The following is a 56,374-nucleotide window of genomic DNA, read 5'->3' on the forward strand; positions in this document are numbered from 1 at the left end:
GCCGCTCGTCGTCAGCGTCTTGTCCGGAGCCGGCTGCTTCACGCGATCCTCGACGTAGCGGCGCACCGCGTCGGCGGCGACCTGCGCATCGGCGCCGCCGTACGGCACGGGCGCGACCAGATCTTCCGGCCGCGCGAGCATCGTCGCGAGATTCGTGTAGGTCGCGCAGCCGAACGGCACGCCGGGCCGCCCGAACCCCGCATCGACGAGATGCGACGGCTGCATCAGCTTCGCGCAGTCGGGCGGCACCGCGTGCACGCCGTCGAAGCCGATCGCGCGCGCATCGGGCAGGTTGAGCGGCGGCGGCGCCGAGAAGCAGCCCGCAAGCACCAGCAGCGGCAAGGCGGCGACGATGGTTCGAACTCGCATGCGCGCTCCTCCGGTCAGTACACGAAGCCCGCGGCGCCGACGAGGCGCGGCGTATCGCCCGTCAGCAGGTCGAGCCCGAGATTGCGCTGGATCGCGAACTCGAGATCGCTGCTCGGCCGCGCGACGGTGTCGAGCGCCTGCTCGAGCTGGCCGGGGCCGGTCGGCTGCACGATGTACGGCGTCACGATCACGACGACCTCGGTCTTGTTGTCCTGGAAGTTCTTCGACGAAAACAGCCGACCGATGATCGGCAGCCGGCCGAGCCCCGGCACCTGCGACACGGTATCCGCCGTCTGGCTCTGCAGCAGCCCGCCGATCGCGAAGCTCTGCCCGCTCGACAGCTCGACCGTCGTCTCGACGCGCCGCACCGAGAGTCCCGGCACCCTGACGCTGCCGGTCGTCACGCTGTTGTTCGAATCGACCTCGCTCACCTCCGGGCGCACCTTCAGGCTGATCCGGTTGTCGGCGAGCACGGTCGGCGTGAAGTCGAGCGACACGCCGAACGGCTTGAACTCGACCGTGATCGCGCCGGTGTTGCCGGCCTGCGCGACCGGAATCGGAATTTCGCCGCCCGCGAGAAAGCTCGCGGTCTGGCCGGACATCGCGGTGAGGTTCGGCTCCGCGAGCATCGTGATCAGGCCTTCCTGATCGAGCGCGTCGAGCACGACGTCGATCGACCAGCGCCCCGCGCGGAAGCCGCCGAGCACCGAATACGCACCGGTCGGCGACAGGTTGAACACCTTGGTCGTCGGATCGAACAGCGTGCGGCCGCTGAGCAAGCCGCCGAAGAAGTTGCCGGCCGAGCCGAGCGAGCTCCAGTTGATGCCGAGCTGCTGCGTGACGTTGCGGCTCACCTCGGTCACGCGCACGCGCAGGTTCACCTGGATCGGGCGCGACAGCGTGAGCCGGTTGACGATCTTTTCCTTGTCGTTGACGTAAGGCGCGAGCGACTGCATCACGGCGTCCGCGTCGGCCGCGCTCGGCACCTTGCCCGACACCATCAGCGAGCCCGGCGCGCCGGACACCGACAGCTTCAATTGCGGAAAGCGGCTGTCGAGCACCGCCTGCAGCGACGCGGTGTCGACCTGCACGATCACCGTACGGCGCAGGATCGGCCGATGGTTCGCGCCGAGCGCGATCAGCGTGGTGGTGCCGGCCTTCTTGCCGAACACGAACACGGTGCGCGGCGACGGCACCTGGATGTCCGCGATGCTCGGGTCCGCGACGAACATCGCGGTCGCGGGTTCGGCCAGCGACAGCATCTCGCCCTTGCCGGTCGCGATCGACAACGCCGCGCCGGCGTCCGTCGCGCTCGCGCGCTGCGCGAGTGCGACGCCCGGCGCGACGATGCAGGCCAGGCACCAGAAAGCGATCCAACGAACCATGCGCACCATGCGTGTTCCCGTCAAATGCCGGCCGCCGGGCGGCCGGCCCGAATCGTCACTGCTCACTGCGGCGCCGCGATCCGTGGCGCCTGCGCCGTCGCATCCGCGGCGACATTGCCGCCCGGGGGCGCCGCGGGCGCCGCCGGCGCAACCAGCGTGCCCAGCCAGCCGGACGGCAGCGGCGGCAAGCCCGGCGTGCCGGTGCCGGTGCCGCTGCCGCGCGACCCGTCGTCGACCGACGAGCCGCGATAGATCACGACCGTATTGCCCTGCGACGCCGGCCGCGTGCCGGCATCCGTTCTCGCGGACGGCGCCAGCTGCGCGCGGCGCGCCGCGCGCGACACGTCGCCGGCCCACACCGGCGGCGTATCGGGCTCCGCTTCGTCGCCGCCCGCCGCCTGCCGGCGATCGCTCGTCGCGAAGCTGCGCAGCGACAGCGACAGCGAGCCGAGGCGCGTCGCGACCAGCACGACCTGCGCGGTGCGCGGCGCGACCTCGAGCGTGACCGTGCGCGCGCGGGCCGGCACGTCCGGCGCACTCGCAGGCGTCTTCACCCGCTGGAATTCCGAGCCGACCGCGAGCACGCGCGCGCGCCGCACGACCGTCTCCGCTTCGAACGTGCCGGGCGTCGTCGCGGAACCGCCGATCTCCTGCGTGAGCACCACGTCGACGAAGTCGCCCGGCTGGATCAGCCCCGCGTTGCCCGACACGTCGTCGACCGGCACTGAGATCGCGCGCATGCCGGGCTGCAGCGCGGCCGCGAGAAAATCCGGCGCGGCGCCCGGAATCACGTTGTCCGCACGGATCGGCGCGCCGGCGTCGACACGGTTGCGCAGCAGCGCGCCTTTCAGGTCCGCGCCCGGTTGCGACTCGACGAACGCACCGGCCGGCACCTGCGTGCGCGGCATGCGTTTCCATGCGAGATCGTTGTCGCGCAGCAGCAGCCCTTCGGGCAGGTCCGCCGCCGCGACGCGCACGCGCACCTCGGCCGCTTCGCCGGGCACCGGCGGCGTCGACGCGGCGACATACAGCTGGCGCAGGATGAACGCGCCGATCGCGGCAGCGATGATCAGCACGGTCATTCTCAGGGGTTTGGGCATGGCGGCGTGCGTCCCCGGTCTAGGTAAGCGAAACCGCGTGAGGAAACGGCGCCCAGACGGCCAGCGCCCCGCCGAGCGCGAGCGCGATCCCGTACGGCACGCCGCGCGTCGCGATCGTACGCGCCGGCGCGGCGCGACGCTGCCATGCGACGGCCGCGAGCGCGGCGAGGCCGCACGCGGCGCCGCTCGCACCGACGATCGTCAACACCGGGAACGCGAGCGCCGGGCCGGCCCACAGGAATACCGCCGCCGCGAGCTTCACGTCGCCGCCGCCGATCCAGCCCGCGTGACGCAGGCCGGCGAACAGCAGCAGCATCGCCGCGGCGGTCGCCGCGTGACCGGCGAGTTGCGCGAGCCCTTCGCGCGCGAGTGCCGCCGCGACGAAATACAGCATCGCGAACGCCAGCACCGCGCGATTGGACAGGCGCCGCGTGCGCACATCCTGCGTCGCGAGCGACACCAGCACGAGTGTCGCCGCCGACTGTACGAGAAAGAGCATCGGAGAGCCGTCCGTCGGCGCGCCCCGGCTGGATACGTCGTACCGCTGCGGATCCGTGTGTTCGTCGGCGGCGCGCGGGTTCAGGAGATCAGATCAACGCCGTGACCTTGTTGATCAGCGCGGTGAACACGGCCGGCAAGCCGCCGGACGTGCTGCTGAGGATCACCCCGACCGCCGCCAGTGCGACCACGACGATGCCGGCCAGAACCGCGTATTCGAGCGAGCTGACGCCGCGTTCATCGCGCAGCAAGGTCTTGACGTATTGCAGCATGACAACCTCCGTGTGACGGGGTCGGTGATCGACCGTTGAGTGAAAAGAAGCGGCGCTGCTTCGGTGGCACGCACGGCGTTTTCGCCCATTCATGACTCATGCGGCAGCCCTGTCGTCGGGCCATGCGCATCCCCCGGAATCCATTCGATCGCTGCAACGCGCGATGGTCGGCAACGGAATCCGCCGCTCCATGCGCGCTTGTTGCATAACTGCATTGGCACAATGCAATTCACACTGATTCGTCTAGGGTATAGACAATTTTTTCGGCGATTTCAAATTATTTAGCGTCAGAGTGCATTTATGGGCGGCGCCCTTCAGCGATGAAATACGCGCATGCCATTTACCGCCTTTTCAGCATGATGCAACAAGCGCGGCGCGGCGTGCAGTAAGAATGTTAATAACGGGAGGCATCGTTGCTGCCGTCGTTGCAATTCGATGATTTTTATTCAGTTTTCCGATATGCCGCGTGATTTACCTCTTCGAACTTGAAACGAACTCGCGCGTGCGTTTCCCGGCATCTTTTTCGTGCGCGCCGGCATGATCCGGAAAATTCTGCGCACCCGATCGCATGGCCCGATCCGGATTGGCGCCGCTGTCACCGACGCTCGATTCGTCGCCGCACGGCGTGCGGAATCCGCACGCCGCGCTCGTGCGTCTCGCCATTTCCAATCGGCGCCACGCGTGATTTGCCAACCCGAAACGCGGCGATAAGCATAGTTCAAATCGTTGCTTGTCCCGCGCCGGAGGCGTCCTCCAGAATGGTTCGACACCCTCCGGCCCGATTTCGACTCCTCACCATCCGACGCACCATGATCGACCGATTCCCGTCTCCACTGCGCCTGCTGCGATCGCTGCTGATCGCGTCCCTCGTTGCGTTGCCCGCTGCCGCCGCGCACGCCGACAAGCCCGCCACGATCCGCATCGGCGTCGCCCAGCAGGGCACCGGCGATCCGCCCACCTTCGGCGGGTCGAGCGCGGCCACCGCGCAGTTGCAGCAACTCGTCGAAAAGGAATTCGCGGCCGACGGCATCAAGGTGCAGTGGCTGTTCTTCAAGGGCGCGGGCCCGGCCGTCAACGAGGCGATCGCCAACAAGGCGCTCGACTTCGCCTACCAGGGCGACCTGCCGGCCGTGCTCGCGCGCTCGAACGGCATCAGGACGCGCCTGCTGCTCGCCGCGAGCGTGCGCTCGGGCGTGAAGATCGCGGTGCCGCCCGACTCCGGCATCCGCTCGATCACCGACCTGAAGGACCGCCGCGTGTCGATCTTCCGCGGCACGAACCTGCAGCTCGTCGCCGACAACGCGCTTGCGAAGAACGGCCTCGGCGAACGCGATCTGCGCGTGATCAACCTCGACTCCGCGAGTTCGCTCGCCGCGCTCGCGTCGAAGGGCATCGACGCGTCGGTGGGCGACTATCAGCTGTACAAGCTGCGCGACGCGGGCCTCGCGAAGATCATCTACGAATCGCAGAACGACGGCCCGCAGTTCACGCGGCAGACCCACCTGCTCGTGCTCGACGACTTCGAGCGCGCGCATCCGGACCTCGTGCAACGCGTCGTCAACGCGCTGGTCAAGGGTGCGCAATGGTCGTCCGACGAAGCGAACCGCGATGCGCTGTTCAGGCTGTGGGAAAAAAGCGGCGTGCCGTATGCGTCGTGGCAGGCAGACTACGCGAACCAGCGCCTGAAGGATCGCCTGTCGCCGCTGATCGATCCGTTCCTCGTCGCGCGCTACAAGGCCGTCGCCCAAGACGCGCTGAAGCTGAAACTGATCCGCCAGCCGGTCGACGTCGACGGCTGGTTCGAACCGAAGTACCTCGACAACGCGTTGCGCGCGCAGCACCTCGAGCACTACTGGCCGCGCTACGACGCGGCCGGCAAGCCCCTCTCCTGACCCGGACCCGCCCCGATGAGCGACACCGCGATCCCGATTCCGTCGTCCGACCCGCACGCGCGCGCCGCGCCGTCCCGCGCGGCGGCCGCGAAGCGCGTGGCGTGGCTGCTCGCGCCGTGGGCGCTGCCCGTGCTGCTGTTCGTGTTGTGGACCGTCGGCAGCGCGCGCGGCTGGATCGCACCGCAGATCCTGCCGCCGCCCGCACAGGTCGCCGACTCGCTCGCCGAGCTCGCGGCCAGCGGCGATCTCGTGCGCCACACGCTGATCAGCCTGCAGCGCGTGCTGGTCGGCTTCGCGGCCGGCACGCTGCTCGGTTTCGCGACCGGCGCGGCGCTCGGCCTGTCGCGCACGCTCGAAGCCTACGTGCTGCCCGGCTTCAACGCGCTCGTGCAGATTCCCGTGCTCGGCTGGCTGCCGTTCCTGCTGCTGCTCGTCGGCGTCGGCGAGCCGCTGAAGTACCTGCTGATCGCGCATGCGGCGCTCGTCCCCGTGACGATGAGCACGCTGCAGGGGTTCCGCCAGGCGCCGCCCGCGCTCGACGAAGCCGCGCGCGTGTTCGGCTATACGCGCCGCCAGCGCATCGTCCACGTCGTGCTGCCGGCCGCGATCCCGACGCTCGCGACCGGCGTGCGGCTCGCGTTCACGAAATCGTGGCTCGCGCTCGTCGTCGTCGAACTCGTCGCGTCGTCGGAAGGGCTTGGCTACCTGATCGTGTACGGGCGCCAGCTGTTCCAGCTCGATCTCGTGATGGCGGCGGTGATCGTGGTCGGCGCGGTCGGCCTCGCGATCAACCGGCTGCTCGACGCGCTCGAAGCACGGCTGCGCCGCGGCGTGCCGTCCGCATTCCGCGGCTGAACCCGATTCAAGGATTCTCCTCCCATGCCGCTTGACGCCACGTCCACATCGGACGCCCCATCGCCCGCCGTCAGGATCGCCCGTCGCTTTCCCGTGCCCGACTGGCGCGGTTTCGTCCTGCCGCTCGCCACGCTCGCGCTCTGGTGGGCCGTCTCGTCCGCGCACCTCGTCAAAAGCGGGCTGCTGGTCGGCCCGGCCGACGTGCTGCACACCGCGTGGACCCAGACGACCAGCGGCGCGCTCGCGCGTGCGTTGTCGGCATCGCTCGCGCGCGAAGCGTGCGGCTTCACGATCGGCGCGACCGGCGGCCTGCTGCTCGGCACCGCGCTCGGACTGTCGCGCGTCGCCGCGCGCATGGTCGGCCCGAGCTTGGACACGTTCAAGCAGATCTCGCTGTTCGCGTGGATTCCGCTGATTTCCGTCTGGTTCGGCCTCGGCGACGTCGCCAAGGTCGTGTTCCTGTCGCTCGCCGCGCTGCTGCCGGTCGCCGCGCATACGTGCGACGGCATTCATGCGGTGCCGCGCACGTACGTCGACGTGGCCCGCGCGCTGCGTTATTCGCGGCTTCAGCTCGTGCGCTACGTGATCCTGCCCGCCGCGCTGCCGTCGATCTTCACCGGGCTGTATCTCGGCCTCATCTACTCGTGGCTCGCGACGCTCGGCGCCGAGTACCTGCTCGTCGCGGGCGCCGGGATCGGCAACACGCTGATCGACGGCAGCGAGCAGTTCCGGATGGATCTCGTGCTGTTCGGGATCATCGTCGTCGGCGTGACCGGCTGGGCGTTGAACGCGGTCGCGCGTACGATCGAGCGCAAGGTGCTGGCCCGGCGCGGCGAGCTGCGCCGCTGATCGCCCTCTTCCTTCCCGTTGCTTCCCTTTCCGCCATGACGACCCACGCTTCCGATTCGCTCGATATCCTCCACGTGAGCAAACGCTATGCGCAACGCGGCGCGTCGCTCGCCGTGCTCGACGACGTGTCGCTGCACGTGCGTGCCGGCGAGTTCGTCACGATCGTCGGTGCGAGCGGCTGCGGCAAGTCGACGCTGCTGCGCCTGATCGCCGGGCTCGATACCGACTACGCGGGCGAAATCCGCGCCGGCGACGAACCGGTGCGCGACACGTCGCTGCAGCGCGGGATCGTGTTCCAGGATCACCGGCTGTTCCCGTGGCTGACGGTGGCGCAGAACGTCGAGGCCGCGCTGCGCAATGCGCCGCTCGACGCACCGGCCAGGCGGCGCGCGGTAGCCGAGCACATCGCGCTCGTCGGGCTGAACGGCTTCGAGCATGCGTACCCGAACCAGCTGTCGGGCGGCATGGCGCAACGTGTCGCGATCGCACGCGGCCTCGTGAATCGCCCGCGCGTGCTGCTGCTCGACGAACCGTTCGGCGCACTCGATGCACAAACGCGCGCGCGGATGCAGAACGAACTGCTGCGCATCTGGGAACAGGAACGCATCACGATGGTGCTGGTCACGCACGACGTCGACGAAGCCGTGTATCTCGGCGATCGCGTCGTCACGATGGCGCCGCGCCCGGGGCGCATCGAGCGCATCCTCGACGTCGCGTTGCCGCGCCCGCGCCGGCGCGACTCGCCGGAATTCGCGCGGCTGCGCGATACCGTGCTGGCCGACTTCGACGATCGCGAACCGCCGGGTGACGGCGGCAGCGGCGCAAAACGCATCGAGGCGGCCGCTGCGCACCGGATCGGCGCCTGGCGGCTCGCGTGGTGATGCGGTCGCGCGGCCGGCCCGATGCCGCACACGAATCGTTCAGCATGACGACACATATCGATCATCACGGCGCGCGCTAAGGTTGTGACGATTCATCGGTTCCAGTTCCGCGCGGTCCCTGCTTGAATGGAGACTCGACCGACCCGACCCAGGAGACTCCCGATGTCCGAAGTCCAGCACGCCGCACACCCGTCATCGCATGCTTCGCACGCCGCCGCCGCGCCGCGCACGGCCGCCGTCCCGCTTCAGCTTCGCCAGGTCGCCGGCCGGATCGGCGCCGAAATCGCCGGTGTCCGGCTGTCGGGCACGCTCGACGACGCGACGTTCGACGCGATCCAGGCCGCGCTGCTGCGCCACAAGGTGCTGTTCTTCCGCAACCAGGGCCATCTCGACGACACCGCGCAGGAAGCCTTCGCGCGCCGCTTCGGCGAGACGGTCGCCCACCCGACCGTGCCCTCCGTCGACGGCAGCGCGCACTTGCTCGAACTCGATTCCGCGCACGGCGCGCGCGCCAATTCGTGGCACACCGACGTGACGTTCGTCGACGCGTACCCGAAGGTGTCGATCCTGCGCGCGGTCGTGATTCCGCCGTTCGGCGGCGACACCGTGTGGGCCAACACGGCGGCCGCATACACGCATCTTCCCGAGCCGCTGCGCGCGCTCGCCGACACGCTGTGGGCGGTGCACACGAACGCGTACGACTACGCGTCGACGCACGTGCATGCCGACGACACGCAACTGAAGCGCTACCGCGAAGTGTTCACGTCGACCGTCTACGAAACCGAACATCCGGTCGTGCGCGTGCATCCGGAGACCGGCGAGCGCACGCTCGTGCTCGGACACTTCGTGCAGAAGATCAAGGGGCTGTCGTCGCAGGATTCCGCACATCTGCTGCAGGTGCTGCACGAACACGTGACGCGCCTCGAGAACACCGTGCGCTGGAACTGGCAGCAAGGCGACGTCGCGATCTGGGACAACCGCGCGACGCAGCACTACGCGATCAACGACTACGGCGATGCGCACCGCGTCGTGCGTCGCGCGACCGTTCACGGCGACGTGCCGGTCGGTATCGACGGCCGCCGCAGCGTCGTGCTGAAGGGGCCGGGCGCGACGCTGCAATGACGTTCGCCGCACGGTGGCGGCTTCGGTCGCCACCGTGCCGGCGCCACCCTGCATTCCCGCCTCCCCGACCGGAGGATCCGACCATGACCTTCCCGCCACCGGGCCGACGCTTGCACGCGCAACGATGTCGCCGTCCGTTCGCCCCGTTCACTTCCGCCAGGAGCGTCGCATGAGCGCCCTACCCGTACCCGCCGCCGAGCCGGTCGACGTGATCCCGCTGTCCGCCCACATCGGCGCGGAGATCCGCGGCATCGACCTCACCCAGCCGTTGACCACGCCGCAGATCGCCGCGATTCGCGCCGCACTGCTGAAATGGCGCGTGATCTTCTTCCGCGAGCAGTTCCTCACGCACGAGCAGCATGTCGCGTTCTCCGCGCAGTTCGGCGAGCCGACCGTCGGCCACCCGGTGTTCGGCCACGTCGACGGTCATCCGGCCGTCTATTCGATCGCGAAGCATCGCAAGGCGACGCGTTTCGAGGGCGAGCCGGTGCGCCGGCCGTGGACGGGCTGGCATACCGACGTGACGGCCGCCGTCAATCCGCCGTGGGCGTCGATCCTGCGCGGCGTGACGATTCCGCCGTACGGCGGCGACACGCACTGGACCAACCTCGTGCGTGCGTACGAGACACTGTCGGCGCCACTGCGCGGCTTCGTCGACGGCTTGCGCGGCATCCATCGCTTCACGCCGCCGCCCGGTGTGCGCGCGACCGGCGCATTCGACGAAGCCGTCGAGCGCCGCCCGCTCGTGACCGAGCATCCGCTGGTGCGCGTGCATCCGGAGACCGGCGAACGCGCGCTGTACGTAAGCCCGAGTTTCCTGAAGTCGATCGTCGGGCTGACGCCGCGCGAGAGCCAGGCCCTGCTCGAACTGCTGTGGGAACACGTGACACGGCCGGAATTCACGATCCGCTTCAAGTGGGAGCCGCGCAGCATCGCGTTCTGGGACAACCGCGCGACCGCGCATCTCGCACCCGTCGACATCTTCGATCTCGACTTCGATCGCCAGCTCTACCGCACGACGCTCATCGGCGACGTGCCGGTCGGCCCCGACGGCCGGGCGTCCGTCGCGCTCGAAGGCTCGCCGGTCGAGGCAGCGGCCGCGGTCGCGCTGAACTGACCGCCGAGTCGACAGCCGGCGCACCCGCGCCGGCTTCCCTGCCTCAATCCAGCCATACGCCGTCGAACCGGTGGCCGCCGAGCGGCGAGAACGTCAGCCCGTGCACGCGCTTCGAGATCGGCAGCGACACGATCGACGTCGCGATCGGCGTGAACGGCACCTGATCCTTGAACACGACCTGTGCCTGCTCGTAGAGCGACGTGCGTTTCGCGACGTCCGCGTTCGTGCGCGCCGCGCTGACGAGCCGCTCGAAATCCGCGTTGCACCACTTCGCGAGATTGCTGCCGTGCACCGCCTCGCAGCCGAGCAGCGTGCCGAGCCAGTTGTCGGGGTCGCCGTTGTCGCCCGACCAGCCGTACAGGATCGCGTCGTGCTGCCCGTCGCGTTTCGCGCGGCGATTGTATTCGCCCCACTCGTAGCTGACGATCTTCGCGCGCACGCCGATCTTCGCCCAATCCTGCTGGATCAGTTGCGCCATCAGCTGCGCGTTCGGGTTGTACGGGCGCTGCACCGGCATCGCCCACAGCGTCAGGTCGAAGCCGTTCGGGAATCCGGCCTGCGCGAGCAGCGCCTTCGCGGCGGCCGGATCGCGCGGCGCGTCCTTCAGGCGCGGGTTGTACGACCATTGCGCGGGCGGCATCGGGTTCGTCGCGATCGTCGCGTCGCCGTTGAACACGGTCTTGATGATCGCCGTCTTGTCGATCGCGATGTCGAGCGCGCGCCGCACGTCGACGCGATCGAGCGGCGCATGCTGCGTGTTGTACGCGACGAAGCCGACGTTGAAGCCCGTACCCGAAAACAGCGTCAGCTTCGGATCGCGCCGCACCGTCTCGAGATCGGCCGGCCGCGGGAACACCGACACCTGGCACTCGCCGGCCGTGAGCTTCTGCAGGCGCGCGGCCGGATCGGGCGTGATCGCGAACACGAGATGCGCGAGCTTCACGTCGTCCGGCTTCCAGTAGTCGGGATTCGCGTCGTAGCGGATCACGGCGTCCTTCTGGTACGCGCGCAGCTGGAACGGCCCCGTGCCGACCGGGAACTGGTTGATGTCCGCTTCGCGATGGCGTGCCGTCAACTGCGACGCATATTCGGCCGACAGGATCGACGCGAACGCCATCGCGAGATTGCGCACGAACACGACGTCGGGCTGCTTCAGCACGAAGCGCACCGTATCGTCGTCGAGCTTTTCGATGCGCTCGATGTTGCGGTCGAACCCGAGGTCGCTGAAGTACGGGAAACTGACCGGGTAGGCCTTGCGGAACGGATCGTCGGGATCGAGCATGCGGCGGAACGTGAACACGACGTCGTCCGCCTGGAACGGACGCGTCGGCTTGAACCACGCGGTCGTCTGGAACTTCACGCCGCGCCGCAGGTGAAACGTGTAGACGCGCTGGTCGGACGACACGTCCCAGCTCGTCGCGAGCGACGGCACGAGATCGAGCGTGCCGCGCTTGAACTGCACGAGCCCGTTGTAGACCGTGTACGTGCTCGCGTCGAAATCGGTGCTGGTCGTGTGCTGGCCCGGATCGAAGCCGGCCGGGCTGCCTTCGGTGCAGTACACGAGCGTCTTGCCGGCCGGCGCCGCGAACGCGTGCGTGACCGTGCCGGCGAGCAGCAGCGACGCGGCCACGCCGCGCAGCACTACGCCGGCAACGGAGGAGCGCCGCGCACGATGCGCGGCCGATGAAACGAATGGAATCTTCATGGTGGCGGTCAGGGAAGGACTGTCATGCGAATGACGACCGCCGATCTTCGCGCGCCGCCCGCCGATCGCTTACCAATTAATTCCGCGTTGCTTATCGCCGCGGATGCATCCCGCTGCCGCCGCATGGAAATGTCCGCGCGAGCACCGGGGCGATGCCTGCGAATGCCGCTGCAGCGGCCCGCCGCGCGTCGTGCATCGACGCCGTTCGCGGCCCATCCTTCCGGCCCCCTGCAGGTTCTCCGGAATGGGCGCATCGTATCGGTTGGTCAACGCCGGCACCGGTGCGCGGGGATTCGCCCGGCGCACGCGTTCCGGCGCGGCGTGCCTACCGGCGCGCTGCCCCTTCCTGGAGGACCCACGATGTCGCTCACCCCCGCTACGCCCTCTCGTCCCGTGAAGTCGCCGGGCCCCGATCATCCGATCACGATCGAACCGCACCCGTCGCGCGTCGTGGTCAAGGTGGCCGGCAAGATCGTCGCCGATACGCGCCGTGCGCTGGCGCTGCGCGAAGCCAGCTATCCGGCCGTGCTGTACGTTCCGCGCGAGGATGCCGACATGGCGCTGCTGCAACGCACCGACCATGCGACGTACTGCCCGTACAAGGGCGATTGCGCGTACTACTCGATTCCCGCCGGCGGCGAACGCTCGACCAACGCGGTGTGGACGTACGAGCATCCGAACCCGGCGGTCGAATCGATCCGCGCGCACCTCGCGTTCTATCCGGATCGTGTCGACGCGATCGAGGAAAGCCCGCTCGGCACCGATTGAGCGCGGCGGCGCGCCGCCGCCCCGGCGTTCACGTATCGTCCGGCCGCTGATTTGCATATGCGGATTCGTTGGTTGGCCGCCGACCCGCGCGGCCGTATCGTCGTGCATCCGGCGCGGGCCGGCCGGCTGCGCGCATCGCCCGCATCCGGCTGCGTCCCGCGCCGATCGCGCCGCCAGGCCGCGCGACCCGTGAACCCGCCAGCAGGACGCCTCGATGAACGACCTACCGCACGCAGATCTTGAAACGACCCCGGCAAACCCGCGCCGCCGCCAGTGGCTGCATGGCGCGGCCGCCGGACTGGCCGGGCTCGCGCTCGGCCCGCTCGCGGGCATGCCTGCACTGGCCCAGGGCAGCGACAAGCGGCTGCGCATCGGTTTCCAGAAATACGGCAACTTCGTCATACTCAAGGCGCGCGGCACGCTCGAGAAGCGGCTCGCGAGCCAGGGCGTGGCCGTCCAGTGGCTCGAATTCCCGGCCGGCCCGCAATTGCTCGAGGGGCTGAACGCCGGCGCGATCGACGTCGGCACGGTCGGCGAAACGCCGCCGATCTTCGCGCAGGCCGCGGGCGTCGATTTCGTCTATATCGGCAACGAACCGCCCGCGCCGCACGGCGAGGCGATCGTCGTGCTGCCCGATTCGCCGATCCGCACCGTCGCGCAGCTGCGCGGCAAGAAGGTCGCGTTCAACAAGGGTTCGAACGTCCACTACCTGCTCGTGAAGGCACTGGAGCATGCGGGCCTCACGTATGCCGACATCCAGCCGATCTACCTGACGCCCGCCGACGCGCGCGCCGCGTTCGTGCAGCGCAACGTCGACGCGTGGGTGATCTGGGATCCGTACCTGGCTGCGGCCGAACGGCAGCTCGGCGCACGCGTGGTCGCGGACGGCGACGGGCTCGTGCGCAACACGCAGTACTACCTCGCCGCGCGCAAGTATGCGGCCGCGCAACCGCAGGTGCTGCGCACGCTGCTCGAGGAAGTCGACGCGGTCGATCGCTGGGGGCGCGACCATGTTCCGGAAGTCGCCGCGCAACTGTCGCCGCTCGTCGGCCTCGACGCGCCGACCCTCGAAGTCGCGCTCAAGCGCGCCGGCTACGGTGTGCAGCCCGTCACCGATGCGACGCTGGCGTACCAGCAGGGCATCGCCGACGCGTTCAGCACGCTGAAGCTGATTCCCGGCAAGGTGACGGTCGCCAACGCGCGCTGACGCACCGCTGCTGCGACGCGTTACGGCGAACGCGTCGCGCCGATCCGCCGCCATTCGTCGTAATCGGTGACGAGGCCCGCATCGTCGACCGCGATATCGGCTGCATACGCGCCGCTCTCGTAGCGGTACACGTGCTCCGCCGTGCGCGCATAGCGCTGCTCGCCGCGCACGATCTCGAACGACGGGAAACGCAGCCACGCGGTATGAATGACGGCCGATGCGCCGACCGCCAGCCCGAGACGCCGGATCGGCAGCGTATTGGTCGACGGACTGAAGCCGAGATCGATGTCGGTCGCGCCCGCGAGGGCCGGCGCGGCGACGCCGTCGATCGTCCAGCGCCCCGCGTCGCATTCGATGGCGAGTTGCCGGGGCGGCGCTGCGCCGAGCCAGTACGTCACGCGCACCGAGCGCGTCAGCCAGTCGGTGCCGCACACGATCACATAGTCGACGCGAAACGGCGTGCCGTCGAGCGCGCCCGCCACGGCCCCCGACAGGTCGATCCCCGCGCGCGTCTCGGCGAGCCGGCACCATTCGCCCGCCTGCCAGGTCTGCGCGATCTGCCATGCGACGCAGCGCGTGTGCGCCGCTTCGTCCCGTTGCGTCATGTCGTCTCCCGTCGATCGCATGAGCCGGATTTTCGCTCACGGCGTCGATGATCTCATGGGCCTTCGGCGCGTGCCTCCGTACCGATACCGAGTATCGGTTCGTCGCGCACCTTCGGTACCGATCCTGCTTTGGTACCATCACCGTTCGGCATCACCCGAACCGGACGAGGGGCGAGAGTTCATGGATTTGCTGGCGACGATGCGCATCTACGTGAGGGTCGTCGAGCGCGGCACGATGTCAGGCGCGGCACGGGATCTGGACATGGGCCAACCGGCCGTCAGCGAGCGCATCGAAAAGCTCGAAAAACGTCTCGGCACACGTCTGCTGATGCGCAGTGCGCGTACGCTCACGTGCACCGACGAAGGCCGCATTTTCTACGAACACAGCAAGGCGCTGCTCGAAGCGGCCGAAGCGTCGATCGCATCGGTATCGAAAACGGAAAACACGCTCAGCGGCACGATCCGGCTCGCCGCGCCGCAATGCTTCGGCGAAGTCGTGATTCCGCAGTCGCTGATGCATATCCGCACCGCGTATCCGCAACTGCACATCGACCTGGTGCTGAACGACAACGTCGTCGATCCGGTCACGGAAGGCGTCGACATCTCGATCCGCCTCGGCCAACTCGACGACGGCGGATTCGTCGCGCATCCGCTCGGCCAGGTCGACCGCGTGCTCGTGGCCGCGCCCGCCTATCTCGACCGCTACGGCCCGATCGAAACGAAGGCCGATCTGGCAAACCACCCGTTCATCCGCGTCAAGGGCATCTTCGCGAACGAGCAGTTACCGCTGCAAAGCGAAGACAAGGCGCTCGAATACGCGCGAATCCAGACGGTGATGACGACGAGCCACTGGCGCCCGATGTTCGACACGATCCTGGCCGGCGGCGGCATCGGCGTCGTGCAGGCGCCGGCCTGCACCCATGCGCTCGCGCACGGCAAGCTCGTCCAGATCCTGCCGCAATACACGATCCCCGCATTCGCGCTCAACGCGCTGGTCCAGGCGCAACGGCCGCTGCCGCCGCGCGTGCGGGTCGTCGTCGATCTGCTGAAGAAGGAGATTCCGGCGCTTTTGAACAGAAGCAAACCCTGAGCGCGCACACCCGCCCGAGCGGTACCGTCTGCTTTCCGGATAACCGAAGCCTCGCCTCGAAACCCGTCCGTCGATTCGATCCGATTCGATTCCATGCGGCCACGCGTTTGGCGGCGCCGTCGCGTCGTTGCCCGTGCAGCCGCCACGCAGTCACGCGCGCCGCGTCACCACGCCTGCCGATAGATCGCCAGCGCGTCGGCTTCCGTCACCTCGCGCGGATTGTTCACGAGCAGGCGCGTCTGCAGCATCGCGTCCGACGCCATCCGCGGCAGGTCGCCCTCGCCAATGCCGACCTCGCGCAGCGTGCGCGGAATGCCCGTCGCGACGATCAGGCGATCGATCTCGTCGATCAGCGCCTGCGTCCTCGCTTCGTCGCTCCCCGCGGCCGACGGCGCGACGATCGTCGCGAGTTCCGCATACAGCGGCGCGGCAGCCGGCGCATTGAAGCGCAGCACATGCGGCAGCACGAGCGCGTTCGACAGCCCGTGCGGCACGTGGAACATGCCGCCGACCGGATAGGCCAGCGCATGCACGGCCGCGACCGGCGCGTTCGCGAACGCCTGGCCGGCGAACATCGCGCCGACCAGCATCGCTTCGCGCGCGCGGCGATCGTTGCCGTCGTCGCAGGCCTTCAGCAGGTTGCGCGACAGCAGCGTCAATGCCTGCACGGCCAGCATGTCGGACACCGGATTCTTCAGCCGCGACGACGTATAGGCTTCGATCGCGTGCACCATCGCGTCGATGCCCGTCGCGGCGGTTGCCGCGCGCGGCAGCCCGAGCGTCAGCTCGGCGTCGAGGATCGCGGCGTCCGCGAACAGCTGCGGCGACACGACGCCCATCTTGCGCGCCTCGCCGACCGTGACGATCGACACGGCCGTCACTTCGGAGCCGGTGCCGGCCGTGGTCGGCATCTGCACGAGCGGCAGCCGCGACGTGGCAACCTTGTCGACGCCGTACATGTCGGCCAGCGCCTGCCGCCCCGGCGCGAGCACCGCGATCAGCTTCGCGACGTCCATCGACGAACCGCCGCCGAGGCCGAGCACGATCTCGGCATCGGCCGCCACCGCCCGCGCGGTCGCCTCGAGCACGACGTGCTCGGGCGGATCGGCAATCACGTCGTCGATCACGGTCACCTGCCAGCCGTGCGCGGCGAGGCTCTCCAGCGCGGGCGCGAGCACGCCGCTGCGATGCAGGAACGCGTCGGTGACGACGCACAGCCGCGCGAGCGCCGGAAAGCGTTCGCGCAACAGCGCGCCGAGCCGGCGCGCGGCGCCGAATTCGACGATCTGCGTCGGCACGGTACGGAATTGAAACGGGTTCATCGGGTGCCTCCCGGTGGCGTCGCCGTGCCGGTGTCCGGCTGCACCATGTAGCGCGTCACGTCGCGGCGATCGAGCAACGGAATGATCGCGCCGACAGCGATCCGCTGGAAATGCGGCGTTTCCCGATGCACGTCGAGGCCGTCGGCATCCCGGTAACGCTCGAGGATCACGATGTGGTCGGGATCGACCGGCGACCGGAAGTACGCATAGTCGAGATTCTTCGGCTCGGCACGCGTGGCCGGCGCGAGTTCCGCGAGCAATTCGATCACGCGGTCGCCGTTGCCGGGTTTCGCGAAGAAATGGGCGATGACCTGCAGGTAAGGTTCGTTCATGCTGCGCTCCGTATTCGCCAGCGCCCCGTCATGACGGGGCGTCATTCGACCATGCGCGGTCGCTCGCCGAAGGTGGCAGTCGGCGGCCCGACACGGCGCCGACGCCTCGTCGTCGCATTGTATTGAATCGGTGCTGCTTTCGCAGCGCACGCGTCATGCATGCGACGGCACGCTTCGTGCGAAGGGTTCGCGGCAGGGCCGTCGAATGCCGGCGCGTCACACCAGCCGGCCGCCCCCGTCGATATGCAGGATTTCGGCATTCATGAAGCCGTTGCCCAGCAGGAACGCGATCGCTTCCCCGACTTCGTCGGCGCGACCGACGCGTCCGCCGGGCAGCGCCGACGCGGCCTGGCCGAGAATCGCGTCGCGCGCTTCCGGGCCGAATGCGTCGTACAGCGGCGTGTCGACGAAACCGGGCGCGACGACGTTCACGCGAATCGGCTTGAGCTCCAGCGCAAGCGACTGCGCCAGTGCCTCGACGCCGCGCACGGCGGCCGCGATAACCGACGTGCCTTGCCCGGACGGACGGTCCGCCAGCTGTCCGCCGGTGAGCACGATCGAGCCGGTCGCGGGCATCAGCGGCAACGCGGCGCGAATCGCATAGACCGGCCCGGCGATACGCTCCTGCAGCGCGGCGAGCAGGTGATCCGGATCGGTGTCGGCCAGCTTGCCGGCGATGAATTGTCCGGCCGTGACGACCAGGTGATCGACGCGCGTCATCGGTTCGAAGACGCGCTGCACGGCAGCCCGGTCCGCGATGTCCGCGATCGCGGTGCGCGCGCCGCCGATCGCCTGCGCGGCCGCCGCCAGCGTCGCGCCGGTACGGCCGACCAGCGTGACGGTCGCCCCTCGCGCCTTCACGGCTGCGGCGGCCGCGAGCCCGATTCCGGAACTCGCGCCGAATACCACCACGTGCGCGCCGTCCAGCGCCGCCGATTGTGTTGCCTCGTTCATGTCGACTCCTCGTCGGGGATTGAAGGTTCACGCACGTTAGGTCATGCTCTGGCGAGACAGAATACGACGAACGCGAATAGGGCTCATGCCCGGGAGGAATAAGGTGGACTCGCTGCGCTCCATGCGCCTCTTCGTGCGCGCCGTCGAACTGGGCAATTTCTCGGCGGTCGCCCGCGAGGAAGGCACCGGCCAGCCGACCGTCAGCAAGGTCATCGCCGCGTTCGAGAAGACGCTCGGCGTACGCCTGCTCGAACGATCGACGACGAGCGTCGCACCGACCGACGAAGGCCGGCGGTTCTACGAGCGCTGCAAGCGCGTGCTCGACGAATACGCGAACGCGGTCGCCGACGTGCGCGGACAGACGCTGCGCCCGGTCGGCAAACTGGTCGTCAATGCGCCGATGGGGCTCGGCGAACTGCGTCTGAACGCGCTCGTGCTCGAATTCCTCGCGGCCTATCCGGAGATCGACATCGAACTGCACCTGACCGATCGCGTGATCGACCTGGTCGAGGAAGGCGTCGATGTCGCGCTCCGCCTCGGCCACGCGCTGCCGCCGGACGCCGTCGCGCGCTGCATCGCGACGTCGCCGCGGCTGCTGGTGGCCGCGCCGCGGTATGTCGCGCAGGCAGCCCGGATCCGCCGCCCCGAAGATCTCGCCAACCACGACTATGTCGGCTACGCGCGCGCCGGCATCGGCTCTGAACTGGCATTCGAAAAAGGCGCGGAGAGCGTCAGCGTGCCCGTGCGCAGCCGGTATCGCGTCAACAGTTCGCTGGCCTTGCGCGAATGCTTCCTCGCGGGCCACGCGGTGGGCAGCGCGCCCGCGTGGCTCGTTCAGGACCTGATCGACGGCGGACAGCTCGTCCGGCTGCTGCCGAAGTGGGAGATGGCCGTGCCGCACGCGCTGCATCTCGTCTATGCGTCGCGCCGGTATCTGCCGCTCAGGACCCGCACGTTCCTGCAGTTCATGACGGAGCGAATTCCCGCGCTGCCCGGGTTCCGGGCAACGGAGCCCGCAGCGCGCCGCACGCGCTGACGAGCCGGTGCCGCGCCCGCCGTGCGTGCTACAGCACGGATCCGGCACCGAATGCCGCTTTCCGCTTTCCGCTTTCCGCTTTCCGCTTTCCGCTTTCCGCTTTCCGCTTTCCGCTTTCCGCTTTCCGAATTCCGAATTCCGAATTCCGCCTATTGCATCGCCCCCGGGGGCGGCGCCTGTGGGCCCTTCGGCTAAAATGCCGCACTTTCCACCTTGTCCGGCCCGCTCGCCATGCAACCCGCTTCCCCCGCCCGATCCGCCGCCCACGGCGCCGACGATGCAGACCTGTCGCACGACCTGGTCTACGGCCCCGATGACCGGCCCGCGCCGATGGTCGCCTTCGTCGCCGCGCTGCAGCACCTGCTGGCGATCATCGTGCCGATCGTCACGCCCGGCCTGCTGATCTGCCAGGCGCTCGGCGTATCGAGTCGGGATACGACCCTTATCGTGTCGATGTCGCTGGTGATTTCCGGCATCGCGACCTTCGTGCAGTGCAAGCGCTTCGGCCCGCTCGGCGCCGGCCTCCTGATCGTGCAGGGCACCAGCTTCAACTTCGTCGGCCCGCTGATCGCCGGCGGCAGCCTGATGGTCAAGCAAGGCACGCCGGTCGAGACCGTGATGGCCGCGATCTTCGGCGTCGTGATCGCCGGTTCGTTCGTCGAGATGGGCGTGTCGCGCATCCTGCCGTTCGTGAAGCGCCTGATCACGCCGCTCGTCACCGGCATCGTCGTGCTGCTGATCGGCCTCACGCTGATCAAGGTCGGCCTCATCAGCATGGGCGGCGGCTACGGCGCGATGGCCAACGGCACGTTCGCGAGCGCCCAGAACCTGACGCTGTCGTGCCTCGTGCTCGGCACCATCATCCTGCTGAACCGCGTGCCGATCGTGTGGGTGCGCAGCACCGCACTCGTGATCGCGCTCGTGATCGGCTATGCCGCGGCCGCCGTGCTCGGCCGCCTCGACTTCACCGGCGTGCACCAGGCCGCGCTGTTCCAGGTCCCGACGCCGCTGCACTTCGGTATTGGCTTCTCGTGGTCGCTGTTCGCGCCGATGCTGATCATCTACCTCGTCACGTCGCTCGAAGCGATCGGCGACGTCACCGCCACCAGCAAGATCTCGAAGGAGCCGGTCGAAGGGCCGGTGTGGATGCAGCGGATCAAGGGCGGCGTGCTCGTGAACGGCGCGAACTCGCTGCTGGCCGGCATGTTCAACACGTTCCCGAGCTCCGTGTTCGCGCAGAACAACGGCGTGATCCAGATCACCGGCGTCGCGAGCCGCTACGTCGGCATCTGGATCGCGGGCATGCTCGTGGTGCTCGGCCTGTTCCCGGTCGTCGCGGGCGCGCTGCAGGCCGTGCCGGAGCCCGTGCTCGGCGGTGCGGCAATGGTGATGTTCGGCGCGGTAGCCGCGTCGGGCATCAACATCCTGTCCGGCGTCCAGCTCGATCGCCGCGCGCTGCTGATCATCGCGGTGTCGCTCGCGCTCGGCCTCGGCGTGTCGCAAGTGCCGGACATTCTGAACAGCCTGCCGCATGCACTGAAGAACGTGCTGGAGTCGGGTGTCGCGACGGGCGGCATCTGCGCGCTCGTGATGAACTGGTTCTTGCCGGAACAGAAGTAACGCTACGGACTCCATGACGACGCGGCCCGGCCGACCGGCCGCGTCGCGCTCGACGAGCCCGGCTTGGCCGGGCGCCCGACTCTCGCTAGAATCGGTTCATGCCTCAAGCCCCCGTCTCCACGAATGCGCCGGAAGCCAGTGCGGTCCCCGTCAAGGAACGCGCGACCGTCGTCTGCTACCGCGAACAGCAGGTCCTGCTCGTTGCGCGCGCATCGTCGCGCTGGGCGCTGCCCGGCGGCACGATCAAACGCGGCGAAACACCGCTCGAGGCCGCCCATCGGGAGTTGCAGGAAGAGACCGGCATCACCGGCCAGGACCTCGTCTATTCGATGCAGTTCACGGGGCTCGCGAAGGTGCATCACGTGTTCTTCGCCGAAGTCGACCCGGAGCACACGGCCCAGGCGAGCAACGAGATCGAGAGGTGCAAGTGGTTTCGCATCGACAACGTCGACGAACTGCGCGCAAGCATCCCGACGAAGCGCATCGTCGAGCTCGTCTACGAGCACGAAATCCTGAAGTAGGTAGACACCCCACCCCCGCCGGCTCGTCCGAGCCGATATGATGCGCCCACGGTCCATCACCGCGTTCCCTTCCGAGCGAGCTGCAGATGAACAGTGCGTATGCCTACCGCGGATACACCATCGATGTCCGCTGCGAATTCCGGCTCGACGAACCGCGCGATCATGCGCCGCCCGCCCCGCTGCGGTTCGGGTTCGTCGCGGTCGTGCAGGTGCGCTCGGCCGCCAGCGTGCCGCGCCTGCTCGGGCCGATTCGCCTCGCCGACGACGGCGGCCGCCTGTTCGGCAACACCCGCAATGCGTTGCGCGCAGGCCGCGCGGCCGGCGAAATCCTCGTCGACGATCTGCTGGTCGATACGGGCCAGGCAAAAGGACGCGCGCATTCCTGAGCCGTCGATCGGCCCGGCATCATCTTTGCGGCGTTTTGCGGAACGCGCGCGTGCCGGCGCTCAGTGCAGGCGCTTTCGTCGTAGTTCGTGTGCGGAATAGACGGCGAGGAAGATACCGAGCATCGCGACGCCGGACGCCAGGAAGTCGTTTGCGGTTCCCGTGCTGTTCAGCGATTTCGGGAAGATGCCGAGACTCAGTCCTGCGGCAGCCAGAAACACGCCTGCCGCCACCCCCCACACCGGTCCGATGGTCTTTTCGATTGTGTTTTTCATACAGCACCCGTCTACAGTCTTTTCCTGAATGGCGGCGGCGCATGGCGCTCGCATCTACCGTTCGTGATCCGACTATAGCGGGGAAATAATCAGGGCGGATTTAGTGCTTTCACCGATCAAGTTTTCGCCGATCGCAAACATGCCGTGTCCCGGGGATTCATGCCCCGCTCGATCGAGTCGGACATGATTCATTCGCCGCGAGCCGAATTGCCTGCCATCGCATCGCGAATACCGCTCGGCAAGCAGCGGCCCTTACGCTCCGACGCAGAATTTACGGTTCGTTTCAAAGCTGTCCATACTTTCGGTGTTCCCCGAAGCTATCCTTCGTTGCACGCACAATAATCTCGGAGGGGGACAAACAATGAACCACACATTCTGGAAGGCTGCACTCTGTGCGGCAGCGGTGCCGTTTGCACTCGCAGGATGCGGCGGCGGCGACGATGGCGGCAGCCCGCAAACCGGCACGCTGCATGTCGCGATGACCGATGCACCGTCATGCGGCTTCGATCACGTATTCGTGACCGTCTCTCAGGTTCGCGTCAATGCGAATGGGAATGCTTCCGACAACGACGCCGGCTGGTCGACCATCACGCTGGCGACACCGCAGAAGATCGACCTGCTGTCGCTGACCAACGGCGTGCTCGCCGATATCGGCCAGACCGCCTTGCCGGCCGGCCAGTATCAGCAGATCCGCCTCGTTCTCGCGCCGAACCAGGGCAACGCCCTCGCGAACTCGGTCGTCCCGACGGGCGGCACGGAACAGGCGCTCGCAACGCCGAGCGCGACGCAAAGCGGTTACAAGATCATCCAGCCTTTCACGGTGCAGCCGAACACGCTCGTCGATCTCGTGCTCGACTTCAACGCGTGCAAGTCGATCGTCCAGCGCGGCAACGGCACGTATGGGCTGAAGCCGGTCGTGACGGCGATTCCGACCGTCGTGAGCGGCGCGATCTCCGGCTATGTCGCCTCGGCCGAAGCCGGCGCGACCGTGTATGCGGAACAAGGCGGCAAGGTGGTCCGCGGCACGGTTGCCGACAACACCGGGAAATTCGTGCTGTCGCCGCTGATCCAGAGCTCGACGCAAGGCAACTACGACGTCGTGATCGTGCAGAACAACTTCGCGTCCGGCATCGTCCGCTCGGTTCCGGTCGTGGTGAACACGACCACGGCCGTGTCGGCGTCGGCTGCCCCGATCACGCTGCCGGCATCGACGATGAGCACGGTCGGCGGCACGGTGACGGCAAGCGCCAACGCGTTCGTGCGCGCCTTGCAGACCGTCGATGCGAACGCGTACGAGATCACGTCGATCAACGCGAACCTGGATACGGGTACGTATGCGCTCAACGTGCCCACGGCCGCGCCGATCGTCGGCACGTACTCGGGCTCGCTGCCGGTCGCGCTGGCTGCGTCGCCGGGCGCCGCGGCGCAATACACGATCGAAGCGGACGCAGCGTCGGGCGCAACGCAAGCGACGAACGTCAACGCGACGACCAGCCAGTCGAACGTCAATTTCAGCTTCTGACGCGTCGCCGGCATCATCGAAAGGGCCTCACGGCCCTTTCCTCAATAAACGGGAGAACGAAGTGAAGAAAGGGGTTATCGCATTGCTCGCCGCGGCGAGCATGGTCGGCGCGCTCAGCGGGTGCGTCGCATATGTGCCGGGTCCGCCGGTCGTCGTCGCGCCGCAGGGCGGGCCGGGGAACGGATTCTGCCCGCCCGGACAGGCGAAGAAAGGCAATTGCTGATTGCACGAGGCCCGCGTATCGCGGGCCTTTTTCATGGTCGCTGCATGACGGGCATGGCGGCGGAATGGCGGAAGGCAGCCAACTTCAACCACCGCTCGCACAGACCCGCCAGGTAAGACTCCCTCAACCGCAGATGGCTCCCTACCCACGATCCTACCCATATTTGGCCCTAGCGCCAATCCAATATCGGCCGCAACGCCTTGCTGGCAAAGGTGCGCGGGCATGCTGTCTCCGGCCAAAGCCGGCGAGCATAGCCCGCGTGGTTGATGTCATGCGCAACGCCAATCCCGCCTTCCGGTCCGCTCGGTCACGTTCCCGAAATGACCGGTCACGTTGCCGAAATCGCCGGTCACGATCCCGAAACGGCTGGTCACGTTCGTCCGAAATACGCAGCGTCAGATCGGTTCCGAGCAAATGCGCGAGCACGAACACCGGCGCACTCTGCGCGTACGTTTCGATATAAATTGTGTCCGGCTGCGCCTCGGAGGCGTTCTTGATCAGGCCATCGAGGATGTGCACTGCCTCGTGCATGCCGCATGAGATGAAGTGACTGAACAGCCCAATATGCATGTCGGACGCGTGGTAATAGCAGATCCCGCCATAGCCGCCGTAGCGAATATGGCATTTGGGCAGCGCGACCTGTCAGCGGCTCAGTTTCTTGACCGCGCGCTCAGTCTGCGTCGGTCCGAGGTTGCAATCATAGCAGAACTGCATCGTGATGAAGCGCTTGCGCGCATCGTCGACCTTCGCCTCGAATCTGGAGAGCGGTCCGAAAAGCCGGTCAGATCGAGCCATTGCTCGGTTTCGGTGAGGATATCTAGGATGCTGACCGGCCACATCGAAGCAGTGACTGTCTCGTCGATCAGGGTCCGGTTGGGAGGGTCGGGATTCGTGTCGAGTCGGTGGAGTATGAGACCCTGCGCGCCAATCTCAACGTGGTCGTTTTTCGAGAACCTGCGTCGACCTTATTGGCCACGGCGCTGAGTTCGTCTTTCAGTTTATGGACGAACGCTCGGCCGTGGACCGCGAAGTCTACGAGTTCGCGGTAGCGCGGCAACTCCTCGCGGAATTCGTCCCACACCCCCCTGATGTTCGCGGGATCGTCATACCGATCGCTACCGTCGACAAAGATGTCGCCGGAATTGAGTTCCCGCATGACCTAGCACACAGAACTCGAAATGCCTCCTGTGCTGCAGGCGCGCCGATTGGCCATCCGGCAATACGCATCGGTCCCACTTCTCCCGAAGCCAGCCGAGCGACAACTTTGCGAGATCGGCGTCGCTGAGCAGAAGATATTCGCGTCGCGACAACCGGAGCCGCTTGATTCATTCGAGGACATTGACGTGCCTCATGACCTACATGCAACGCTCTTGGCTGCGGGTGCCACAGATCGCTGCGGAACCCGTCGCCACTTCGACAAGGAGTTTGACGTCCAGGCCATGCACGCGCCCTCGATCTGCGGAGCGTGTCGGGTCTCGTGTTTCAGCCACGAACTGCATGTGGAACTCGTTTGTATAATTCTTGGAGCCTCGCCGACGGCCCCGCACCTTGATTTCCGTTTCTTCTGATTCCCACCACATTCTGGTGGGAATCAGATTGCCGTCTATGGATCTTCATCGACAGACGGTGCTGGGACACTCTTGTCAAAGACAGACGCTAGGTGCGCGAAATCTAGCGATCTTGGATACCAATTTAATTCCGGATGTGATCGCGTGCTGATGCGTGAACGGCCCAAACCAGTACCCGTATTATCCAACAGTCTACTGTCGACCCTTACGTTGATTACCGGTCCGCATCGACCTACGCCATCAGGACCGGCAGCCAAAGAAAGACGACGATCAAAGCGGAGGTTTTGAAGTGAACTGGGGTTTGCGCTTTTCCAGGAACGCGTCCATCCCCTCTTTGCCCTCCGGTGAGCTAAACCCGGTGAACTCAAGCGCCAAAGACGCGTCAAAAATGGGCCCCGCCTGACGCAGCCAAGAATTCAATGACTGCTTCGTCCATCGGATGGCCCCTGGAGCGGCGTCCGCAAGCCGGGAAGCCACTTCGATCGCCTTTTCCTCCACCTCAGCATCGTCCAAAGCCATCGAGATCAGATTCATACGCTCTGCCTCTTCGCCGGTAAATGCGTCCGCTGTTAGAAGGTAATACTTCGCCTTAGCCATGCCGCAAAGCAGCGGCCAAATGATGGCGGCGTGGTCCCCGGCTGCAATTCCGATCTTCATGTGCCCATCCGAAAACTTAGCATCTTTGGATGCAATGGACACATCCGCGAGAAGCGCACAAGCGATTCCCGCTCCCACGGCCCAGCCACGCACGGCACTTACGATTGGTTTCGTGCAGTTTATAATCCCGTACACCAGATCGCGCGACTCTTTCATGGCTTGCATGCGCAAGTCGTAGTCATCGCAAACTTTGCGCTCATGCTTGAGATCACCGCCCGCCGAGAACGTCCTTCCCTCGCCCGTGATGATGACTGCGAAGACCGAAGGATCCGCATCAATGTCCCGCCACACTTCCGAAACCTCGCGGTGCATGTCAGCATCCATTGCGCCCATTTTCAATGGAGAAACAAGCGTAATGCGCAATACCTTCGGATGAGGCCGATCGAATCTCAACCGAGTATAGCGATCGTAAATATCTTTCAATTTAAATCTCCTTTGCATTGAAAATCAATTCACCGTCTCTGAAATTTGCGGCTTAGATGCACCAGTCAACTCACTCGCCGATTCACCTCAGGTTTTTCACCGTATCATCTTGCGGCTAGTACGGATGACTCGCCTCAAGGACAACCGATCGGTTTCCATGAAGCAATCGTGACCCAAGGCTCACTTTCTTCGGAAGATGGATAGGACAAGCTCAATTTTCGAAATGAAGCGTTGGCTCAGTTTTCGATTGAACCTCTGCCGCTGTGACGCCCGGAGCCAATTCACGCACCACCAACCCACGGTCAGTGACGTCAAAGACACCCAGATCCGTGATAATTCGGTCGACGGCACGTCTACCAGTAAGAGGTAAAGAGCATTTATTCAGAATCTTAAGTTCACCAGACCGAGTAACGTGCTCCATTACCACTATCACGCGTCTAACCCCGGCGATTAAATCCATCGCCCCGCCCATCCCCTTGACCATCTTTCCGGGAATCATCCAGTTCGCCAAATCCCCGTCTTCGCTAACCTGCATTGCACCAAGGATAGTCAAATCCATATGACCGCCTCGAATCATCGCGAACGCTTCCGATGACGAGCAAATCGAAGAACCAGGCAGAGTTGTAATAGTTTGCTTGCCCGCGTCGATAAGGTCAAAATCCACCTCATCCTCGTACGGAAATGGCCCAATTCCAATGATGCCATTTTCCGATTGAAGCCAGACCTGCAACTGCTCTGGAACATGCTGGGCCACTTTCGTCGGCAATCCCACTCCGAGGTTAACGTAGTCTCCGTCTCGAAGCTCTCGAGCGGCTGTAGCAGCCATTTGATCATGCGTCCATGGCATCTTACTGCTCCTGGAGGTTGCGAGAACGAGTGGTCAGACGTTCCACACGCTTCTCGGGTTGAGCAACATGAATGATTCGATCGACGAAAATACCCGGAAGATGTACATCATCGGGATCAATTTCCCCTATTTCGACGATCTCTTCAGCTTCAACAACTGTAATAGCACCAGCCATTGCAATTTCCGGGTTGAAGTTGCGCGCGGTACGAGCGAACACGAGATTACCGGCGCGATCCGCGATTTTCGCCTTAACGAGCGAAACATCAGCGTTCAGCGCTCTTTCCATTACGAAAGTCTCACCATCGAATTCGCGAAGTTCCTTGTTTTCTGAGACGACCGTTCCAACGCCAGTCCGCGTGTAGAACGCGGGGATGCCAGCGCCCCCAGCACGCAACCTTTCCGCGAGAGTTCCTTGTGGATTAAACTCTAAATCTAGTTCGCCATTGAGAAACTGCCTTTCGAACTCTTTGTTCTCGCCAACGTATGAGGCGACCATTTTCTTGATCTGACGAGTTTGCAGTAGCAACCCAAGACCGAAGTCGTCAACCCCCGCGTTGTTACTGATACAAGTTAGCTCTTTAACCCCACTGTCCCGAAGAGCTTCAATCAATCTCGACGGGATGCCGCACAGCCCAAATCCACCTACAGCGACTGTAGCGCCATCAGAAATAATTCCTTTGAGCGCCTCCGGCGCACCTTCAAAAACTTTATTCATGAGATGCCTTACCTGAGATAAACATATGATTTTCAGAACACGGAACACATGACGAGCGTCGCGGGAAAATTTTCAAACATCATCGGAATAACTGCTCCATGCTGCTTCCGCCTCAAAAAAATATTCTATTTCTCGCCAAATTCTCGGTCTCACGTTGAGATTGCCACGCACATCCGCCCAGAGATCGATGAATTGATTATCTGAGGCTCTATGCATGGATACAACACGAAGAATGCAAGTCTAGTGTGCAAAAATGCACAACCGGGGCAACGCGATGGAAGCAGACTTCAACCGCTGGGATAGCTGTCGTGCACTGTCGAACTATTTCCGAAACAGGTCGGGCCGAAGCGCGACGATTTCTCTAATGTGATCCCAAACGCAACGAACCCTCCGAATACGGAAGAGGTCTTCTGGAGCGACGATCCATAGCGTTCGCGTAATCAAAGGTTTGTTCGGAAATATGCTTGTGAGCACGCCATCGCCCTCTGCGACGAAGGGTGTCAACAGAACTAGCCCCATACCGGCGACTGCGGCCGCTTTTTGGGCGAGCACACTAGTCGATGTAAATCTTCGATTCGGAGTTTTAGTCAGCTCATCAAGAATTTTATAACGCTCGCTAACCGCCCCATCATGAATATAATCTAAAAACCAATGATTCGCGACGTCTGAAAGATCCTTGATTGGGTCGCATTGCTTTAAGTATTCCGGCGAGCCGTACAAATAGTAGTCAACCTCAGCCAACCGTGCGGCGGTATATCGCCCAATTCGCGGCGGCTCCATCGTGACGAGAATCTCGACCTCTCTTGTTACCAGGCTAGGAAACTGAGGTTGAGCCATTAACTCCACCGAAATTTTTGGATATCTCCGATATAGATCCAATAGATTTGGAGCCAATATCTTGATTCCGAAAGCTTCAGGTGTTCCGACACGAACGGTCCCCGAAATTCCGGCGGCGCGTCCCGCACTCTCATCCATGGCAGAGAGCATAGCGGCTTCCATGCGCTCCGCGTAAGGAATCAATGCGACCCCGGCATCCGTAAGCGAATACCCATCTCGACGGCGATCAAAAAGCACCGTGTTCAGACTTTTCTCCAAGCGATCAACTCGCCGGGAAACAGTTGAATGCTCAACGCCCAGTTTTTCTCCCGCCACGGAGATCTTCTTGCTTCTGGCGAGTTCCAGAAATACCTTGAGGTCGTTCCATTCCGGCTGAGTTATCGTCGTCATTTCGGTGTCAAATTTTGCACGATGTAGTTGCACCCGCTCTCATTGCAGCAAGAAGCGTGCGGCTTGATAATAAGACGTTCATCCTTCCGACGAGGTTCAAAAATTGGACTTACAGCTTCGCAACAAGGCCGTTTTGGTAACGGGTGGCAGCCGCGGCATCGGGTTCGCGTGCGCCAAGAGCTTTATAGCAGAGGGAGCCTCCGTAACAATCACAGGGAGATCGGCAACCTCCGTATCCGAAGCAAAGCGCAAAATCGAAGACGAGTACAAGATTGAGGTCTCGTCCTTCGTCGGTGACCTTAGCCAATCAACGGATCGTGAAAGATTGTATGCGCTCCACGGCGACGTAGACATCCTGGTCAACAATGCCGGTGCGATACCGGGTAGCAGTCTATCGTCCGTGGACGAAGACACATGGCGCCAAGCTTGGGATTTGAAAGTCTTCGGAGATATTGATATTGTCCGACATATTCTTCCAAGAATGATGACCCGTCGATCAGGGGTCGTCGTCAACGTCATTGGGATTGCCGGAGAAGCACCAAGATACGACTATCTTTGCGGATCGACCGGAAATGCAGCTCTTTCTGCGTTCACTCGGGCCGTTGGCGCTCGATCCACCGCAAATGGCGTGCGAGTGGTTGGAGTTCATCCTGGACCCACAGAAACGCGAAGGCTCGTGAGCCTGTCGAAGGCGCGGGCGGCGGAGAAATTTGGTGACGAATCGCGTTGGCATGAACTTTTGACGCACTTGCCGTTTGGCCGCGCTGCCCGCCCAGACGAAATCTCCGACGTTGTGGTGTACCTGTCATCTCACCGTGCATCCTATCTTAGCGGAGTCATCGTAGACGCAGACGGCGGCGCCCGCTACAAAGACGACTAGTCTCGGGAGGATGCGCGACCAATATCCGCCTTTATCTAACTCCGACCAGGGCGGAGTTCGAACGCAGATGGGGCGATAGGTTGACTGACATCATCGCCCCATGTGCCCCAATCAGAGGTTAGAATTTTCGATCCGATGGCAGATGGTCGGCCGTTTCCACTCAGGACCAATCACTCACACCCCCGCAACTCCAATCGTCATTCCGCCACATACATAAAGTATCTGTCCAGTCACAAAACCACTGCGCTGGTCCAGCATATATGAAATGGCATGCGCAACATCCTCGGGAGTCCCCAGTCGACCGACCGGCACCTTCGCCACGATCTCTCGGGTGCGAGGTGCATCGGGCGGGTTGGCTCGGTTGAAGAGCTCGGTCTGAATAGGGCCGGGACCGATGGCATTGACAGTAATCCCAAACTTGCCAAGCTCCAGCGCCCAAACACGTGTCATACCAATGAGTGCTGCCTTCGTCGCCGAGTAGGCAGTGCGGAGTTCTTTTCCCAAGGCCGCTCGGGATGACAAGTTCACAATCCGCCCGAAACCTAGATCTCTCATTCCGGGAAGGAGAGCCTGCATGCATTGCATTGCGCATCGAACGTTCAACGACCAAGCCAACTCGAGTTCATGAAGAGACTGCTTATCCGCCTCCGCCGGTACGACAACACCGACATTGTTTATGAGGCGCGAGATTGGACCACCTTTAAGTGCCTTCTCAAGCGAATCCGCTGTCTGTGCCGGGTCAGACAGATCCGCCCGTATTCCATCTCCGATCCGATCGATTACTACCACATCGTACCCATCCGCGACACTGCGTTTCGCACACGCAGCTCCAATACCGCTCGCACCGCCAGTAATCAATACTCTTGGCTTGGACATAATCTGTATATGACGTGTAAACTTCGATTCAATTTCACGCCTCTTACGTTGACGAAGACCGCGAAACTGACCGCACATCATCTGCAACGAATAGGCGCTGCCGTTTAAACCCCTGATTTCGGCAAAGCGAACAATTTGAATACTCCCGTTGCAGTTGCGATAATTCGGCCGCCCTCGGTCTTCACCGCCCCCTCACAAAACGATATGGATTTTCCGCGTTTAATGCATTTTCCAACGATAGTTATGTCCTTTCTCGCATATTCGAGAAATTGCGTGTTAAGGTTAATCGTTGCAACGCTGAAACAATAGGGTTCGTGACTACGAGCCGCTGCGCTCATCGTGAAATCCAAGACGCTTAACAACGTACCGCCATGCATATTGCCTTGGCTGTTAATGAGATCGTGGCGAATCGGTAGAAACGTCACGCACTCGTCACTTCCTATTCTGCACGGTCGAAGGCCAATTAGCCTCATGAACGGAACTTCGATTCCAAAGAAATTTTCCTGTTCGGTCAGGTCCGGTGCTCTATATTCCATTCAATCTCCATCACTCGACGATCGAACTTCCGGAATTTAAAATTCTCGAGAAGGACGCCATGCGCCATTCTATTCCCAAAGCTCGATCATTAATCGAATATTACTGCTGGGATGCGGGATTTAGTAAATGCCGGTCAGATAATAAAACGAGATCACGACAAAAACAGCCAGTGTTTTTATGATGGTAATTCCGAATATCTCGCGATAAGCCTCTCGATGAGTCAGGCCTGTAACGGCCAAAAGTGTGATAACCGCACCGTTGTGTGGAAGAGTATCCATTCCTCCGCCGGCCATCGAAACGACTCTGTGGAGCACCTCGAGCGGGATATGTGCCGCCTCTGCGTTTCGAACTAAAAGGTCGGATATTGCACCGAGTGCAATACTGACACCACCTGATGCTGAACCCGTAATGCCGGCCAGAGTGCTTACCGACACCGCTGCATTAACCAGTGGATTAGGAAGTCCTTTAAGCGCATCGCCAACGACTAAAAATCCTGGCAGAGCAGCGATAACGCTTCCGAATCCGTACTCAGACGCGGTGTTCATGGACGCAAGCAACGCACCCGACGCGGCCGCTTTCGTTCCATCAGCAAAAGACTGCGTGACTCGCTTGAGCGCCGTGCAGACTACCAACACGATCCCAACCAAAAGTGCTGCCTCAACCGCCCAAATACCTGTGACCGGAGAAATGGATGAGTTCAATGGCGATTTAAGGCCCGGTAAGACAGTCTGCGAAACGGTGTAGGACGGGCCGTACCAAACTGGGATCCACTTTGTGAGGAAAAAATTCGTGATGCCTACAACGACCAATGGTGCGATCGCCAATAATGGATGAGGAAGTGCATCTACTGGAATGTGAGTCGGCTCATTTCGCAAGACCAGTCCGTATCCCTCGCCTGACTTGACAGCTTTGCGGCGTCGCCATTCGAGATACACAAGCCCAAGCACGAGGATGAATGCTGATCCAATCAAGCCCAAGATCGGGGCTGCCCAACTAGTAGTCTTGAAGAACGTTGTTGGAATGATATTCAATATCTGCGGTGTGCCGGGAAGCGAGTCCGTTGTGAAGGTAAAAGCCCCCAGCGCGATCGCACCCGGCATCAGACGCTTTGGGATATCACTTTGCCTGTAAAGCTCAGCTGCGAACGGGTATACCGCAAATACAACGACGAATGTTGACACGCCTCCATAAGTCAGCAATGCGCATACCGCGACAATCACCACGTTTGCCTGAGACCGACCAATAAAACGAACAGCTGTGGCTACAATCGACGCAGCGAAGCCTGAGACCTCCACGACCTTTCCAAATAATGCGCCCAATAGGAAAACCGGGAAATACAATTTAACGAAGTTCACCATTTTCTCCATAAACAATCCGGAAAAAACAGGTGCAACAGCGCTCGGCTCGATCAGGAGCACCGCTCCTAGTGCCGCCACCGGCGCGCATACGATGACACTGTAACCTCGATAAGCCGAAAAAATAAGAAATCCTAATGAAACGAGAACGATCAGCAACTCCATACAGCGTCTCCACGTCTAGTTTTTCGTTTATAGATCTTTTACCTGGTTCCAGCGATATGCTTAATTTTCGTGTCTTCCATGGCGCATCCATTGCTGCATCACGTAGTCGTCGGTTCCATCGACATGGTTCGATAGCTTATCCAGAAGACCCAGATCAAGACCGTGGTCTTCTGCGAGTTCTTTGGCCAAGTGAAGATCCTTGGAAACTACGTTCTTGAGGGAGACATACGCGCCTTCGGAGCGAGCCCACGCAGCATATTGTCGACGTGCTTCAACGGCGTCCCCGGTAAGGAAATTTCGGCCGGTACTTACATCAAGGATAGGCGCGATGCTCTCGAACGTGACTCCATTTGCTTCCGCAAGATCGATAGCCTCCGCCGTCAGAAATTGCGCGGCGATGCATAGCACGTTATTTACAACCTTCACAACCTCTGCCGATCCGAGTTCGCCGCATCTAACGAGATGCTTCCCCATTACCTGCATAACTGGTGTGACCTCGGCGATATCGTCCTCGCGGCCACCCATCATGATCGTAAGCGTCCCCTCTTCGGCTCGAACAATTCCACCGCTAACGGGAGCATCAATGACCCGAGCGCCCTTTTCGACCAGAGGCGCTGCGAGGCTCATGATCGTTTTTGGAAGCGTGGTACTCATAACGCAGATGATCGGACGATGTCCGATAGGAATACCGGAAACCAGTCCTTCAGCCCCGGTTGCAACGTCAAGGAGCTGAGAGTTATTACCAACGAGGATAATGACCAAATCTGCTGAAGCACATTCACTCGCTGTCCGCGCGATCACAACCTTGTCGCCTGCGAATTCAGAAAGTGCGGAAGCACTTTTATCACAGACCATGACCCGAAAGCCCGCATCCTTTACACGGCGAGCCATCGGCGCGCCCATGTTTCCAACCCCAACAAAAGCGACTGTTTCGATTGTCATGCTTGTCTCCTGAATTTGTTTTTGATTCGCCGCTAGCCATCCCATGGGATGGGCGTCGGCGACCGATCTATCTAAGATCGAAAAGGCGGCCTTTCGCAGACGTCTTTAGACAATTATCGTCCCTTGACAAGCATCCGAAAATGGTAGGGGTGCACGGTCACTGTGCAAATTTGCACAGTGCTACTCCGGCGAACAACCAGACAACGTATTTGTGATGTGCTGGTGGCGCGAGATACTGTTCCTGCACGACGAAAGCATTTTGTAGTCGACAGTCGTGTCGCCAGATCGGATGGTCCAGAGTGATCTTCAACGCCTCACGGAACGGCCTATGGACTCGATGTAGCGTGGGCGCGCCAGCGCCAACAGGCCATTGAACGTCAATTGGGCACTGACGCCATGCCGCAAACCGCTAACAATGTTGCAAGTGGCCTCAGTTTGGCTCGCGCCGAGAGCGATCAATTCGCAGCCCGGTCTCAGGTAAGGTTTGCGACCGCGCAGTCGCCGGGATTTCTCAGAGGCCAAAATCCTTCCGGCGTCGGATCACATTGGGAAGAGGGGTCAATTCAACCGGCTGGGATGTCAACATGCGGATGCAATATGTCGGCTAGATGTGCCCTTGGCAATGCGCGACATCGACGCTGCGGACCCCATTCGCGCAGCACCCCATCGAGGCGCCTCTCGCGGCGGCCCAGCGCCGCATTTCTCAACTGATACGGCCCTTCCATCGAAGGTCCCAGCGACGCTTTTGCCGAACGGCTAGAGGCCAGGTGAACCTATCGAGTCATGGCTGTTGATGATCCTGATCTGATCAGAGAAGCACGAGAAGATAGCCTTTACGACGTGCCAACTTCGGATAACCGCGATCCTTCCTAACCCATTTACCCGGCCGGACTTTCGGCACGAATGCCCAGCAGAGGTAGTCCATTGCTGAGATCAAGATCCACCCTACCGATTCGAACCGATTCGCCGCATCCCCATTCCAAACGCCTCTGAAGATTTCATCCCGAAAACCTGGACGATTCTGGCCGGGTTGCCCGCCGATACTCAGTTCATCCTCGGTGGCAAACTCACTACGCTAGCGCAGTTGCGGCGGGGCATTGAAGCACCGGCCGGTCGATAGCGGAGACCGACGTGCCGGGGCCGGGTCGAAGGAGCGATTAACCACTTCGCGGAAGTCAACGCCCCGTTCCGACATCGGCGACGCGTAAGCCGGTCGTCGCGGTCGAGCAGCTAGCAACCAAGACGCTGCTGGTCTGCGTTGCCTGCCGCCTCGGCGCCATCTCAAATCGGTCCCAACGCGAACAACCACGCCAGCGATTTCGTGCTAGGTATCACCCTGATTCGGCGAATCCGCTTTCAGCCTCACCGTCTTGGAACCAGCAATGGTCCTTCAAATTATGCTCTCGAAGAACTCGAATTCGCGCGCCACCATGTCCATCGGAATGGGAACACCGCGCCTCGGATCGTGTTCGACGAACAGATACCGCACGTCACGTTGCAACGCCGTGGCGACGATCGGCCGATATTCGATGACACCGCGGCCGAGCTCGGTGATATGGTCTTGCGAAGCCGCATCGAGCGACGTGGAGTACCCGATCATGTCGAAGTTCTTGATATGCAGCGCATGGAAGCGGTGTCCGTGCCGTTTCAGATATCCGACCGGATTGACCCCGGCGAAGCTCATCCACCCGCAGTCGAGTTCGAATCTGACGTAGCGCGGGTCCGTGTCGCGCAACAGCACGTCGTAGCCGAGTACGCCGCCGCCGAGGTTCCGGAATTCGAAGTTGTGATTGTGGTACGCATAGACGAGACCTGCGCGGCGTGCGAGCTCGCCGATATGCTGCGCGCGTTCTGCGATACGCCGAAAATCGTCGATCGTCAGCGATCCCGTGTTCGCGATGAACGCGCCGACATCCTGCGGCACCGGCGGCAACACCGAGCTGACGACCTGCGTCACCCCCAGTTGGTGCGCGATGTCGAACACGCGCGAAACATCCGTTGCGGTCGAGAAATCGAGGTGTGCGCTTCTCATCAGCAAGCCTGCAGTGGCGGCATGGCGGCGCAATGCCGACGGTGTCAGATTCGCATACGTCAGCGCCTCCACCTCGCGGTAGCCGATCGCAACGAGCTGCGCGAACACACGGGCCGGGTCCTGCTGCACCGCGTCCCCGAGCGTATAGAGCTGCAGCCCGATCGGCCCTGAATAGTCCCCCGGCCGCTTGTCGCCGGCGAGAGCGGGCAATCCCACAGAAAGCGCAGCCATTGCGGCGGCACCTTGCTTGATGAAGCGACGGCGTTCTTGTCTCATGATATTGATTTCCTTATTTGATTTGCATAACGCACTTATACGGCAATAACCGCTTATTCGGCCCCTCCTCCATTCGTCAGGAAATCGGCTTGATCTCCGGTGCACCCGCTTCCCGCTCACGGAACAACGCCACGAAGATGATCAGCACGACCAGCGCGGCGGATGCCGGCACGAGCCAGATCGCGCGCCACTCACGCACCGCACCATGCGTGAAGTGATCGACGACCGCGCCCGACAAATAGGTGCCGATCAGCATCCCGACACCGTAGGTCGCGAGTGTGATGAAACCCTGCGCCGCGCTTCGAAACCGCGGCCCCGCATGATTGTCGGTATAGATCTGACCGGCGACGAAGAAGAAGTCGTAGCAGATGCCGTGCAGCACGATACCGGCGACGAGCGACCAATAAGCGGTATCCACGTTGCCGTACGCGAACAGTACGTAGCGCAACACCCATGCGACCATGCTGACTGCGAGCATGACCTTGACGCCGAGCATCGCCAGAATGACCGGCATGGCGAGCATCAACAGCACTTCCGACATCTGCCCCAGCGATTGCAGCCCCGCCGCGCCCTGTACGCCGATTTCGTTCAGGAACGGATTGGTGAAGTTGTAATAGAACGACAGCGGCACGCAGATCGCGATCGACGCCAGGAAAAACACGAGATACGACCGGCTCTTCAGCAGTTTCAGCGAGTCGAGCCCGACGATGTCACCGAGCGACACGTCTCCACCGCGTTTCAGCGGAGGCGTGTCGGGCAACGAAAGCGCATACAGCGCAAGCATGAGTGCGGCGATCGACGCCATCCGGAACGTCAGATCGAGCCGATGCTGCTGCTCCAGCCCGAGCCACGCGATGGCCAGGCCGGCCGCGATCCAGCCGATGCTGCCTGCCACGCGCACAGGCGGAAACTGCCTGCCGGGATCTTGCATGTGGCGCATCGCGACCGTATTGACGAGCGCAAGCGTCGGCATGAACAGCACCATGTAAAGCATGATCAGCGCGAGAAACGCCGGAAAGCGCGTCATCTCCGGCGCGATCCACATCAATACGGCGCCGCCGAGCTGCAGCACGGCAAGAATTCGCTGCGCAGCGCAATAGCGATCCGCAATCAGACCGACGACGAACGGCGCGAGAATCGCACCGACCGACTGGCTCAGATACGCGGCGGCGATCTGCGACCCGTCGGCATGCAACTGCCCTTGGCCAAGATAGGTACCGAGCGTGACGAACCACGCTCCCCAGATGAAGAACTCGAGAAACATCATCGCGCCGAGGCGGAACATCATCGCATTCATCGCTCCTCCGATTCGTTGTCGATGCCGAGCATCCGCTTGAGCGCAGATCGTGAAACGGATGTACCGGCGAAATCGTCGAACGCGCGCTCCGAAACCCGGATCAGATGGTCGCGGACGAACGGCGCGCCTTCGCGTGCGCCGTCTTCCGGGTGCTTCAGGCAGCATTCCCATTCGACGACGGCCCAGCCGTCGTAGCCGTACTGCGTGAGCTTCGAGAAAATCGCCCGAAAGTCGATCTGCCCGTCGCCTGGCGACCGGAAGCGCCCGGCCCGTTCGCGCCAGCCTTCGTAGCCGCCGTAGACGCCGCTGCGGACGTTCGGACGGAACTCGGCATCCTTGACGTGGAAACAGCCGATTCGCCGGTGGTAACGATCGATGAAGCCGAGATAGTCCATCTGCTGAAGCAGCATGTGACTAGGGTCGTACAGGATCTTCGCGCGCGGATGATGGTCGACCGCGTCGAGGAAGCGCTCGAATGTTGCACCGTCATGCAGGTCCTCGCCCGGGTGCAGTTCGAAGCACAGGTCGACACCGTGTTCGTCGTAGAGGTCGAGGATGGGCCGCCAGCGCAGCGCGAGTTCCGCGAAGGCCTCGTCGACGAGTCCCGCCGGACGCTGGGGCCACGGATACAAGTACGGCCACACGAGTGCACCGGAAAACGTCGCATGAGCATGCAGGCCGAGGCGGCGGCTCGCCTGTGCGGCAAGCTTCAGTTGCGCTACCGCCCATTCCTGGCGCGCGCGCGGCTCGCCGTGCACATCCGCCGGTGCAAAGCCGTCGAACAACGCGTCGTACGCCGGATGCACGGCAATGAGCTGGCCTTGAAGATGCGTCGACAACTCCGTGATCTGCAGGCCGTGGCGCTCCAGCCGCGCCAGCACGTCGTCGCAGTAGGCTTGGCTGCGCGCCGCGAGCGCGAGGTCGAACACGCGCGGCGTACTCGTCGGAATCTGAACGCCCGCATAGCCGAGCTGCGCCGCCCACGAAGCCAGCGAATCCAGTTCGTCGAACGGCGGATCGTCTCCGATGAACTGGGCCAGGAACAAGCCGGGTCCCTTGATCATTTCATTGTCTCCTTGTCGTTGGTAAAGTCGCGCGACGCGATGCGATCGCCTCGCGTATTGCCGCTAGCCGATCCTCTGCCAGTTCCGCTCCCGCGACGACGCCAGCACGGCGTCAACGATCGTCGCCGAGCGCGCACCGTCCTCGAACGTCGGCAATCCGTCGCGTCGCTCTCCGCGAATCGTCGCGTAGGTGTCGTCGACGAACGCCTCGAAACACTGCGCGTAACCTTGCGCGTGTCCGGCAGGCAACGATGCGAGCCGCCGCTGCTCGGCGCTGCCCCGCGTCGGATCGCGCACGAGCAGCGTGGCGGCATCCCGCGTGCCGACCCACAGACGCTCCGCGTCCTCCTGATCGAACACGACGCTTGCTTCGGCACCGTCCATTTCGAACCACAGTCGATTCTTGCGGCCGGCCGATACCTGGCTGACCGCGAGGGAGACGGGCACGCCGCAGGCCGTAGTGAACAGCGCACCCGCGACATCCTCGGTCTCGACCGACCGGTACGATGCGTGATCGCCCGCGGCCTCTGCCGCAAAGGTTCGGGCGCTCTGCGCGGGACGGGACGCAACGGCCGTGCGCAGGCACGCGACGACCGAAGCGAGCCGCTCGCCGCTAACCCATTCCACGAGATCGCACCAGTGCGACCCGATGTCCGCAAATGCGCGCGACGCGCCGCCCTCGTCCGGATCGACGCGCCAGTTCGTGTCGTGCTGTCCGAGCAACCAGTCCTGCAGGTAGCTGCCGTGAATCATGTGCAGCGCGCCGATCCTGCCGTCCTGTACCCGCGCGCGTGCTTCGCGGACCATCGGGTGATAGCGATAGACGAACGGCACGGTCGCCACCCGGTTCGCGCGCACCGCAGCTGCCGCGAGTTCCGCCGCCTGGTCGGCGCGGATCGCAAGCGGTTTTTCGCAGATCACGTGCTTGCCCGCTGCAAGCGCGGCCATCGCGAGCCGATGATGGGTTGCGTTCGGCGTGCAGATGTGAACCACGTCGACGGCCAGATCGTCGATCGCGGCATCCGCGCTCGGGAAAGCATTCACGCCGAGCCTGTCGGCCGCTGCCGACGTCCGTTCAGGCGTCGACGCGACGATACCGGCGATCCGTGCGCCGGCGAGCCGCGCGGCGCGAAGATGAACCTCGCCTATCATGCCTGCGCCGATGATCGCCGCTGTCAGGTTGCGCTTGCCCGCCATCCGATACTTCCTCCGTCTATTGCCGATAGAGCGGGACGATACGGGCTGGGCGGATTCGTTTGAATTTTGTATTATTTAATTCGATTTCCGTCATAAATAGGCAGGCTATCGCCCCATGTGCGATGTCTGCCTGCTCTCCGCCCCGAACCTCGTCCGACTGCCCGACCATCATGAATGAACGCGCGAAACAACCCGGCCCGTCCCGACTGGTGTCATCCGATCGGCAGTTTCGACTCGACGAATACGAGATCCACAGCAAGCTGGCCCTGACCATCGCGTCACTGCCGGGTGTCAGTCGTGCCGATCTGTCGCGCGACACCGGATTCGCGCGATCGACCGTCTCGCAACTCGTGCAACCGCTGATCGAAGCCGGGCTCGTCGCCGAACATGCGTCGGGTCCGAGCGGACGCGGGCGTCCCGGTACCCGGCTGTCGATCAACCCGCGGGCCGGGCTCATCCTGGTCGCCGACATCGGCGCGAGTCATGGCAGACTGGTCGTGGCCGACCTCGGCCAGCATCTGCTGGCCGAGCATCGTTTCGAAGTGGATCTATCGCTTGGGCCAGATGTCGTGCTCGACCGGCTCGTCGACGACTTCACCACCTTGCTGGCCGCGCGGAATCTCGCGAAGCTGGTGGTACGCGCCGTCGTCGTCGGCCTGCCCAGCCCGGTGGATTTCGTACGCGGGGTTTGCGTCCGGCCGCCGATCATGCCCGATTGGGACGAGTTTCCGGTATCGGCTTACCTTCGACAGCGGCTGCACGCGCCCGTCCTCGTCGACAACGACGTCAACCTGATGGCGCTCGGCGAAGCCCGCACGCGACCGGCGTCGCAGTCGCCGCTGCTCTTTGCGAAGATCTCGACAGGAATCGGCTGCGGCATCGTGACGGCAGACGGGCGGCTGCACCGCGGCACGGACGGCGCCGCCGGCGACATCGGGCATATCCGCGTGCCCGAGCACGACAACACCGTCTGTCGATGTGGCAACATCGGCTGCGTCGAGGCGGTCGCATCGGCCACCGCGCTGCTGCGGCAACAGGGTGAAGCGTCGGGTGCTGCAGTCCCGCCGACGATGGACGACCTCGCGCGCCTCATCAAGGCAAGGGACCAGACGGCAATTCGCCTGACCCGCGACGCAGCGACGCTGATCGGCGAGGTCATCGCGATGCTCGTGCACATGTTCAATCCCGCGACGATCGTCCTCGGCGGACGCCTCGCCAGAATCAGCGACGATCTGCTCGCGGGCGTGCGGGCCGTCGTATATCGACGCGCATTGCCGCTTGCTACGCGCAGCCTGTTGGTCGAGGCTACGTCGACCGCCATGCACGCGGGGACGCTCGGCGGAATCGTGCTCGCCATCGAACACGTGCTGTCCGCGCGCGGGATTTCGGCCATTCTGCGGCGAAGTGACGGCAACACCCACTAGTGCATCGGCTTATACACAATTTCCAGCGTGACCGCCGGCACGTAACTTCTGCAATGTCTTGGCAGCGACATGAACCTCTTTGAGTCCCAGCCAGATGGCTTTCGCACCGGGTTCGCCGTCGCCCTTACGGCCGAGGAATCCGCCCAAGCGCGCGATCAAGCGCAGCACCTCGTTGAGCTTGGGCTTGACCGGCTGCTTGAGGTCGGTCAGCAAATACGTGCCGCGAATTTCATCGGCATCGAAGAACAGTTCGGCATCCAGATCGGGGCAACGGCGGCCCATGTGCATCAGATGGGCGATCCGCCAAGCCACGACCAGAAACAGCGCCAGCGCGCGTTCGAGCCGTTCGATCGCGCCCAATTGCAGCGCCTCGACACGGCAACCGTTCTTCAGCACGTTGAACAAGATCTCGATTTCCCAGCGCGCCCGATACCAGTCGATCAGTTCAATCGCTTCCTGCAGCGTCGTGGCTTCGCGGTTGGTCAGCAAGCGCCATTCGATCGGCTTGGCACCGCTTGGCGCATCAAACTCGCGCGCCACCAGACACGTGGCCGCCACGCTTTGACCCACGCCGGCCGGCAGTTCGATGCGCCGCAGCCACACGTGCTGACGCACTTGGCGTGCCTTCACGCCGTGACGCGAGCCCATCGTGAAGGCAATCTCGCCGAGCGGTGCGTCTTCTGTCGTCGCCGCCCACAGCTTCGCTCCCTCGGGCAGCGCGCGGTCGTGGGTCGAGCGAATCAGCCAATCCGCCGGCGTGCCCAACCCCTGCGCCCGCACCATCAGCGCGATCATGTCTGCCTCGCGATCAGCGACGTACACCAGTCGCGTGTGCGGCAGGCTCGATGCCGTTTCCGCTACCCGCTCGTAACCCTCGATCCAGCGCAGGCTTTCCTTTACGCCACCGCGCTTGCCCTGCGCGTCCTTGGGTTCACGAGCCCACATCCACGCGTCCAGTACACCCAGCGGCACCCGCTCAGGCGTCACTGCGTAGGTCGGATGCAAATACATCCCGCGCTGCGCTTCGTAAGACAGCGGCCCAAGGCCCGTTGCCTGCCGACCGTTGAAATCCAGCTCCGTCGTGTCCTGCAGGCACAATACGACCGACTGAGCGGCCATCCGTTGCTCGGTCTGCCGCCAGTGTGGCTCCAGAATCGTTCCCCACTCGACCTCGTCGTTGTCGAAGAAGCGGTACGCCGCCATCGTCTCACCCCAGCCCCGACACGCCTGCGGTACGCCAGCCGTCGGCTTGGCCGACAATCGTTCCATCAATGTCCTCGCTCGCTTGTTCAAGCGCGCGTCGCCAAGGTCAAGGTCGGCAAATTCGGTTTCCGTCCAGCAGGGTGCTTCCAGAGCCAAGGCGTTCACGCAAAAAGCGAGAGTAAACGCGACGCGCCGAAAGTTTACAAGCCCCTGCCTATCGCATTGATCTCAAACGACTCGCTCCGAACGCTTGAGCGACGGGCTGCGTTGTGTATAAGCCGATGCCACTAGTGGTGCGCACTTCCCTTAGCCAATCACTTAGTTGGCTTGCCCCCGGGGCAAGGGAAGCCGAACGCATTCCTTTCGCGATATGGAAAATGACTATCCGATACACGCCCGCAACTAACATGCGTATGCGCCGTCGATCCCCGCGTTGAAAGCTGAAAGGAATGTGAACTTCATGGCTCATACGAAGGTACTCGCTATGAAACGCAAGCGCTGAACGTACAGGCCGCGACCACTCTCAACTTGGACGAGTATATCGACAGGACGCGCGTGCCGATCCTGGTGAGATCAAATTGAAACATTCGTTTCGATGATTTATGGATTTTCGATATTTCATTTTTGATCGACGGGTTTAAAGCCGTGCAATCGAAATGAATTGTCGTGCGGGTTCGACTAACATCGTCGTTCGTATTCGTCGTCCGTGCACAGCGACGAGGAATGAGCGTCCTCGGCATGACTCAGTGTTCTACCATTGCACCTGCATTGATCAAGCGAGCGGGAGACCTTTGAAATTGTACGATCGTCATGATGTGAGCGGCTTCGAAGCCGTGCCGCATCTCGTACACGAATCGGCGCCGTTGCACTGAATGTTCAGCAGTTTTACCCTTGGAGAGTTGGAGATGGCAAAAGGATATTGGATCGGACAAACTGACGTTACCGATCCCGAGACGTTCGCCGAGTATTCGAGGCTGAATCAGATCGCGTACCGGAAATATGGCGGTCGCTATCTGATCCGGGGTGGCGAGGCGGATGTAGTGGAAGGCCAGTACCGGTCACGCCTGGTCGTGATCGAGTTCAAGGATTACGAAACCGCGCAGGCCTGCTACCGGTCGCCGGAGTACGTCCGCGCAGCGGCGTTTCGAAAGTCGGCGGCGATTGCCGACGTTGTAGTTGTCGAAGGTTATGTCGGCCTCCAGCCCGAGGAAGTCGTAGGCGCCGCAAGCTAGAAAAGCGCGGTCCCTGTACTCGCCCGCGACGGGATGTGCGCCTGATTTGCCAACGAATCATTTGGCTTCTGCATTTCCATTCGTAGTCGAGGGCGCCCACCGAAGAAGCAGCGTCGCTTGCCGAAGCGAGCGCGTCACGCCCCTCAACGAACCCGACCACATCAATGATCTACCGGCCCGCCACAGCTTCAAGGTCGTCATGTCCGAAATCATGCTGTGTGAACGGGCGGGCCGGGACCATGGTTCCTAGCACGCAGAATCTCCTTCTTTCATATGCCGAGCGACTGATTCGCCGGCACGGCGTTTCGTCCTTTACCTTCGCAAGCCTAGCGGAATCCGCGTCATTGACCGAAGCAGAGGTAACCGAATGCTTTGGGAAAAAAGAGGCGCTCTTTATCAAGCTGATCCAGACGCATTCGGGCTATCTCGAGCAGGAACTGCGTGAAATATCCTTCGAGTATCGTGACGCAGAAAGTCGCCTGATTGCCTACGCATGCCTCGCTTCCGAGCATTTCGAGCAAGGCGTACCGTCCCTTCCAAACGTGTTGGGCGTGGCTCGCTCGAGTGTCCCGCCCGAAGTCGGTGCAGAGATCGAGAAACTGTTTCGTCTGCAGTTGAACTGGATCCGTCAGACGGTGCAGGAGCATCAAGCGGCGAAAGAGGTCGCGCCCGCCTTGTCGGCGGACCAGGCAGCATGTCTGCTTGCCAGTGCACTGGAGGGGGATGCCGTCATCGAGTGTGCGCTGAATACCGGCGAGCCTTCCGCCACCGCCTTCCTGCAGGCGCTTACGCTGCTTGGCATCAGCCGCCGATAGCACACCGAAATCGCGAGCACGCGTTCCGCACTCGTCGTGCGCTCCGCCCAATCTTCACATTCTGGCATTGAAATTGCTCTGTTAGAGTCGACGGTTCCCGAGCATGGCCCGGTCGGTCTCAAAGCAGATGCCCCCCGGGTCTCAGCGGCTAGTGACGATACGCGTCTCAACGCTGATCGCGAGTGCGAGAGTGTCTTCGTTGACGACAACGTGACTGTCCGCACCGGAGGAAATGTCCGGAAGGCGCACACTTTATGTGTGCAATCGCTTAAATTTCTCGTCGTGGTGCATTTATGAACTGCGAATCGGGCTCCAGGACAGGCTGACAATGACTACACCTTTTCTTCGCGTAAGCGAAGTTCTCTCCGGGAACGGGGCGCACCTCTTGCGCGAAGCAACTGTCGGCTGCGGTCTTGCACTTGCCGAGTGGCACAACCGCGACAGTTGGACCCGTTATGATCGCCCCGGGCATCATACGATTAGCGTGTATCTGGAAGGTGGCAACGATATCATTCGGACCGACCGACGGCTCGCCGGTGGTGCTCCGGACAAGCTATGTGTATTGCCTGCCGGCCATGTAAGCGAATGGAAGGTCGGCGGTGCGATTCGGATGTTTCATCTTTATATTGATCCTGACGTGCTGGCGTACCAGGCTCAGACGACATTCAACACTGGGCATCGCCAGATCGATCTGATGGATCTCACCTTTGTCGACGATCCGGCGATCGCGATGGTCGTGCGCGGTGGCCTACTCCCGCTAGATTGGACGGCCGCATGCGATCGGATGGCAGTCGACTCTGCCTGTCATTTGTTGATCCATCACTTGCTTCGTCGCCACAATACGCGTGCGACCCCTGCCGCGATAAAGGGCGGCCTAGCCCCGTCTGTTCAACGGAAACTGACCGAGTTCATCGAGGCGAACCTTGATGGGACCCTGAACCTCGACGATCTGGCCCGGCAGGCTGAATTGAGCACGTTCCATTTCGCAAAGATGTTTCGAGTCGGCATCGGCTTGCCCCCCCATCGGTATGTCGCGAAGCGACGTGTCGAGCGTGCCAAACATCTTCTGCGCGAGACCTCGATGGAACTGGTCGAAATAGCGCTCGCCTGCGGATACTCGTCGCAAAGTCATTTCACGAAGGCCTTCAAAGCCGAGACAGGAATGACGCCAGGGGCATGGCGACACGTTTAGGCTAGCTTCGGTGGTTCGGAATGGCACCGTGTCGATGCGTGGTGAAGAATCGAACAAATCGCCCAGATCGACGCGGTACAGGCGGACATGCATGCCGGTCCGTTCGAGAGGAATCGGATCGGTCCACCCTACTTCAAGTTCGCACGTGCTCGCGCTCAGTTGAGGAAAGCAAGACGATGCGGCACGCGGAACGCGTTGCGATGCCGGTGCGGGACATATCGCAAATACTACCGCGCTGCGTCCGTCTGACCGCAGCGGGTCGCGGCCGCATGACACGGCCGCTTGCCTATCGCATCGCGCGGTCAAAGCGGTGGTATGACCGGTGCCTTCACCTCACTGATGACGAACGACGTACACACTTCCTTGATGCTCGGACATCCATTGATATGCTCCCGAACGAAATCACCGAATAGTGACGGCGTCTTCGCCATCACGACAAGATGATAGTCGTATTGGCCGGAGATGTTGTGGCAACTCAGCACCTCCGGTAATGGCCGGATAGCTGCCTCGAATGCCCTCATATGTTCCGTCGACTTCGGTGCAAGAGCCACCTGAACAAGAGCTGTCACTTCGAAGCCGAGCTTGATGAAATCCACGCGAGCGTGATAACCCGTTATCACACCCGCCGCCTCGAGGCGCTTGACGCGACGCCAACATGGGGATGTACTCAGGTTGACCTTCTCGGACAACTCTGCGCTTGAGAGTCGCGCATCACGTTGCAACGCGGCAAGAATTTGCTGATCCAACCGGTCCAGAACAGGTATTGAACGATCCATTTCGCCACTCCACTACTATCAACTGAACTTTTTCGTTACAGGTCCGTTTCGACCTGCAATTTGAGATATCCCGGCATGCCGGCTCGGATAAGCTGGTGGTGACGGTTGCCGTTACAGCCGTCTCCGCGAATGTCGCGTTGTTCCACCGGACCACGCGCACGCGAGCGGTCGTTCGCGTGCGTACCAATCCGCATGCCAATGCAATGTCGACCGGACTTGCGTGACCCAAGTGTCGATGCAAGTCGTTGCAGCACATGTCACCCGATCGGTACCGAGTCCGGTCGGACGGCCGGCGTGGCCATCGCATCGCGACACAACGAAATCAATGCCTGCCGATGCCGGCGGGCACGGATGCTCCGCGCGCAACCAGCTGCGCGGCTCGAACGCACGAATCGACATGCGGTGTTCCCTTGTTGCCGAGGTCAAGGCTTCTCGTAACCTTCGACAATCACAATGTCGGCCGTCGACGCCTGTCTGCGCAGTACTTTCCCGGTGCATACTCGGGAGAATCGAAGTAGTCGAACGCGCGCTGGTAGCTGGCGAACTCGATCACCACCGAGCAAGACCGAACCTCGCCTTCGACGTTTCTGACCGCTGCACCGAGGATAATGAATCGCAGGCCATACTTCTCGAATACGGCAGCGTTCGCGCAGCCATAGGCCTTATAGGCATGCGGGGCCTCGACATCGACGAACGCAATTCAGTATCCCTTCACCATTCTTCCCCTCCCGCAAGATTGGGAAACACGCCTGTCATCCTGCCAGATTCCAGGCGGCAGCAGCCTCGCCTACGGTACGAGAACGAGACTGCCCGATGTGCGACGACTTTCCAGCTCACGGTGCGCGGCGGCGGCTTTGCTCAACGCGAATTGCCTGATCGAAGGTCCTGTTACGGTGCCGTCCTTCAACGTCTCGAAAAACTCGTCGGCCATCGCAACACGTTTTGCCCGCGTGGACGCATAGTGCGGCAGCATCGGACGAGTGACGAATAGCGAACCGCGCTTGGCCAGTTCCAGCAAACTGAAGCCGTCGACGGGCCCCGATGCGTTCCCGTAGCTGACGAACATACCCAACGGTTTCAGGCAATCGAGCGAACCCATTGCAGTCGTCTTTCCCACACCGTCATACACCACGTCGCACAATTCGCCCCTCGTGATCGCCTTGACGCGTTCGGCAAAATTCTCGCGCGAGTAGACGATGACGTCGTGGCAGCCATTCTTTCTGGCGATGTCCACTTTGTCGTCCGATCCGACGGTGCCGATGATCGTAGCGCCGAGGCGGGAGGCCCACTGGCAAAGCAACGTGCCGACACCGCCCGCCGCCGCGTGCACGAGCGTCACGGTACCGGCTTCCACCCGAAAGGTTTGCCGGATTAGCATTTGAACGGTCAGGCCTTTCATGGTGAGCGCGGCAGCTACTTCATCGCTGATCCACGCAGGCACCTTGAAGGCCAGATCGGCTTCGATGAGCCGTTCGGATGCGTAGCCACCGCCGCCCATCGTCGAATAGGTGACGCGGTCGCCCACGGCAAAGCCGGTCACATCCGACCCGATGGCCGTGACTGTTCCGACGCCTTCCTGGCCCGGGATATATGGCAGTTCGACCGGATACAGGCCGGAGCGAACATAGGTATCGATAAAGTTCACGCCGCATCGGGTCTGACTCACGCGCAATTCATGAGGCCGAGGTTCGCCGACCTCGGCTTCTTCGAATGAAAGAACGTCGGGGCCGCCATGTGTGTGAAAGCGGACAACGTGTGCCATGCAACTTCCTCCGGGAATGTGTTTCTCGATCTCGATGGATGATCGATGTCAGACTTCGCCAAAATAGACGCGACGATAGGAGATCGACGGAACCGTCCGGGAAATGTGGAGGTCGAGCAGGCTTGCCGTGCTGCCACGCTCGTGGTCGGCAAACAATTGGGAGAGCTTGCCGGGCTGGTCGACAGTGGCCCCCCGCAGGCCGAACGCTTGAGCGACAGCAGCCAGATTCGGCCGGCCGAACGTCGCTTCCTCGGGCGTGATGCCCTTCGGTACGAGCTTATGGATCTCGGCGCCATACGCGCCGTCGTTGAACGTCAGGATCAGGAGCTTGATCCCGTGACGAGCAAGCGTTTCGAGTTCCTGAATCTGCATCAGCAGGCTGCCCTCTCCTTCGATCAGGCAAACCTTTCCGTTGCCGCGGACCGCGGCCACGGCGACGGCCGCAGGAAGTGCCTGTCCGATCGCGCCGAATTCGGTGAAGAAGTGGTAACGATCAGCAGCACGCCCCTTGAGCGTCGGACCAGCGATCGTGAAGAAATGCGCACATCCCATCACGATGTCCCAGTCCTTCGGGATCACCCGATCGAGCTCGTTGACGGCTTCGCGCGGATCGAGCGTGTTCGGCTCGAGATGGAACGGCTTGTCGTCCTGCACGTCACGGGCGAGGCGCTCTGCAATGTCGGGCCGCCTATAGCCGGTGCGTGCCGGAGTCAGTTGACGAAGCTCGGTCGTGATGGCCTGCACGCCGGCCTTCGCGTCCGCGGCGATGTGGAGATCCGCGGTCCGACCGCCTTGCCAGAGGCCGCGCGGGCGCGTATCGATCTGCACCACTTTGGCGTTCGGAAAGAGATAGCCTGCCTCGGTCGTGAAGCTCCCGAGTCCCGCACCGGCAGACACGATCATGTCGGCGTCCGCGAAGAGCTCATGTGCATATGGACTGGCGAACGATCCCGCGACATCGAGATTGAACGGGTTGTCGTGAAAGGCGCCTTTCGCACGCAGCGAAGTCGCCACGAGCGCGCCGGCATGTTGCGCCAGGGTCGTGAGCGCCGGAATGGCCCCCGAGCGGTAGGCGCCATAGCCGGCGACCACGATCGGGCGTTCGGCCTGGGCCAGCATGGCCGTAGCTTCGCCGACCAGTTCCGGATCGGGCTGGATGCGCTGCCCGCGCGGGATCAGATCGGCGGACGGGATATATTCGATGCCCCATGCGGCCGCGGACATCTGCAGGTCGAGCGGGACACCCAGCACGACCGGCGTTCGCTCATAACGCGCGATGTAGAAAGCTTCTCGCACATCGTTCAACATGCGGTCCGGATGCCGCAACGGAATGTAGCGCGCCCCCGTCTTTTCGACGACAGGCCCGAGATCGAATGCCTGGTTGTGGAACAGGTCGGTGATCGGCGTATCGCCTGCAAACAGGATCAGCGGCACATTTCCGCGCGCGGCAACGGTCAGCGACGTGACCGTGGGCGTAAAGCCAGGTCCACAGGTCACGGATGCAATGCCGACCTTCCCCGTCGCGCGACTGTATGCGTCCGCCATCGCAACGGCGCAATTCTCGTGGCGAGCGTGAATCGCCCGTACCCCGCAATCGCGTGTCAGCGATGTAGCCCAGTACATGTTGCCGTCTCCCATTAGATGGAAGGCAGTGTCGACGCCCTCTGCTGCGAAAGCCTTGGCCAGAAGCTGGTAGTTGAGTTCTTCGGGTTGCGAAAGCATGACGGTATCCTTGCTTTATTTTCGACGGAAAAGATTCTTCAGCCAGCCGCGCAAGGCTGCCCGCAGAAGACGGAAACCACTGATTTGCGACGTTGCGGCCGCGGTTGCCTGCGGCGCGTGGACGGCATCGGGGATCGGTGTGCCTGCCGGCGCGCGTTTGAGCTCGAGGCGTCGGGTCAGGTTGGCGACGAACTCCTCGAGCAGCGCCCTAGCGACGAACACCCCGCCCGTGCGCGCGAATTGTGCGAGAGGCCCGGTGACGTTGAAACCGCCATCGATGACTACGGTGGTCATGTGCGTGCCCGACGCGACGATATGCGCGGAAGCCATCGCGCGCGTCGATCCCTTCTGATCGACCCCGCCGGCTTCGATATCACAGGATTTGGCCGCGTGGTCATACGTGAGTCGCGATTGCCCGCGGAAGTTCGCGACCGTCGGTCCAAACTTGACCGAAATCGTTCCGTCGTAGACGCCGTTGCCCTTGTCGGACGTCAATGTCATGCCCGGTACGCAACCGACGACCTGCTCGGGGTCGGCAAGAATCGGCCAGACGTCGGCGACCGGCGCAGCAATCTCGATGGATTCGGATAGTTTGATCATCGCGTGTTCAACCCTTCAAAAGCATGTCCGTCGAATGGGGGATTCATCTGGCCGACCGTAACCGTGCCGGGGCATGTGCCCGTATGTCCGCGCTTGCCGACGCGTGGTGGTCACCTTTGGCGTTGCAGTGTGCGCACAGCCTGCGCCAGTCGACGAACGCCGTCGGCCAGGCGCTCCGGCGCGTTGAGCGTGAAGTTGAGCCGAAGCGCGTGGCGGTTCTGTCCCCACGGGTCGAATACGCTGCTCGGCCCCACCATGACGCCGGCGTCCATGGCGACCGGAACGAGGCGATCGGTATCAATCGATGCGTCGCGTGCCGTTGCCCACACGAACATGCCGCCGACCGGTACGTCCCATTCGAACCATTCGCTCAGATGTGCGTCCATGGCTGCACAAAGCGCGTCGCGTCGTTCGCGGTAGAGTTTCACGATGACCGGATTCAACCGCTCGATGAGGCCACCCTCCAGCGCCGCGAGGGCAATCCGTTGATTCAGTCCGCTCGAGCACAGGTCCGCGGCCTGCTTGGCCGCGGTGAGCGCCTGGATCATGTCCGGTGACGCGATCGTCCACGCGATTCGCAGCCCGGGGGCAAGCGCCTTCGACATGCTTCCCATGTAGATCACGGGCCCGTCGTAGTCACCCGATCGCGACTGCCGAGCCGAAAGTTCGATCAATCGTGGCAGCGACGTGCCGCCGTAGCTCAGCGAGCCATAGGGATCGTCTTCAACCAGCCATACGCCAGTCCGATGAGCTGCGTCGACCATGGCGCGACGCGTTGGGGAACCGACGAGCTTCCCGGTGGGGTTCGAAAAATTCGGCACCGAATAGACGAATTGCGCGCCGGCGAACGACGGCGCCAGGTCGAATTCACGTTCGCCAAGGACGAGATTGCGATACCGCGGGGCACGCGGACGCCACGCGTCCATCGCACCGACGTAGCTGGGGAACGGTGCCGCCACCATGCTGCCCGGCTCTATCAGCACCTTGCCGATGAGGTCGAGGCCTTGCGTGCCGCTAGCCGTTATCAACACGTTGTCGCGCCGTAGCCGCAACGCGGATGAACTGAATCGAGCCGCAATTGCGTCTCGCAATGCCGGCAATCCGTCGGTCGGGCCATAGCCCAGGCATTCGTGCGGATACTTGACGACGGCTTCCCGAGCAAGCGCCGCGAGTTCTTCCGTGGGAAACGCTTCGGGGGCCGGCAACCCGCCGGCGAGGTTGATCAGGTCAGGAGCATTCGTGGCAGCGACAAAACGGCTCGTCAGATCGTTCGTCGTCTCCAGCCACGAAGAGAAGCGCGGGCTCGGAGCGACACCGTAGGCCTGTTGAGCGTACAGCTGGGTCATCACTGGAAAAACCTCACTTGGCGTGCACCAATCGGGGCAAAGACCGACGCCTCCGGATCGACACTAATTGCTCTGGTCTCGGCCGGCACGTTCGTCTGCGCCAGCAATGTTTGTGCGCTCATTCCAGCCCGAACTCTCTCGAACAAGCCGGTTCGATTGCGGAAAGGTGTAATGCCATCGTGACATTCGGGCGCCAGCAACGGCAGTGAAAACCACTTTATCGGTGCGCGGCTATGGCCGTCTTGCCTGTCCTTGCTAACGGATTGCATATTCTTGGGAAAAGTTTTTCATGTGTGATGCGGCATCAGGATTGACGTCAAGTGGGCACACGCGGGTTGATCGATTGCCTCGCGGCGGCGGCTGACGCGCGCCCGTTGAACAAGCGCGCGACATCGGGGGGTGGCGCGGCCCGCAAGACAATTGACGCAATGAGCATGCGCGACAAGGGCAAGTGACCAGTCCACGAGCCTCAACACAAATGCACGTGGAGTTGTTTGCCCATTCTCGTGACGCCGTCGATGATCGCGGACTCGGCCGTTGCCGAGTAGCTCAGCCTCGCGTGATTGACCGGCACGACACCGTCGCCCGCAAAGAAGTGCATGCCCGGGACGTAGGCGACTTTCGATTCCGGTAGCAGAACGTTCTTCAAAAATACGCCCGCATCGAATGTCTCGGGGAATGTCAGCCACGTAAACATTCCGCCCTCCGGATTCGTGTAAGCCACGCAATCAGGAAAGGATGCACGGATAACGTCGAGCATCAGCTGCTTCTTCTTCCGATAGCCGTCGGCCAGCCGGCCCACATGTGTGTCGTGATCAAACGACTCGAGATAGGCATTCGCCACTTTCATGTTGACGGTACTGCATTGCGTATCGGCTGCTTGCTTCAACTGCGCAAGGTTGCGGACAAGGTCTTTGTCGCCAACCACCCAACCGAGCCTCATTCCGGGTACGAGGCTCTTCGAGAAGCTACCGACAAAGATCACGCGTCCGTTGGTATCGAAATGCTTGATTGGCGGCACGGATTGCCCGGAGAACCGGATGTCCCTGTAAGGCGAATCCTCGACGATGTAGAAGTCGTGCTCTTCGGCAAGCTCAACGAGTCGCTTGCGACGCTCGAGACTCAGCGTTACACCGGCCGGGTTCTGGAAATCCGGTATGACATACATGAACTTCACGCCAGTGGTGCGTCGGAGAATCTCTTCCAGTCGATCGGTGTCGATTCCATGATCGTCCATCGGAATCCCGACGTACTGCGGCGCATACGCATTAAACGAGATCAACGCGCCGAGAAACGTTGGTGCCTCGACGAGAATGGCATCGCCTTCGTCGATGAACGCCTTGCCGAGAAGATCGAGCCCCTGTTGTCCGCCATGAACTATCAGGACCTCGTCCTCGTCGCAAGATACGCCATCCCGATGCATCTTCGCGACGATCTTTTGCCGAAGTGACAGGTCGCCCTGGGAGTGCGTATATTGAAGGGCTAATTCGTCCCGCTCGATGACGGTGCAGTAGGCTTCGCGAAGATGGTTGACCGGGAACATCGAGGCGTCCGGATATCCGCCGCAGAAGGAAATGACTTCGGGATCATGTTCGAGCAGGTGCAGTTCCCGGATTGCGGAAGGTTTGACCAATCGCATTCTTTTCGAATAGCGTACTACAGACTCAGTCATGTTGATGCTCCAGTCAAATTGTCTGTACTCGGATAATGGGTATTCAGATCAGTGGCATGGAAAATCGCGGCATGGGGCCGCTCTGGCGTATCTGCGCGGAATTCGGCGGTCCGGCATGGACATCGCGCGGACCGCCGTCCCGGCGCGTACGGTCAGCGCGCATTTACAGCTTCATCACGTCAAGCAGCGTCTTTGTTCCGCCCCGGTAATCATAAATCGAAATTCCCTTCTGCTTAAGATCGCCTTTTTCGTCGAACGATATTGGCCCGATGACGCCATCGTATTTGGTCGATGACATCGCTTCGAGGATCTTTGCCGGATCCGTTGAGTTCGCTCGTTTCATCGCGTCGATCACGACATTGACCGCGTCATACGAGAAAGGCGCATACCCTTCGATTTTCTGGTTGAAGATGCTCGTGTATTTCTTCTTGAATTCGACACCGCCCGGCATTTTCTCGAGCGGAAGGCCGGCTTCCGAACACGTCAGCTTCGCTGCCGCCTCGCCGGCCAACGTGGCGAATCGCTCCGTGCACATGCCGTCACCCGAGAGAATCCGGGCTCGCAAGCCGAGCTGATAGGCCTGCTTCACGAGTTGCGGTCCAGCACCATCGGCTCCGCCGTACATGATCAGATCAGGGTTCTCGTTCTTGATCTTCGTCAGGATGCCCTTGAAGTCGACAGTCTTGTCGGTACTGGCATCACGTGACACGACTTTGATTCCAAGTGCTTTGGCGCTCCTGGAAAATTCATCGGCCAGCCCCTGTCCGTAAGCCGTAGCATCGTCAACGATCGCAACCGTCTTCGCATTCATTTGCTTGGACGCATATGCTGCCAACGCGGGGCCTTGTTGAGCATCGGTGGCCATCACCCGGAATGCCGTCTTGTAACCCTGCTGCGTATAAAAGGGGTTCGTCGACGACGGGGAAATCTGCGTGATGCCGGCATCACGATAGATTCGAGATGCCGGAATCGTCGCACCGGACTGGACATGCCCGATCACGGCGACGACTTTGTCGTCAACGAGCTTCTGCGCCACCTGGGTGGCAAGCCGCGGATCCCCGGCGTCGTCCTCGATTTCCAGCTGCAGATCGATCTTCTTGCCGTCGATGACCAAGCCCTTTGCGTTGGCTTCGTCCACGGCGAGCTTTGCTCCGTTCCTGACATCCCTGCCAATGTGAGCGACAACGCCGGTGAGCGGGCCCGCAAGCCCTAGCTTGACCACCTGAGATGTTGCGGCGGTGGCGAGCGATGAAACATTCAAGACCATGACCGACAGTAACAACGCCGTATTGCGTGTTGCGAAGCTCTTCATATCGACGTCCCAGATGTTGAGTTGACCATCACTGTTCGCGACCCATCCGATTGCATTGATAAGGATGGTGAACCAATATAGCCAGCCAATTAGGGCATTTGCTGTCGACTTGAAGTGACCTGCACCACGCAATCAGAATGACTGTTTCGGCTGATCGGTAGGAGCGAAACGAACGTTTCGTTTGCTGGCCGATATGCAATCAGCCGCTGCTTGCGGTGAAGTTCCCAATCAAAGCGTTCCCCGAAAATTCGGATTGAAGTATCGTGTGCCGGCTGTTCAATTTCGGCGTCCGGCCGACTAAGTCATCGAAGTTGGCAACGGCTGCTACACCGTTTTTTTGTTGTGCTCATGCAATACGCATATCAGGAGAACCACGATGAACAGCGATTTCACTGACCCAACGGGCACGGCGACGAATTAGGCACCTGATGTGACCACGCGGACAACGACAGCGAACGCAATACCCCCCGCCACTATCAGTAGCGCCGGACAGTGCCCCAGCGCGGAAGTCGGCAAGATGCGGTGATTGTGAGCCTGTTGCGCCGCCGCGCTGGTGAAGAACTCTATCGCGCAGGAAGCATCGGTCCGGGAAGGTTTTCTTTGCTGGCACGTAGTGTCCGTGTGACGGGACGCGACGGCCTGGGCTGCGAACGTGCGGTACGGGCACAGATGCATCCCGGCGAGTTCAGCGCCGACATCGGTCAACTTTCCGGCAAGCCCGTGGTGGTCGATGTGTGAGCGATCGATGACGTCGAAGCACTGCCGTTGCCCACCGAAAGTCTGTGCGTGCTGATCATTGCCGAAGCCAACCGTGCCGAGAAGATCACGCGCGCGCTGATTCTGCGGCGTGTTGCTGCAATCGAGCATCGGGAGGGTCCCCGTCATCGTCAGAGCAGCGGAAACGCGAGGCTCGTCGCTTAGACATTACGGCCATCAACGGGTGTCAGAACGACTCGAGGCGGTCCGTTACCGCTCCCGTGACGACGGCAGTGAAACTGCAACTCACGGTCCATCACTTTTTCCTGTTTTCAGGTGCCAAGCCGAATACCGGGTAGTTGAATGCTCGCGACGTCATGGTCAACAGCAAAGGATTCGTTCTAACCGTCGCCTACGTTCCAGGGAGTAACGAACTTGCTTTTCCGCTGGAAACAAGTGCCCAGACGTCAGCGCAATCGGTGACGTTAGCGCCGGATCGATCAAGCGCGTCGCCGCTGCCGCCGGAGAAGGCCTGCAGCGGTCGTACAGACTCACGGAGATCTCTAGATGCATTGAGCGAGGCGGATTGCCGACACCACGATGACATCCCGGATTTCACCGCCAACACAGATGACTCGTTTCGGATACCCTGTTTTATGA

Annotated in this window: 53 protein-coding genes and 1 pseudogene (1 of these 54 running past the window's edge); 19 read left to right on the forward strand and 35 right to left on the reverse strand. The window is 62.5% G+C overall.

Features of this window, described 5'->3' with window-relative positions:
- From U4Y91_RS05580 to U4Y91_RS05600, 5 genes are all read right to left on the reverse strand, one after another.
- Positions 1–369 carry the 5' portion of a CpaD family pilus assembly lipoprotein gene (locus tag U4Y91_RS05580; protein WP_321803956.1) on the reverse strand. Its footprint begins 15 nt before the window's first position, so the window shows 369 of its 384 coding nt (coding positions 1–369); its start codon is at positions 367–369; its stop codon lies beyond the left edge, outside the window.
- 14 nt (positions 370–383) lie between these two features.
- Positions 384–1,763 (reverse strand): type II and III secretion system protein family protein, encoded by a 1,380-nt coding sequence (locus tag U4Y91_RS05585; RefSeq protein WP_321803958.1) that lies wholly within the window; start codon positions 1,761–1,763, stop codon positions 384–386.
- A gap of 53 nt (positions 1,764–1,816) precedes the next feature.
- Complete coding sequence (gene cpaB / locus U4Y91_RS05590; protein ID WP_321803959.1) at positions 1,817–2,854, reverse strand: Flp pilus assembly protein CpaB; 1,038 nt, start codon at positions 2,852–2,854, stop codon at positions 1,817–1,819.
- Between the two features lie 19 nt (positions 2,855–2,873).
- Entirely contained in the window at positions 2,874–3,353 is a 480-nt protein-coding gene (locus U4Y91_RS05595) for a prepilin peptidase (protein WP_321803960.1), read from the reverse strand.
- An 88-nt stretch (positions 3,354–3,441) separates the two neighbouring features.
- Entirely contained in the window at positions 3,442–3,624 is a 183-nt protein-coding gene (locus U4Y91_RS05600) for a Flp family type IVb pilin (RefSeq protein ID WP_044843866.1), read from the reverse strand.
- 809 nt (positions 3,625–4,433) lie between these two features.
- Here U4Y91_RS05600 and U4Y91_RS05605 point away from each other — a divergent pair.
- The 6 genes from U4Y91_RS05605 to U4Y91_RS05630 all read left to right on the forward strand — a co-directional run bounded on the left by U4Y91_RS05605 (position 4,434) and on the right by U4Y91_RS05630 (position 10,340).
- Positions 4,434–5,516, forward strand: a complete 1,083-nt coding sequence (locus tag U4Y91_RS05605; RefSeq protein WP_321803962.1) for an ABC transporter substrate-binding protein — start codon at positions 4,434–4,436, stop codon at positions 5,514–5,516.
- Between the two features lie 15 nt (positions 5,517–5,531).
- Positions 5,532–6,371 carry an ABC transporter permease gene (locus tag U4Y91_RS05610; protein ID WP_321803964.1) on the forward strand — a complete coding sequence of 280 codons (840 nt, stop codon included), beginning with the start codon at positions 5,532–5,534 and terminating at the stop codon, positions 6,369–6,371.
- Between the two features lie 24 nt (positions 6,372–6,395).
- Entirely contained in the window at positions 6,396–7,220 is an 825-nt protein-coding gene (locus tag U4Y91_RS05615; RefSeq protein WP_321803966.1) for an ABC transporter permease, read from the forward strand.
- 35 nt (positions 7,221–7,255) lie between these two features.
- Positions 7,256–8,101: an ABC transporter ATP-binding protein gene (locus U4Y91_RS05620; protein ID WP_321803968.1), complete on the forward strand. Its 846-nt coding sequence runs from the start codon at positions 7,256–7,258 to the stop codon at positions 8,099–8,101.
- Between the two features lie 162 nt (positions 8,102–8,263).
- On the forward strand, positions 8,264–9,223 hold the full coding sequence (locus U4Y91_RS05625; protein WP_321803969.1) for a TauD/TfdA family dioxygenase: 960 nt from the start codon (positions 8,264–8,266) through the stop codon (positions 9,221–9,223).
- A 169-nt stretch (positions 9,224–9,392) separates the two neighbouring features.
- Complete coding sequence (locus U4Y91_RS05630; protein WP_321803970.1) at positions 9,393–10,340, forward strand: TauD/TfdA dioxygenase family protein; 948 nt, start codon at positions 9,393–9,395, stop codon at positions 10,338–10,340.
- A gap of 43 nt (positions 10,341–10,383) precedes the next feature.
- Here the strand turns inward: U4Y91_RS05630 and U4Y91_RS05635 are convergent, their stop codons facing one another.
- Positions 10,384–12,045 carry an ABC transporter substrate-binding protein gene (locus tag U4Y91_RS05635; RefSeq protein WP_321803972.1) on the reverse strand — a complete coding sequence of 554 codons (1,662 nt, stop codon included), beginning with the start codon at positions 12,043–12,045 and terminating at the stop codon, positions 10,384–10,386.
- Positions 12,046–12,405: 360 nt separating this feature from the next.
- On the opposite strand from U4Y91_RS05635, the gene U4Y91_RS05640 reads away from it, so the two are divergent.
- The gene (locus U4Y91_RS05640; protein ID WP_321803973.1) at positions 12,406–12,813 is read left to right on the forward strand and encodes a DUF427 domain-containing protein; all 408 of its coding nucleotides are present in this window, start codon (positions 12,406–12,408) and stop codon (positions 12,811–12,813) included.
- Between the two features lie 214 nt (positions 12,814–13,027).
- Positions 13,028–14,020, forward strand: a complete 993-nt coding sequence (locus U4Y91_RS05645) for a sulfonate ABC transporter substrate-binding protein (protein ID WP_124668455.1) — start codon at positions 13,028–13,030, stop codon at positions 14,018–14,020.
- A 20-nt stretch (positions 14,021–14,040) separates the two neighbouring features.
- On the opposite strand, the gene U4Y91_RS05650 is transcribed toward U4Y91_RS05645, so the two are convergent.
- On the reverse strand, positions 14,041–14,625 hold the full coding sequence (locus U4Y91_RS05650; RefSeq protein ID WP_321803975.1) for a putative glycolipid-binding domain-containing protein: 585 nt from the start codon (positions 14,623–14,625) through the stop codon (positions 14,041–14,043).
- A gap of 181 nt (positions 14,626–14,806) precedes the next feature.
- On the opposite strand from U4Y91_RS05650, the gene U4Y91_RS05655 reads away from it, so the two are divergent.
- Entirely contained in the window at positions 14,807–15,715 is a 909-nt protein-coding gene (locus U4Y91_RS05655; protein WP_321803977.1) for a LysR family transcriptional regulator, read from the forward strand.
- Between the two features lie 164 nt (positions 15,716–15,879).
- On the opposite strand, the gene U4Y91_RS05660 is transcribed toward U4Y91_RS05655, so the two are convergent.
- The 3 genes from U4Y91_RS05660 to U4Y91_RS05670 all read right to left on the reverse strand — a co-directional run bounded on the left by U4Y91_RS05660 (position 15,880) and on the right by U4Y91_RS05670 (position 18,323).
- Positions 15,880–17,037: an iron-containing alcohol dehydrogenase gene (locus U4Y91_RS05660; RefSeq protein WP_321803978.1), complete on the reverse strand. Its 1,158-nt coding sequence runs from the start codon at positions 17,035–17,037 to the stop codon at positions 15,880–15,882.
- Entirely contained in the window at positions 17,034–17,369 is a 336-nt protein-coding gene (locus U4Y91_RS05665) for a putative quinol monooxygenase (protein ID WP_321803980.1), read from the reverse strand. The genes U4Y91_RS05660 and U4Y91_RS05665 overlap by 4 nt, the downstream gene beginning before the upstream one ends.
- Positions 17,370–17,585: 216 nt before the next feature.
- Positions 17,586–18,323, reverse strand: a complete 738-nt coding sequence (locus U4Y91_RS05670) for an SDR family oxidoreductase (protein WP_321803982.1) — start codon at positions 18,321–18,323, stop codon at positions 17,586–17,588.
- Positions 18,324–18,426: 103 nt separating this feature from the next.
- Here U4Y91_RS05670 and U4Y91_RS05675 point away from each other — a divergent pair, with 103 nt between their 5' ends.
- The 4 genes from U4Y91_RS05675 to U4Y91_RS05690 all read left to right on the forward strand — a co-directional run bounded on the left by U4Y91_RS05675 (position 18,427) and on the right by U4Y91_RS05690 (position 21,886).
- Positions 18,427–19,359, forward strand: coding sequence for a LysR family transcriptional regulator (locus tag U4Y91_RS05675; RefSeq protein WP_321803984.1), 933 nt, complete (start codon positions 18,427–18,429; stop codon positions 19,357–19,359).
- A 231-nt stretch (positions 19,360–19,590) separates the two neighbouring features.
- Positions 19,591–20,979 carry a uracil-xanthine permease family protein gene (locus U4Y91_RS05680; protein ID WP_321803985.1) on the forward strand — a complete coding sequence of 463 codons (1,389 nt, stop codon included), beginning with the start codon at positions 19,591–19,593 and terminating at the stop codon, positions 20,977–20,979.
- A 98-nt stretch (positions 20,980–21,077) separates the two neighbouring features.
- On the forward strand, positions 21,078–21,500 hold the full coding sequence (locus tag U4Y91_RS05685) for an NUDIX hydrolase (protein ID WP_321803987.1): 423 nt from the start codon (positions 21,078–21,080) through the stop codon (positions 21,498–21,500).
- 86 nt (positions 21,501–21,586) lie between these two features.
- A complete protein-coding gene (locus U4Y91_RS05690) occupies positions 21,587–21,886 on the forward strand; it encodes a hydrogenase maturation factor (protein WP_321803989.1) in 300 nt (99 codons plus the stop codon).
- A 60-nt stretch (positions 21,887–21,946) separates the two neighbouring features.
- Here U4Y91_RS05690 and U4Y91_RS05695 read toward each other — a convergent pair whose 3' ends face one another.
- Complete coding sequence (locus U4Y91_RS05695) at positions 21,947–22,159, reverse strand: hypothetical protein (RefSeq protein ID WP_321803991.1); 213 nt, start codon at positions 22,157–22,159, stop codon at positions 21,947–21,949.
- A 361-nt stretch (positions 22,160–22,520) separates the two neighbouring features.
- Here U4Y91_RS05695 and U4Y91_RS05700 point away from each other — a divergent pair, with 361 nt between their 5' ends.
- Entirely contained in the window at positions 22,521–23,681 is a 1,161-nt protein-coding gene (locus tag U4Y91_RS05700) for a DUF4382 domain-containing protein (RefSeq protein ID WP_321803992.1), read from the forward strand.
- Between the two features lie 27 nt (positions 23,682–23,708).
- Here U4Y91_RS05700 and U4Y91_RS05705 read toward each other — a convergent pair whose 3' ends face one another.
- The 6 genes and pseudogenes from U4Y91_RS05705 to U4Y91_RS05740 all read right to left on the reverse strand — a co-directional run bounded on the left by U4Y91_RS05705 (position 23,709) and on the right by U4Y91_RS05740 (position 29,341).
- Positions 23,709–23,939, reverse strand: coding sequence for a hypothetical protein (locus tag U4Y91_RS05705; RefSeq protein WP_321804406.1), 231 nt, complete (start codon positions 23,937–23,939; stop codon positions 23,709–23,711).
- Between the two features lie 280 nt (positions 23,940–24,219).
- Positions 24,220–25,229 (reverse strand): annotated as a pseudogene (locus U4Y91_RS36735) (Tn3 family transposase); the annotation flags it as partial.
- A 513-nt stretch (positions 25,230–25,742) separates the two neighbouring features.
- Positions 25,743–26,552: an enoyl-CoA hydratase/isomerase family protein gene (locus tag U4Y91_RS05725; RefSeq protein WP_321803997.1), complete on the reverse strand. Its 810-nt coding sequence runs from the start codon at positions 26,550–26,552 to the stop codon at positions 25,743–25,745.
- A gap of 211 nt (positions 26,553–26,763) precedes the next feature.
- Positions 26,764–27,399 (reverse strand): CoA transferase subunit B, encoded by a 636-nt coding sequence (locus tag U4Y91_RS05730; protein WP_321803998.1) that lies wholly within the window; start codon positions 27,397–27,399, stop codon positions 26,764–26,766.
- 1 nt (position 27,400) lies between these two features.
- The gene (locus tag U4Y91_RS05735) at positions 27,401–28,114 is read right to left on the reverse strand and encodes a CoA transferase subunit A (protein WP_321804000.1); all 714 of its coding nucleotides are present in this window, start codon (positions 28,112–28,114) and stop codon (positions 27,401–27,403) included.
- Positions 28,115–28,435: 321 nt separating this feature from the next.
- Positions 28,436–29,341 (reverse strand): LysR family transcriptional regulator, encoded by a 906-nt coding sequence (locus U4Y91_RS05740; protein WP_321804001.1) that lies wholly within the window; start codon positions 29,339–29,341, stop codon positions 28,436–28,438.
- A 103-nt stretch (positions 29,342–29,444) separates the two neighbouring features.
- Here U4Y91_RS05740 and U4Y91_RS05745 point away from each other — a divergent pair, with 103 nt between their 5' ends.
- Complete coding sequence (locus U4Y91_RS05745) at positions 29,445–30,221, forward strand: short-chain dehydrogenase/reductase (RefSeq protein ID WP_321804003.1); 777 nt, start codon at positions 29,445–29,447, stop codon at positions 30,219–30,221.
- A 174-nt stretch (positions 30,222–30,395) separates the two neighbouring features.
- Here the strand turns inward: U4Y91_RS05745 and U4Y91_RS05750 are convergent, their stop codons facing one another.
- The 8 genes from U4Y91_RS05750 to U4Y91_RS05785 all read right to left on the reverse strand — a co-directional run bounded on the left by U4Y91_RS05750 (position 30,396) and on the right by U4Y91_RS05785 (position 39,962).
- A complete protein-coding gene (locus tag U4Y91_RS05750; protein WP_321804389.1) occupies positions 30,396–31,097 on the reverse strand; it encodes an SDR family oxidoreductase in 702 nt (233 codons plus the stop codon).
- Between the two features lie 104 nt (positions 31,098–31,201).
- Positions 31,202–31,633, reverse strand: coding sequence for a PaaI family thioesterase (locus U4Y91_RS05755; RefSeq protein ID WP_321804004.1), 432 nt, complete (start codon positions 31,631–31,633; stop codon positions 31,202–31,204).
- A gap of 120 nt (positions 31,634–31,753) precedes the next feature.
- Positions 31,754–33,154, reverse strand: coding sequence for a GntP family permease (locus U4Y91_RS05760; protein WP_321804006.1), 1,401 nt, complete (start codon positions 33,152–33,154; stop codon positions 31,754–31,756).
- A 60-nt stretch (positions 33,155–33,214) separates the two neighbouring features.
- Positions 33,215–34,141, reverse strand: a complete 927-nt coding sequence (locus tag U4Y91_RS05765; protein WP_321804007.1) for an NAD(P)-dependent oxidoreductase — start codon at positions 34,139–34,141, stop codon at positions 33,215–33,217.
- 1,345 nt (positions 34,142–35,486) lie between these two features.
- Positions 35,487–36,404: a sugar phosphate isomerase/epimerase gene (locus U4Y91_RS05770; RefSeq protein ID WP_321804009.1), complete on the reverse strand. Its 918-nt coding sequence runs from the start codon at positions 36,402–36,404 to the stop codon at positions 35,487–35,489.
- Positions 36,405–36,480: 76 nt separating this feature from the next.
- The gene (locus U4Y91_RS05775; RefSeq protein ID WP_321804010.1) at positions 36,481–37,701 is read right to left on the reverse strand and encodes an MFS transporter; all 1,221 of its coding nucleotides are present in this window, start codon (positions 37,699–37,701) and stop codon (positions 36,481–36,483) included.
- The gene (locus tag U4Y91_RS05780) at positions 37,698–38,765 is read right to left on the reverse strand and encodes a sugar phosphate isomerase/epimerase (protein ID WP_321804012.1); all 1,068 of its coding nucleotides are present in this window, start codon (positions 38,763–38,765) and stop codon (positions 37,698–37,700) included. The genes U4Y91_RS05775 and U4Y91_RS05780 overlap by 4 nt, the downstream gene beginning before the upstream one ends.
- 63 nt (positions 38,766–38,828) lie before the next feature.
- Positions 38,829–39,962 carry a Gfo/Idh/MocA family oxidoreductase gene (locus U4Y91_RS05785; RefSeq protein ID WP_321804013.1) on the reverse strand — a complete coding sequence of 378 codons (1,134 nt, stop codon included), beginning with the start codon at positions 39,960–39,962 and terminating at the stop codon, positions 38,829–38,831.
- A gap of 170 nt (positions 39,963–40,132) precedes the next feature.
- On the opposite strand from U4Y91_RS05785, the gene U4Y91_RS05790 reads away from it, so the two are divergent.
- Positions 40,133–41,386, forward strand: a complete 1,254-nt coding sequence (locus U4Y91_RS05790; protein ID WP_321804014.1) for an ROK family transcriptional regulator — start codon at positions 40,133–40,135, stop codon at positions 41,384–41,386.
- A gap of 9 nt (positions 41,387–41,395) precedes the next feature.
- Here the strand turns inward: U4Y91_RS05790 and U4Y91_RS05795 are convergent, their stop codons facing one another.
- Positions 41,396–42,739 (reverse strand): IS4 family transposase, encoded by a 1,344-nt coding sequence (locus U4Y91_RS05795; RefSeq protein WP_321804390.1) that lies wholly within the window; start codon positions 42,737–42,739, stop codon positions 41,396–41,398.
- A gap of 755 nt (positions 42,740–43,494) precedes the next feature.
- Here U4Y91_RS05795 and U4Y91_RS05800 point away from each other — a divergent pair.
- The 3 genes from U4Y91_RS05800 (at position 43,495) to U4Y91_RS05810 (ending at position 45,828) form a co-directional block, all read left to right on the forward strand.
- The gene (locus U4Y91_RS05800) at positions 43,495–43,821 is read left to right on the forward strand and encodes a DUF1330 domain-containing protein (protein WP_321804016.1); all 327 of its coding nucleotides are present in this window, start codon (positions 43,495–43,497) and stop codon (positions 43,819–43,821) included.
- Positions 43,822–44,165: 344 nt separating this feature from the next.
- Positions 44,166–44,636, forward strand: coding sequence for a hypothetical protein (locus tag U4Y91_RS05805; RefSeq protein ID WP_321804018.1), 471 nt, complete (start codon positions 44,166–44,168; stop codon positions 44,634–44,636).
- A gap of 328 nt (positions 44,637–44,964) precedes the next feature.
- Positions 44,965–45,828 carry an AraC family transcriptional regulator gene (locus tag U4Y91_RS05810; protein WP_321804019.1) on the forward strand — a complete coding sequence of 288 codons (864 nt, stop codon included), beginning with the start codon at positions 44,965–44,967 and terminating at the stop codon, positions 45,826–45,828.
- Positions 45,829–46,130: 302 nt separating this feature from the next.
- Here U4Y91_RS05810 and U4Y91_RS05815 read toward each other — a convergent pair whose 3' ends face one another.
- The 9 genes from U4Y91_RS05815 to U4Y91_RS05855 all read right to left on the reverse strand — a co-directional run bounded on the left by U4Y91_RS05815 (position 46,131) and on the right by U4Y91_RS05855 (position 55,885).
- Positions 46,131–46,604, reverse strand: coding sequence for an Lrp/AsnC family transcriptional regulator (locus U4Y91_RS05815; RefSeq protein ID WP_321804020.1), 474 nt, complete (start codon positions 46,602–46,604; stop codon positions 46,131–46,133).
- A gap of 448 nt (positions 46,605–47,052) precedes the next feature.
- Entirely contained in the window at positions 47,053–47,304 is a 252-nt protein-coding gene (locus tag U4Y91_RS05820; RefSeq protein WP_321804391.1) for a DUF1330 domain-containing protein, read from the reverse strand.
- A gap of 87 nt (positions 47,305–47,391) precedes the next feature.
- Complete coding sequence (locus U4Y91_RS05825) at positions 47,392–48,366, reverse strand: quinone oxidoreductase (protein ID WP_321804022.1); 975 nt, start codon at positions 48,364–48,366, stop codon at positions 47,392–47,394.
- Between the two features lie 48 nt (positions 48,367–48,414).
- A complete protein-coding gene (locus U4Y91_RS05830; RefSeq protein WP_321804023.1) occupies positions 48,415–50,088 on the reverse strand; it encodes a thiamine pyrophosphate-binding protein in 1,674 nt (557 codons plus the stop codon).
- A gap of 15 nt (positions 50,089–50,103) precedes the next feature.
- Positions 50,104–50,688, reverse strand: coding sequence for an SRPBCC family protein (locus U4Y91_RS05835; RefSeq protein ID WP_321804024.1), 585 nt, complete (start codon positions 50,686–50,688; stop codon positions 50,104–50,106).
- Positions 50,689–50,798: 110 nt separating this feature from the next.
- Entirely contained in the window at positions 50,799–52,034 is a 1,236-nt protein-coding gene (locus tag U4Y91_RS05840; protein WP_321804025.1) for a PLP-dependent aminotransferase family protein, read from the reverse strand.
- 469 nt (positions 52,035–52,503) lie between these two features.
- The gene (locus U4Y91_RS05845; RefSeq protein WP_321804027.1) at positions 52,504–53,706 is read right to left on the reverse strand and encodes a PLP-dependent aminotransferase family protein; all 1,203 of its coding nucleotides are present in this window, start codon (positions 53,704–53,706) and stop codon (positions 52,504–52,506) included.
- A 163-nt stretch (positions 53,707–53,869) separates the two neighbouring features.
- Positions 53,870–54,973: a branched-chain amino acid ABC transporter substrate-binding protein gene (locus U4Y91_RS05850; RefSeq protein WP_321804392.1), complete on the reverse strand. Its 1,104-nt coding sequence runs from the start codon at positions 54,971–54,973 to the stop codon at positions 53,870–53,872.
- 462 nt (positions 54,974–55,435) lie between these two features.
- Positions 55,436–55,885 (reverse strand): hypothetical protein, encoded by a 450-nt coding sequence (locus U4Y91_RS05855; RefSeq protein WP_321804029.1) that lies wholly within the window; start codon positions 55,883–55,885, stop codon positions 55,436–55,438.
- Between the last annotated feature and the right edge of the window lie 489 nt (positions 55,886–56,374).

Source organism: Burkholderia sp. BCC1993 (assembly GCF_905339865.1).
Taxonomy (GTDB): domain Bacteria; phylum Pseudomonadota; class Gammaproteobacteria; order Burkholderiales; family Burkholderiaceae; genus Burkholderia.

Excerpts from the sequence above, each read along its gene's own strand:
- U4Y91_RS05700 (WP_321803992.1), top strand. The coding sequence starts at position 22,521 with ATGAACCACACATTCTGGAAGGCTGCACTCTGTGCGGCAGCGGTGCCG.
- U4Y91_RS05645 (WP_124668455.1), top strand. The coding sequence starts at position 13,028 with ATGAACGACCTACCGCACGCAGATCTTGAAACGACCCCGGCAAACCCG.
- U4Y91_RS05840 (WP_321804025.1), bottom strand. The coding sequence starts at position 52,034 with ATGACCCAGCTGTACGCTCAACAGGCCTACGGTGTCGCTCCGAGCCCG.
- U4Y91_RS05785 (WP_321804013.1), bottom strand. The coding sequence starts at position 39,962 with ATGGCGGGCAAGCGCAACCTGACAGCGGCGATCATCGGCGCAGGCATG.
- U4Y91_RS05625 (WP_321803969.1), top strand. The coding sequence starts at position 8,264 with ATGTCCGAAGTCCAGCACGCCGCACACCCGTCATCGCATGCTTCGCAC.
- U4Y91_RS05690 (WP_321803989.1), top strand. The coding sequence starts at position 21,587 with ATGAACAGTGCGTATGCCTACCGCGGATACACCATCGATGTCCGCTGC.
- U4Y91_RS05600 (WP_044843866.1), bottom strand. The coding sequence starts at position 3,624 with ATGCTGCAATACGTCAAGACCTTGCTGCGCGATGAACGCGGCGTCAGC.
- U4Y91_RS05810 (WP_321804019.1), top strand. The coding sequence starts at position 44,965 with ATGACTACACCTTTTCTTCGCGTAAGCGAAGTTCTCTCCGGGAACGGG.
- U4Y91_RS05755 (WP_321804004.1), bottom strand. The coding sequence starts at position 31,633 with ATGGAATATAGAGCACCGGACCTGACCGAACAGGAAAATTTCTTTGGA.
- U4Y91_RS05670 (WP_321803982.1), bottom strand. The coding sequence starts at position 18,323 with ATGAACGAGGCAACACAATCGGCGGCGCTGGACGGCGCGCACGTGGTG.
- U4Y91_RS05650 (WP_321803975.1), bottom strand. The coding sequence starts at position 14,625 with ATGACGCAACGGGACGAAGCGGCGCACACGCGCTGCGTCGCATGGCAG.
- U4Y91_RS05695 (WP_321803991.1), bottom strand. The coding sequence starts at position 22,159 with ATGAAAAACACAATCGAAAAGACCATCGGACCGGTGTGGGGGGTGGCG.
- U4Y91_RS05615 (WP_321803966.1), top strand. The coding sequence starts at position 6,396 with ATGCCGCTTGACGCCACGTCCACATCGGACGCCCCATCGCCCGCCGTC.
- U4Y91_RS05685 (WP_321803987.1), top strand. The coding sequence starts at position 21,078 with ATGCCTCAAGCCCCCGTCTCCACGAATGCGCCGGAAGCCAGTGCGGTC.
- U4Y91_RS05765 (WP_321804007.1), bottom strand. The coding sequence starts at position 34,141 with ATGGGATGGCTAGCGGCGAATCAAAAACAAATTCAGGAGACAAGCATG.
- U4Y91_RS05850 (WP_321804392.1), bottom strand. The coding sequence starts at position 54,973 with ATGGTCTTGAATGTTTCATCGCTCGCCACCGCCGCAACATCTCAGGTG.
- U4Y91_RS05740 (WP_321804001.1), bottom strand. The coding sequence starts at position 29,341 with ATGACGACGATAACTCAGCCGGAATGGAACGACCTCAAGGTATTTCTG.
- U4Y91_RS05735 (WP_321804000.1), bottom strand. The coding sequence starts at position 28,114 with ATGAATAAAGTTTTTGAAGGTGCGCCGGAGGCGCTCAAAGGAATTATT.
- U4Y91_RS05620 (WP_321803968.1), top strand. The coding sequence starts at position 7,256 with ATGACGACCCACGCTTCCGATTCGCTCGATATCCTCCACGTGAGCAAA.
- U4Y91_RS05760 (WP_321804006.1), bottom strand. The coding sequence starts at position 33,154 with ATGGAGTTGCTGATCGTTCTCGTTTCATTAGGATTTCTTATTTTTTCG.
- U4Y91_RS05635 (WP_321803972.1), bottom strand. The coding sequence starts at position 12,045 with ATGAAGATTCCATTCGTTTCATCGGCCGCGCATCGTGCGCGGCGCTCC.
- U4Y91_RS05830 (WP_321804023.1), bottom strand. The coding sequence starts at position 50,088 with ATGCTTTCGCAACCCGAAGAACTCAACTACCAGCTTCTGGCCAAGGCT.
- U4Y91_RS05680 (WP_321803985.1), top strand. The coding sequence starts at position 19,591 with ATGCAACCCGCTTCCCCCGCCCGATCCGCCGCCCACGGCGCCGACGAT.
- U4Y91_RS05825 (WP_321804022.1), bottom strand. The coding sequence starts at position 48,366 with ATGGCACACGTTGTCCGCTTTCACACACATGGCGGCCCCGACGTTCTT.
- U4Y91_RS05800 (WP_321804016.1), top strand. The coding sequence starts at position 43,495 with ATGGCAAAAGGATATTGGATCGGACAAACTGACGTTACCGATCCCGAG.
- cpaB (WP_321803959.1), bottom strand. The coding sequence starts at position 2,854 with ATGCCCAAACCCCTGAGAATGACCGTGCTGATCATCGCTGCCGCGATC.
- U4Y91_RS05775 (WP_321804010.1), bottom strand. The coding sequence starts at position 37,701 with ATGAATGCGATGATGTTCCGCCTCGGCGCGATGATGTTTCTCGAGTTC.
- U4Y91_RS05815 (WP_321804020.1), bottom strand. The coding sequence starts at position 46,604 with ATGGATCGTTCAATACCTGTTCTGGACCGGTTGGATCAGCAAATTCTT.
- U4Y91_RS05660 (WP_321803978.1), bottom strand. The coding sequence starts at position 17,037 with ATGAACCCGTTTCAATTCCGTACCGTGCCGACGCAGATCGTCGAATTC.
- U4Y91_RS05640 (WP_321803973.1), top strand. The coding sequence starts at position 12,406 with ATGTCGCTCACCCCCGCTACGCCCTCTCGTCCCGTGAAGTCGCCGGGC.
- U4Y91_RS05770 (WP_321804009.1), bottom strand. The coding sequence starts at position 36,404 with ATGAGACAAGAACGCCGTCGCTTCATCAAGCAAGGTGCCGCCGCAATG.
- U4Y91_RS05780 (WP_321804012.1), bottom strand. The coding sequence starts at position 38,765 with ATGATCAAGGGACCCGGCTTGTTCCTGGCCCAGTTCATCGGAGACGAT.
- U4Y91_RS05585 (WP_321803958.1), bottom strand. The coding sequence starts at position 1,763 with ATGGTGCGCATGGTTCGTTGGATCGCTTTCTGGTGCCTGGCCTGCATC.
- U4Y91_RS05790 (WP_321804014.1), top strand. The coding sequence starts at position 40,133 with ATGAATGAACGCGCGAAACAACCCGGCCCGTCCCGACTGGTGTCATCC.
- U4Y91_RS05605 (WP_321803962.1), top strand. The coding sequence starts at position 4,434 with ATGATCGACCGATTCCCGTCTCCACTGCGCCTGCTGCGATCGCTGCTG.
- U4Y91_RS05610 (WP_321803964.1), top strand. The coding sequence starts at position 5,532 with ATGAGCGACACCGCGATCCCGATTCCGTCGTCCGACCCGCACGCGCGC.
- U4Y91_RS05595 (WP_321803960.1), bottom strand. The coding sequence starts at position 3,353 with ATGCTCTTTCTCGTACAGTCGGCGGCGACACTCGTGCTGGTGTCGCTC.
- U4Y91_RS05630 (WP_321803970.1), top strand. The coding sequence starts at position 9,393 with ATGAGCGCCCTACCCGTACCCGCCGCCGAGCCGGTCGACGTGATCCCG.
- U4Y91_RS05750 (WP_321804389.1), bottom strand. The coding sequence starts at position 31,097 with ATGTCCAAGCCAAGAGTATTGATTACTGGCGGTGCGAGCGGTATTGGA.
- U4Y91_RS05730 (WP_321803998.1), bottom strand. The coding sequence starts at position 27,399 with ATGCCATGGACGCATGATCAAATGGCTGCTACAGCCGCTCGAGAGCTT.
- U4Y91_RS05835 (WP_321804024.1), bottom strand. The coding sequence starts at position 50,688 with ATGATCAAACTATCCGAATCCATCGAGATTGCTGCGCCGGTCGCCGAC.
- U4Y91_RS05655 (WP_321803977.1), top strand. The coding sequence starts at position 14,807 with ATGGATTTGCTGGCGACGATGCGCATCTACGTGAGGGTCGTCGAGCGC.
- U4Y91_RS05845 (WP_321804027.1), bottom strand. The coding sequence starts at position 53,706 with ATGACTGAGTCTGTAGTACGCTATTCGAAAAGAATGCGATTGGTCAAA.
- U4Y91_RS05665 (WP_321803980.1), bottom strand. The coding sequence starts at position 17,369 with ATGAACGAACCTTACCTGCAGGTCATCGCCCATTTCTTCGCGAAACCC.
- U4Y91_RS05855 (WP_321804029.1), bottom strand. The coding sequence starts at position 55,885 with ATGCTCGATTGCAGCAACACGCCGCAGAATCAGCGCGCGCGTGATCTT.
- U4Y91_RS05705 (WP_321804406.1), bottom strand. The coding sequence starts at position 23,939 with ATGAAAAAGGCCCGCGATACGCGGGCCTCGTGCAATCAGCAATTGCCT.